The 49463-nt window shown below is 61.4% G+C and carries 45 protein-coding genes and 1 other RNA gene (1 of these 46 only partly in view); 19 read left to right on the top strand and 27 right to left on the bottom strand.

Features of this window, described 5'->3' with window-relative positions; translation table 11 throughout:
• The 5 genes in view from pilQ to ACH2CW_RS05965 are tightly spaced (at most 27 nt apart) and all read right to left on the bottom strand, a layout consistent with a single transcriptional unit that may run on beyond the window.
• On the bottom strand, positions 1-938 hold the beginning of the coding sequence (gene pilQ, locus ACH2CW_RS05945; protein ID WP_395056053.1) for a type IV pilus secretin PilQ. Its footprint begins 1210 nt before the window's first position; the window shows 938 of its 2148 coding nt (coding positions 1-938); its start codon is at positions 936-938; the stop codon falls past the left edge of the window.
• A complete protein-coding gene (locus tag ACH2CW_RS05950; protein WP_395056157.1) occupies positions 935-1480 on the bottom strand; it encodes a pilus assembly protein PilP in 546 nt (181 codons plus the stop codon). Before ACH2CW_RS05950 ends, pilQ begins: the two co-directional genes overlap by 4 nt.
• 11 nt (positions 1481-1491) lie before the next feature.
• Positions 1492-2160, bottom strand: a complete 669-nt coding sequence (locus ACH2CW_RS05955; RefSeq protein ID WP_395056055.1) for a type 4a pilus biogenesis protein PilO — start codon at positions 2158-2160, stop codon at positions 1492-1494.
• A gap of 27 nt (positions 2161-2187) precedes the next feature.
• Positions 2188-2829 carry a PilN domain-containing protein gene (locus ACH2CW_RS05960; protein WP_395056057.1) on the bottom strand — a complete coding sequence of 214 codons (642 nt, stop codon included), beginning with the start codon at positions 2827-2829 and terminating at the stop codon, positions 2188-2190.
• Positions 2826-3905 carry a pilus assembly protein PilM gene (locus tag ACH2CW_RS05965; RefSeq protein ID WP_395056059.1) on the bottom strand — a complete coding sequence of 360 codons (1080 nt, stop codon included), beginning with the start codon at positions 3903-3905 and terminating at the stop codon, positions 2826-2828. Before ACH2CW_RS05965 ends, ACH2CW_RS05960 begins: the two co-directional genes overlap by 4 nt.
• Before the next feature lie 270 nt (positions 3906-4175).
• Between ACH2CW_RS05965 and ACH2CW_RS05970 the strand changes: the two genes are divergently transcribed.
• Positions 4176-6602: a penicillin-binding protein 1A gene (locus ACH2CW_RS05970; RefSeq protein WP_395056061.1), complete on the top strand. Its 2427-nt coding sequence runs from the start codon at positions 4176-4178 to the stop codon at positions 6600-6602.
• Between the two features lie 6 nt (positions 6603-6608).
• On the opposite strand, the gene cyaY is transcribed toward ACH2CW_RS05970, so the two are convergent.
• Entirely contained in the window at positions 6609-6944 is a 336-nt protein-coding gene (cyaY, locus tag ACH2CW_RS05975) for an iron donor protein CyaY (RefSeq protein WP_395056063.1), read from the bottom strand.
• 12 nt (positions 6945-6956) lie between these two features.
• Between cyaY and ACH2CW_RS05980 the strand changes: the two genes are divergently transcribed.
• Both ACH2CW_RS05980 and lysA read left to right on the top strand, forming a co-directional pair.
• Positions 6957-7241, top strand: coding sequence for a lipoprotein (locus ACH2CW_RS05980; protein ID WP_395056065.1), 285 nt, complete (start codon positions 6957-6959; stop codon positions 7239-7241).
• Positions 7238-8545, top strand: coding sequence for a diaminopimelate decarboxylase (gene lysA, locus ACH2CW_RS05985; RefSeq protein WP_395056067.1), 1308 nt, complete (start codon positions 7238-7240; stop codon positions 8543-8545). The genes ACH2CW_RS05980 and lysA overlap by 4 nt, the downstream gene beginning before the upstream one ends.
• 37 nt (positions 8546-8582) lie before the next feature.
• Here the strand turns inward: lysA and ACH2CW_RS05990 are convergent, their stop codons facing one another.
• The 5 genes from ACH2CW_RS05990 to ACH2CW_RS06010 all read right to left on the bottom strand — a co-directional run bounded on the left by ACH2CW_RS05990 (position 8583) and on the right by ACH2CW_RS06010 (position 14662).
• Positions 8583-9233, bottom strand: a complete 651-nt coding sequence (locus ACH2CW_RS05990) for a sulfite oxidase heme-binding subunit YedZ (protein WP_395056069.1) — start codon at positions 9231-9233, stop codon at positions 8583-8585.
• The gene (msrP, locus tag ACH2CW_RS05995; protein ID WP_395056071.1) at positions 9233-10231 is read right to left on the bottom strand and encodes a protein-methionine-sulfoxide reductase catalytic subunit MsrP; all 999 of its coding nucleotides are present in this window, start codon (positions 10229-10231) and stop codon (positions 9233-9235) included. The genes ACH2CW_RS05990 and msrP overlap by 1 nt, the downstream gene beginning before the upstream one ends.
• Positions 10232-10310: 79 nt before the next feature.
• A complete protein-coding gene (gene ccsB, locus ACH2CW_RS06000; protein WP_395056073.1) occupies positions 10311-11663 on the bottom strand; it encodes a c-type cytochrome biogenesis protein CcsB in 1353 nt (450 codons plus the stop codon).
• Entirely contained in the window at positions 11660-13846 is a 2187-nt protein-coding gene (locus ACH2CW_RS06005; RefSeq protein WP_395056075.1) for a cytochrome c biogenesis protein ResB, read from the bottom strand. Before ACH2CW_RS06005 ends, ccsB begins: the two co-directional genes overlap by 4 nt.
• Before the next feature lie 171 nt (positions 13847-14017).
• Positions 14018-14662, bottom strand: a complete 645-nt coding sequence (locus ACH2CW_RS06010; protein WP_395056077.1) for a c-type cytochrome — start codon at positions 14660-14662, stop codon at positions 14018-14020.
• A 221-nt stretch (positions 14663-14883) separates the two neighbouring features.
• On the opposite strand from ACH2CW_RS06010, the gene yihA reads away from it, so the two are divergent.
• Together yihA and ACH2CW_RS06020 are read left to right on the top strand one after the other, a co-directional pair.
• Positions 14884-15600 carry a ribosome biogenesis GTP-binding protein YihA/YsxC gene (gene yihA, locus ACH2CW_RS06015; RefSeq protein WP_395056159.1) on the top strand — a complete coding sequence of 239 codons (717 nt, stop codon included), beginning with the start codon at positions 14884-14886 and terminating at the stop codon, positions 15598-15600.
• Positions 15601-15694: 94 nt separating this feature from the next.
• The gene (locus ACH2CW_RS06020; protein ID WP_395056079.1) at positions 15695-16612 is read left to right on the top strand and encodes an alpha/beta fold hydrolase; all 918 of its coding nucleotides are present in this window, start codon (positions 15695-15697) and stop codon (positions 16610-16612) included.
• Positions 16613-16682: 70 nt separating this feature from the next.
• Here the strand turns inward: ACH2CW_RS06020 and ACH2CW_RS06025 are convergent, their stop codons facing one another.
• Positions 16683-17579 (bottom strand): lipid A biosynthesis acyltransferase, encoded by an 897-nt coding sequence (locus ACH2CW_RS06025; RefSeq protein WP_395056081.1) that lies wholly within the window; start codon positions 17577-17579, stop codon positions 16683-16685.
• Positions 17576-18439, bottom strand: a complete 864-nt coding sequence (locus tag ACH2CW_RS06030) for a lysophospholipid acyltransferase family protein (RefSeq protein ID WP_395056083.1) — start codon at positions 18437-18439, stop codon at positions 17576-17578. Before ACH2CW_RS06030 ends, ACH2CW_RS06025 begins: the two co-directional genes overlap by 4 nt.
• 160 nt (positions 18440-18599) lie before the next feature.
• Between ACH2CW_RS06030 and metK the strand changes: the two genes are divergently transcribed.
• Positions 18600-19787 (top strand): methionine adenosyltransferase, encoded by a 1188-nt coding sequence (metK, locus tag ACH2CW_RS06035; RefSeq protein ID WP_395056085.1) that lies wholly within the window; start codon positions 18600-18602, stop codon positions 19785-19787.
• Between the two features lie 89 nt (positions 19788-19876).
• On the opposite strand, the gene ACH2CW_RS06040 is transcribed toward metK, so the two are convergent.
• From ACH2CW_RS06040 to ACH2CW_RS06075, 8 genes are all read right to left on the bottom strand, one after another.
• Positions 19877-22747 carry a response regulator gene (locus ACH2CW_RS06040; protein ID WP_395056087.1) on the bottom strand — a complete coding sequence of 957 codons (2871 nt, stop codon included), beginning with the start codon at positions 22745-22747 and terminating at the stop codon, positions 19877-19879.
• Positions 22747-23211: a response regulator gene (locus ACH2CW_RS06045; RefSeq protein WP_395056089.1), complete on the bottom strand. Its 465-nt coding sequence runs from the start codon at positions 23209-23211 to the stop codon at positions 22747-22749. The genes ACH2CW_RS06040 and ACH2CW_RS06045 overlap by 1 nt, the downstream gene beginning before the upstream one ends.
• The gene (locus ACH2CW_RS06050; RefSeq protein ID WP_395056091.1) at positions 23192-25624 is read right to left on the bottom strand and encodes an ATP-binding protein; all 2433 of its coding nucleotides are present in this window, start codon (positions 25622-25624) and stop codon (positions 23192-23194) included. Before ACH2CW_RS06050 ends, ACH2CW_RS06045 begins: the two co-directional genes overlap by 20 nt.
• On the bottom strand, positions 25617-26339 hold the full coding sequence (locus ACH2CW_RS06055; protein ID WP_395056093.1) for a biliverdin-producing heme oxygenase: 723 nt from the start codon (positions 26337-26339) through the stop codon (positions 25617-25619). The genes ACH2CW_RS06050 and ACH2CW_RS06055 overlap by 8 nt, the downstream gene beginning before the upstream one ends.
• A 296-nt stretch (positions 26340-26635) precedes the next feature.
• Positions 26636-28048, bottom strand: coding sequence for a response regulator (locus tag ACH2CW_RS06060; RefSeq protein ID WP_395056095.1), 1413 nt, complete (start codon positions 28046-28048; stop codon positions 26636-26638).
• An 87-nt stretch (positions 28049-28135) separates the two neighbouring features.
• Positions 28136-29641: an ATPase domain-containing protein gene (locus ACH2CW_RS06065; RefSeq protein ID WP_395056097.1), complete on the bottom strand. Its 1506-nt coding sequence runs from the start codon at positions 29639-29641 to the stop codon at positions 28136-28138.
• A gap of 288 nt (positions 29642-29929) precedes the next feature.
• Positions 29930-30124, bottom strand: a complete 195-nt coding sequence (locus tag ACH2CW_RS06070; protein WP_395056099.1) for a hypothetical protein — start codon at positions 30122-30124, stop codon at positions 29930-29932.
• A 31-nt stretch (positions 30125-30155) separates the two neighbouring features.
• Positions 30156-30401 carry a hypothetical protein gene (locus ACH2CW_RS06075; protein ID WP_395056101.1) on the bottom strand — a complete coding sequence of 82 codons (246 nt, stop codon included), beginning with the start codon at positions 30399-30401 and terminating at the stop codon, positions 30156-30158.
• 280 nt (positions 30402-30681) lie between these two features.
• Between ACH2CW_RS06075 and groES the strand changes: the two genes are divergently transcribed.
• The 3 genes from groES (at position 30682) to ACH2CW_RS06090 (ending at position 32809) form a co-directional block, all read left to right on the top strand.
• Positions 30682-30972 carry a co-chaperone GroES gene (groES, locus tag ACH2CW_RS06080; RefSeq protein ID WP_096667046.1) on the top strand — a complete coding sequence of 97 codons (291 nt, stop codon included), beginning with the start codon at positions 30682-30684 and terminating at the stop codon, positions 30970-30972.
• A 51-nt stretch (positions 30973-31023) separates the two neighbouring features.
• Entirely contained in the window at positions 31024-32682 is a 1659-nt protein-coding gene (gene groL, locus ACH2CW_RS06085) for a chaperonin GroEL (RefSeq protein WP_395056103.1), read from the top strand.
• 51 nt (positions 32683-32733) lie between these two features.
• Positions 32734-32809, top strand: a non-coding RNA gene (locus ACH2CW_RS06090) — sX9 sRNA.
• A gap of 62 nt (positions 32810-32871) precedes the next feature.
• Here ACH2CW_RS06090 and ACH2CW_RS06095 read toward each other — a convergent pair.
• The 3 genes from ACH2CW_RS06095 to tal all read right to left on the bottom strand — a co-directional run bounded on the left by ACH2CW_RS06095 (position 32872) and on the right by tal (position 36670).
• The gene (locus ACH2CW_RS06095) at positions 32872-33843 is read right to left on the bottom strand and encodes an MBL fold metallo-hydrolase (protein ID WP_395056105.1); all 972 of its coding nucleotides are present in this window, start codon (positions 33841-33843) and stop codon (positions 32872-32874) included.
• 111 nt (positions 33844-33954) lie between these two features.
• Positions 33955-35619, bottom strand: a complete 1665-nt coding sequence (gene pgi, locus ACH2CW_RS06100) for a glucose-6-phosphate isomerase (protein WP_395056107.1) — start codon at positions 35617-35619, stop codon at positions 33955-33957.
• A 103-nt stretch (positions 35620-35722) separates the two neighbouring features.
• Positions 35723-36670 (bottom strand): transaldolase, encoded by a 948-nt coding sequence (gene tal / locus ACH2CW_RS06105; protein WP_395056109.1) that lies wholly within the window; start codon positions 36668-36670, stop codon positions 35723-35725.
• A gap of 107 nt (positions 36671-36777) precedes the next feature.
• On the opposite strand from tal, the gene zwf reads away from it, so the two are divergent.
• Together zwf and ACH2CW_RS06115 are read left to right on the top strand one after the other, a co-directional pair.
• On the top strand, positions 36778-38244 hold the full coding sequence (zwf, locus tag ACH2CW_RS06110; RefSeq protein WP_395056111.1) for a glucose-6-phosphate dehydrogenase: 1467 nt from the start codon (positions 36778-36780) through the stop codon (positions 38242-38244).
• A gap of 129 nt (positions 38245-38373) precedes the next feature.
• On the top strand, positions 38374-39222 hold the full coding sequence (locus ACH2CW_RS06115; protein WP_395056113.1) for a MurR/RpiR family transcriptional regulator: 849 nt from the start codon (positions 38374-38376) through the stop codon (positions 39220-39222).
• Between the two features lie 28 nt (positions 39223-39250).
• On the opposite strand, the gene ACH2CW_RS06120 is transcribed toward ACH2CW_RS06115, so the two are convergent.
• A complete protein-coding gene (locus tag ACH2CW_RS06120) occupies positions 39251-40375 on the bottom strand; it encodes a class I SAM-dependent methyltransferase (protein ID WP_395056115.1) in 1125 nt (374 codons plus the stop codon).
• A 50-nt stretch (positions 40376-40425) separates the two neighbouring features.
• Between ACH2CW_RS06120 and ACH2CW_RS06125 the strand changes: the two genes are divergently transcribed.
• The 7 genes from ACH2CW_RS06125 to ACH2CW_RS06155 all read left to right on the top strand — a co-directional run bounded on the left by ACH2CW_RS06125 (position 40426) and on the right by ACH2CW_RS06155 (position 46869).
• Positions 40426-41220: an SDR family oxidoreductase gene (locus tag ACH2CW_RS06125; protein WP_395056117.1), complete on the top strand. Its 795-nt coding sequence runs from the start codon at positions 40426-40428 to the stop codon at positions 41218-41220.
• A gap of 40 nt (positions 41221-41260) precedes the next feature.
• Positions 41261-41632: a dihydroneopterin aldolase gene (locus tag ACH2CW_RS06130; protein ID WP_395056119.1), complete on the top strand. Its 372-nt coding sequence runs from the start codon at positions 41261-41263 to the stop codon at positions 41630-41632.
• 19 nt (positions 41633-41651) lie between these two features.
• Complete coding sequence (gene ttcA / locus ACH2CW_RS06135) at positions 41652-42593, top strand: tRNA 2-thiocytidine(32) synthetase TtcA (RefSeq protein WP_395056161.1); 942 nt, start codon at positions 41652-41654, stop codon at positions 42591-42593.
• Positions 42594-42621: 28 nt separating this feature from the next.
• Complete coding sequence (locus ACH2CW_RS06140; RefSeq protein ID WP_395056121.1) at positions 42622-43251, top strand: DUF4136 domain-containing protein; 630 nt, start codon at positions 42622-42624, stop codon at positions 43249-43251.
• A 75-nt stretch (positions 43252-43326) separates the two neighbouring features.
• Entirely contained in the window at positions 43327-43980 is a 654-nt protein-coding gene (locus ACH2CW_RS06145) for a histidine phosphatase family protein (RefSeq protein WP_395056123.1), read from the top strand.
• Positions 43980-45107 carry a DSD1 family PLP-dependent enzyme gene (locus tag ACH2CW_RS06150; protein ID WP_395056125.1) on the top strand — a complete coding sequence of 376 codons (1128 nt, stop codon included), beginning with the start codon at positions 43980-43982 and terminating at the stop codon, positions 45105-45107. The genes ACH2CW_RS06145 and ACH2CW_RS06150 overlap by 1 nt, the downstream gene beginning before the upstream one ends.
• Positions 45108-45126: 19 nt before the next feature.
• The gene (locus ACH2CW_RS06155) at positions 45127-46869 is read left to right on the top strand and encodes a lysoplasmalogenase family protein (protein ID WP_395056127.1); all 1743 of its coding nucleotides are present in this window, start codon (positions 45127-45129) and stop codon (positions 46867-46869) included.
• Here the strand turns inward: ACH2CW_RS06155 and ruvB are convergent.
• Entirely contained in the window at positions 46849-47928 is a 1080-nt protein-coding gene (ruvB, locus tag ACH2CW_RS06160) for a Holliday junction branch migration DNA helicase RuvB (protein ID WP_395056129.1), read from the bottom strand. The genes ACH2CW_RS06155 and ruvB overlap by 21 nt on opposite strands.
• Positions 47925-48497 (bottom strand): Holliday junction branch migration protein RuvA, encoded by a 573-nt coding sequence (gene ruvA / locus ACH2CW_RS06165; protein WP_395056131.1) that lies wholly within the window; start codon positions 48495-48497, stop codon positions 47925-47927. The genes ruvB and ruvA overlap by 4 nt, the downstream gene beginning before the upstream one ends.
• Before the next feature lie 97 nt (positions 48498-48594).
• Here ruvA and ACH2CW_RS06170 point away from each other — a divergent pair.
• On the top strand, positions 48595-49463 hold an 869-nt coding region (locus ACH2CW_RS06170), incomplete at its 3' end, for a PhoH family protein (RefSeq protein ID WP_395056133.1).

A 49463-nucleotide genomic window follows, 5' to 3' on the forward strand; every position in this document is an offset into this window, starting at 1 on the left:
TTGAAGTTGGTGAAGTCGGCGATGACCTGCAGCAGGGAGCGGGTTTCAATATTCTGGAAGTTCAGCGACAGCTTTTCTCCGGTGTAGCCCGGCCCCTGCGACAACTTGGACTCGTCCACTTTCTGCTGGCGAACTTCCAGCACAAACTGGTTGTCGCTTTGGTAGGCGCTGTGCTCCCACAAGCCTTTTGGCTCCACCACCATGCGGACCTTGTCACCGAACTGGGACGTTGTCACGCTTTGCACCGGGGTGCCGAAGTCCGACACATCCAGACGGCGGCGCAAGCCTTCTGGCAAGGCGGTTTTCAAAAACTCCACGACCAGGGTTTGACCCTGTTGCCGGATATCGACGCCGACCTGGTTGTTCGCGAGGTCAACCACGATCCGGCCCGACGCATCGGTGCCGCGGCGAAAGTCAATATCCTTGAGCGGCAAGGTATCGCGATTGCGGTTCTCTGCAAAAACCGGCGCGGCAATTGCCGATGGTGCAGCCAGCGCAACCGGGGCCAGTGTGATCAGCAGGGACTTGCCCTGAATCTGTGTGCTGTAGGCCGTGGAAGCCTTGAGATTGAGCACCACCCGGGTTCTCTCACCCGCCTGCACCACATTGGCCGAACGCAAGTTACCCAGATTCAGGTCCACCGCCGAACGACCCATGGAATTGCTGACCCCTGGGAAATCCAGGGCGATACGCGCTGGCGTCTGGATCGTGAAACCCGTCGGCACCGCCGTCAAGGGCTCCGTCAAGTCGATGCGAATCACCTCTGTCCCGCCCTGAACAGACCCGGTCACGGACTCAATCGCGTTGGGTGCTTGCGCCCACAACACGGCCGGCAAGGAAGCGGTCAGCAGGGCCAGTCCTATCACTGCCCGAGCGGACAGTTGCGCGCACGCGCGGTGCAACGTCCCCGCCCCGGTGGTGCATGCAGTTTTGTTCATTTTGATCCCTCTTGAAGCTGTATGTTCGCCATCCGCTCGGTCCACTCTCCGGCAGCGTCCTGCACAATTTCACGCAGGGCCAGTTCGGTTTCAGAAATTTTCATGATGCGACCGTAGTTCTGCCCGAGGTAGTTGCCAACCCGAACCTGGTAAAGCAAATTGTCAACACGCAGCAGGGCCACAGGCTGCCCCTGCCGAATGAGGCTGCCCACCATGGCCACAGCGTCGAGGGGCATGGCCTCCAGCGGCTCTTTGCGACGGTTCAATTCTGGCGCGATGAGCGCGGCATTGGAGCTCGCCTGGCTGGAGTCGCGTTTGAGCGCCTGCAGCAGTTTCTGGTTGCTAAAGGGCTCGATGGCGCCTTCCTGGGTGTAGGCTTGCGGCGAAAACTTGGTCGGCTCAGGCAGCGGCTGGATCCTCGGCCTGGTCTGGCTGCGCTGCTCATTCATCCATTGCTGCAACTCTTCATGTTCCGAGGAACTGCAAGCACCCAAACCCAGACAGCTCACCGCGGCGAGCAGCAAAAACGTCGTCCTCCTGATGCGAAGCGGGTTCATTTGTTCGGCCCTTTCGCTGCAGGAGCCGCTTTGCGCTGGGACGAAATCTCTTCAGGATCGAGATAACGAAAGGTTTTGGCGGTGCTTTCCATGCTCATGGTGCCGTCCTTGATCGGCGCAATCGCGATATTGTTCAGGGTCACGATGCGCGACAGATTCGCGATGTCGGCGGCAAACGCCCCGATGTCGTGATAACGGCCGGTGACCTTGATCGCAATCGGCAATTCGGCATAGTAGTCCTTGACGCTCACCTGCCCCGGCCGGAACAACTCGAACTGCAAACTGCGGCCCAGACCAGCCTGGTTGATGTCCGAGAGCAACGCATCCATTTCGGCCTTGCTCGGCAACTGTTTTTCAAGCTGGGTGACGTACTGCTGAACCTGTTCGCGCTGTTTTTTCAAACCCTCAAGATTGGCCGCCAGCGCCAGTTTTTTCTTGAAGTCTTCTCGCAGCACCAGTTCCTTGGCTTGTTCAGCCTTGAGCTCTTCGTCGGACGTACTGAGCCAGACAAACCACAGCGCGGCGACAACCGCGACGGTCACGAAAACGCAAAGAAGATAACGCGGAAACGCCGGCCAGGAAGGAGGATCGTTCGGGTTGAGTCCGACAAACTGCGCCTTCACGCCCGCCTGAATCGCAGCAAAATTGATGGTGACTTTAGCCATGTTCAATGCCTTTTCCTGACCATGCTGTCAGCCCTTGCCGGCCGCAGAAGCGGGCGATGCGGGCTTGCCCGCTGCAGGGTTGGCGGAAGTACCTGCTTTTTGCACGTCGGTCGCACGTTTGAGAGCGACCCGCATCGAAAAATTGGACACCCGGCGCTGATCCCGCGCGCTGAGTGCAAGCGCCCTGCCGGTAATTTCAATCAATTCGGGACGGGTCAGCCACGGGCTGTTGTTGCTCAGATTCCGCAGGAGCTCGGACACCCGCTCGTTGGATTGGGCAACACCCGTCAACAAAACGACCTGGTTATCCTGCTTCATAGTGGTCAGGTACACGCCATCGGGCAACTGCCGCACCAACTCATCGAGCAAATAGACCGGCAAATTCCGATTTCCCTGCAAATCCTCCACAGCATTCTGACGCGCACGCAGTGCAGCAATTTCCTGCTGCAAGCCGGCGATTTCCTTGATCTGGTTTTCCAGACGCGTGATCTCCGACTTGAGAAAAGTGTTTTGCGCCTGTTGCCCAGAAATCTGGGCCTGGTACCAGGAATACACCGCCCCGCAAATCAGACCGCCCATCAGGGCCGCAATACCCAGGGCGACGAAAAAGGCTTCGCGCCTGCGCTTGCGCGCGGCTTCACGGTGGGGAAGTAAATTGACCAGAATCACTGGAAAAACCTCCGCATGGCCAGGCCGCAGGACGTCAGGTACGACGCGGCTTCGCGCTTCATCTTGTTTTCCCGGATGTTGTCGCTGAGTTTCATGCCCTCAAAAGGATTGGCCACCATGCACGCAAATGAAGTTTGTTGCGTCACGGCATCGGTCAGGCCCGGAAGCGCCGACGATCCGCCAGCAAGCATCACATGGTCCACTTTGTTGTGAGGGGTGCTGGTAAAAAAGAACTGCAGCGCCCGGCTGATTTCCTGCGCCATGCTGTCGACAAAAGGCTTGAGTACGCTGACACCATAGTCGTCGGGCAGGTCGCCGCTGCGTTTTTTGCTCTCTGCTTCCTCAGGAGAAAAGCCGTACTGGCGCACGATCAGCTGGGTCAGCTGGGCGCCCCCAAAGGCCTGGTCTCGCTCATACAACACTTCGTCATTCTTGATGACCTGCATGCTGGTCGTGAGGGCGCCCACTTCAAACAGGGCCACCATGGTGTCCAGCCCCTTGTTCGGCAGGTTCTCTATCAGGCGCGCCGTCGCCAGGCGAGAGGCGTAGGACTCGACATCCACCACCACCGGCTTCAGACCCGCGGCTTCGGCCAGCCCCTGCCTGTCGTTGACTTTTTCCTTGCGCGACGCAGCAATCAGCACCTCCACATCGCCTGCCGAGGTGGCGCTGGGGCCCACCACACAGAAGTCCAGACTGACTTCGTCGAGGGAAAAGGGAATGTACTGGTTGGCCTCGGCTTCGACCTGGATTTCGAGCTCCTGCTCGCTCAAGCCACCCGGGAGGATGATTTTTTTGGTGATCACCGCCGATGCCGGCAAAGCCATCGCCACATTTTTGGTGCGGGTACCGCTTTTTTTAACCACCCGACGCACCGCCTCGGCCACTTCATCGAACTTTTCGACGTTGCCGTCAGTGATCCAACCTCTCTCCAGGGGCTCAATCGCACAGCGATCAAGCACCAAGTTACCGGCCTTGTCACGGCTCAGCTCAACCAGCTTGACACTTGACGAGCTGATATCCAGGCCCAGCAAGGCGGACGATTGACGGTTAAATAAGGATCCCAATGAGATCAAGACAGTCCCCAAATGGCAGCTAACGGGTAGCGCTACAAACTTAAGAAATCACTTGAATGCTATCAGTAAGGTCCTTGTACGACAAAGGATTTTTCAGTTTTGACTTACTATCACCGTTGTCAAAAGTTGACGCTTTTGGCGAGTTTTGGCGGTTTTTGGCGACCCAGCGTGTCGCCGCCAATAAATGCAAAATGGGGAATCCCGACCGTCCCCCATTCCTGGGAATCGGGCATTTTTAATAATGCTGGCGCGCACTTACATTAGACCTCCATGGCTTCAAATTCACCGTCCTCTGACCCCGGCGCTTCGACCGCCCATCGCCTGCCCTGGCTTCCCGCCCTGCTGAAAGCCGCTGCGTGGACGCTGGGTGTATTGCTGGCCGGTGCGGTGTCCGTCCTGATGGTGGTGGCCGTTGCGCTGGCCGTGGCCTATCCGAACCTGCCGGACGTGTCCGACTTGCTCGACTACCGGCCCAAGTTGCCTTTGCGGGTGTATTCGTCGGACGGCGTGTTGTTGGGGGAATTCGGCGAAGAGCGCCGCAACCTGACACCGATCGCCGACATCCCAAAGGTAATGAAGGACGCCGTGCTGGCCATTGAGGATTCGCGCTTCTTCTCGCACGGCGGTGTGGACTACATCGGCGTGGTCCGGGCTGGACTGGCCAACATGGGCCGCGCAAAAAGCCAGGGCGCCTCCACCATCACCATGCAGGTGGCGCGCAATGTCTATCTCTCTACCGAGAAGAGCTACACGCGCAAGATCTACGAGATGCTGCTTACTTTCAAGCTGGAACATTTGCTCAGCAAGAACCAGATCCTCGAGATTTACATGAACCAGATTTTTCTGGGGCAACGCGCGTATGGTTTCGCCGCCGCCTCGGAAGCCTATTTCGGCAAGCCGCTGAAGGATGTCAGCATCGCAGAGGCGGCCATGCTGGCTGGACTGCCGAAAGCCCCGTCCGCCTACAACCCGGTGAGCAATCCGAAACGCGCCAAGGCGCGCCAGCTCCACATCATTGAGCGCATGCAGGACAACGGGTTCATCACCAAGGCGCAGGCCGACGAAGCCAAGGCCGAGCAACTCAAGGTCCGCTCCGGGCCGGACTCCGGGCGCGTGCATGCCGAGTTTGTCGCCGAAACCGTTCGCCAGCTGGTGTTCAGCCAGTATGGTGACGAAACCTACACGCGCGGCCTCAATGTCTTTACCACCCTGCGCGCCGCCGACCAGACGGTGGCTTACAAAGCATTGCGCAAGGGCATCATGGACTATGAGAGGCGGCAAATTTACCGGGGGCCCGAAAAGTTCATCGAACTCTCCAAAGATCCCCAGGAAACCGAGGACGCCATTGACGATGCGTTGGCTGACAACCCCGACAACGACGACGTCATGTCGGCCGTGGTGCTCGAAGCTGGCCCCAAAAAAATCGTCGCGGTGCGCCAGAACAGCGAGACCATCGAAATCACCGGCGATGGTCTCAAGCCCGCGCAATCCGGCCTGTCTGACAAAGCGGCTCCCAACATCAAGATCCGGCGTGGCGCCCTGATCCGCGTCACCAAAACGCCCAAAAACACCTGGGAAATCACGCAACTGCCCGAAGTCGAAGGTGCGTTTGTGGCCATCGACCCGCGCAACGGCGCGGTGCGGGCGCTGGTCGGTGGATTCGATTACGAAAAAAACAAGTTCAACCACGTCACACAGGCCTGGCGCCAGCCCGGCTCCAGCTTCAAACCGTTTATCTACTCGGCGGCGCTGGAAAAAGGCTTCACGCCAGCCACCGTGGTCAACGACGCGCCGCTGTTTTTTGACGCAGGCGTCACTGGCGGGCAGCCTTGGGAACCCAAAAATTACGACGGCACCTTTGACGGTCCGATGAGCCTGCGGCGCGGCCTGGCCAAATCAAAAAACATGATTTCCATCCGTGTGCTGCAGGCTGTCGGCGCCAAAAATGCCCAGGAATGGATCACGCGTTTCGGCTTTGACGGCGAAAAGCACCCGGCCTACCTGACCATGGCGCTGGGCGCCGGTTCGGTCACTCCCCTGCAAATGGCCATCGGGTATTCGGTGTTCGCCAATGGCGGCTACCGCGTCAACCCCTACCTGATCACCAAAATCACCGACCAGAAAGGGCGCACTGTCATCGAAACCCCGGCCCCCGGCCTGGATGAGTCGGTGCGCGGCATCGAAGCGCGCAATGCGTTCATCATGTCCAGCCTGTTGCAGGAAGTGGCGCGCACCGGCACCGCTGCCAAAGCCCAGGCCACCTTGAAGCGGCCCGATCTGTATGGCAAGACCGGTACCACCAACGACTCCATCGACACCTGGTTTGTCGGTTATCAGCCAACACTGACAGCCGCAGTGTGGATGGGCTACGACACGCCCAAGAAGCTCGGCGACCGGGAAACCGGCGGCGGCCTGAGCCTGCCGGTCTGGATCAACTTCATGGAATACGCGCTCAAGGGCGTGCCGGTCACCGAATTCACACCGCCTGAAGGCGTGGTCAACATCGGTGGCGAATGGTTTTATGACGAATACGCCAAAGGCTCGGGCATCAGCAGCGTCGGTCTGGGTGACAGGCCGGCCCCAGGGGCCGGTGCTGACAACCCGATCCAGGGTCAGCCGGTGCCACCCGGCGCAGCGATCCAGTCACCGCCGCCGGGTGACGAGAGAAAGCGGATCCTAGATCTGTTCAAGAACTAGCCAGAATCAGCCTGGCGCCCTGAACACCAGCACCTGTCCAGCCTGCTCGCTGGCATAACGCGACAGCCCGGCAAACAGCTCGCTGCCATCCTTGGTGTCGCGCCACTGGCTGTCGATCAGCTTGTAATGGAATCCGCCAGCACGGGCGGCCAGCCAGATTTCCTGCAATGGTTTTTGCAGGTTGATGATGATCTGGCTGCGGTTGGCAAAACTCAGCGTGATCATGCCGCCTGAGCGCTGGTTGTCCACATCGGCATCGGTTTCGTCGTTGATGCGGTCGCAGGCCGTTTCGATGGCCTTGAGCGCAGCCTCCGCATGGTCCAGATAATCCAGGTCCGTCATTACAATCCCATCATGTTTGCAAGATTCCACCATCAAACTCAAATTCTAGGCGGTGCACGCGTCCTGTTACGCGGTCATGGCTTTTGCGCGCTGACGCTGGCCGTCGCGGCCAGCCTGACGGCTTGCGGCCAGAAAGGCCCTTTGTTTTTCCCGCCACCGCCCAAGGCTGTCCCCACAGCCGGTGCGGCGCCGGCCACACCGGCCAATACCCCCGTCTCGCCGGTGGCAACGCCTGACATCCCGCAGCCTCCACCCGCCGCGCCGCCCACCTCGGCACCCATCCTGGCTCCGCGATGAGCCGGATGCCCGCCCCTATCGCGCCCGATACCGAGTTGCCGGGCGCTCCCCACTTGGCCTACCGGCAGGGCAGTTTGCACCTGGAAGAAGTCAGCCTCGACGCCCTGGCCCGTGAACATGGCACGCCGCTGTTTGTCTACTCCAAAGCCGCCATGCTGGCTGCGCTGGCGGCTTACCAGCAGGGCTTTGCGGGACGCGATGCGCAAATCTGTTACGCCATGAAAGCCAACTCCTCGCTGGGCGTGCTGCAGGTGTTTGCAGAGGCCGGTTGCGGTTTTGACATCGTCTCCGGTGGCGAACTCGAACGCGTGCTGGCCGCGGGCGGCGATGTACGCAAGGTGATTTTTTCGGGTGTGGGCAAAACCCGCGCGGAAATGCAGCAGGCGCTGGCGGCCGGCATCGGCTGCTTCAACGTCGAGAGTGAAGCCGAGCTGGATGTGCTGTCGGAGGTGGCGCTGGCCATGGGCCAGGTCGCGCCGGTCAGCATTCGTGTCAACCCCAATGTGGACCCGAAAACCCATCCCTATATTTCCACCGGCCTGAAGGGCAACAAGTTCGGCGTGGCGCATGAAGATACCTTGCGCATTTACCGGCATGCGGCCTCGCTGCCTGGCCTCAGAGTAGCCGGCATCGACTGCCACATCGGCTCACAGATCACTGAAACCACGCCTTATCTTGATGCCATGGACCGTGTGCTGGACCTGGTCGCGGCCATTGAGACCGCCGGTATTCCGATCAACCACATCGACTTCGGCGGTGGACTCGGCATCAACTACAACCAGGACACCCCGCCGGCGGCGGATGCCTTGTGGCAACTGCTATTGGTCAAGCTGGACGCGCGCGGCTACGGCAGCAAAAAACTGATGATAGAACCCGGCCGCTCGCTGATCGGCAATGCCGGCGTCTGCCTGACCGAAGTGCTTTACCTCAAGCCCGGCGAACAGAAAAACTTCTGCATCATCGACGCTGCCATGAACGATCTGCCGCGCCCAGCCATGTACCAGGCCTTTCATGCCATTGTGCCGGTCGTGCCCTCGTCAGGCACGCCGCAGACCACCTACGACGTGGTAGGGCCGGTCTGCGAAAGCGGTGACTGGATAGGCCGCGACCGCGCGCTGGCGGTCAAGGCCGGCGACTGCCTGGCGGTGTTGTCGGCGGGCGCGTACTGCATGAGCATGGCCAGCAACTACAACACGCGCGGACGCGCTGCCGAACTGCTGGTTGATGGCAGCCGGGCCCATGTGATTCGACGCCGGGAAACCGCCGCCGACCAGATGCGACAGGAACAGCTGGTCTCTGACTGAACGGCGCCTGGTCCTGCAGGCCAGGCCTGTGTCACTATTATTTTGATAGCTGCTCACGACCGACCGGCGTGGGCTGAAGGCGTTTTTTGATCATATATTGCCGAACACGCCAGCCCAGCAGCAGCACCAGAATCACGGCGTAAACCGCCACTTCGGCAAAGTCGTTTTTGCCCGAACGCATCCAGAAAAAGTGCAGCAGGCCCAAGCCGGCAATCAGGTAGACCAGCTTGTGCAGGGTTTGCCAGCGTTTGGCGCCCAACTTTTTGATCGCGGCGTTGAAGGAGGTGGCCGCCAGCGGCGTCAGCAGCAGGAAAGCCGAAAACCCGACAAGGATGAACGGACGCTTGATGATATCCTTGATGATCTCGGGCAGGTCAAAGCCCATGTCAAACCAGCTGTAGCTCAGCAGGTGAATCACCACATAAAAGTAAGTGAACAGGCCCAGCATGCGCCGAAAGCGCGCCAGCGCCGGTGTGCCGCTGATCACTCGCAGTGGCGTGACTGCCAGCACGATGCACAGAAAGCGCAGCGTCCAGTCGCCGGTCGCGCGTATCAGGTATTCGGCCGGATTGGCGCCCAGGTTGTTGGTGAAGGCACCGTAAAACAACCAGGCAAAAGGCAGCAGCGCCAGCATAAACACCAGCGGCTTGGCCGCTGGATGCATCAGCGCCGCATTGGCAGCCTTCATCAGAAGTTTTTCTTGAGATCCATGCCGGCATAGAGCTGGCCGACCTGTGCTTCGTAGCCGTTGAACATCAGCGTCTTGCGCTTCTTCGCAAACAGGCCGTCCTCGCCGATGCGGCGCTCGGTCGCCTGGCTCCAGCGCGGATGGTCCACCTCCGGGTTGACGTTGGAATAAAAGCCATATTCATTGGCAGCGGCCTTGTTCCACGCAGTGCGCGGCTCCTTGTCAGTGAAACGGATCTTGACAATGCTCTTGCCGCTTTTAAAGCCGTATTTCCAGGGCACCACCAGACGCACGGGAGCGCCGCTCTGGTTGGGCAGCACCTCGCCATACATGCCGAAGGTCAGCAGCGTCAGGGGGTTCATCGCTTCGTCCATGCGCAGCGCCTCGACATAGGGCCAGTCGAGCACACGCGAGCCAACAAAAGGCATGGTCTTGGGATCGGCCTGGGTGATGAACTCGACGTATTTGGCATTGCCCAGCGGTTCCACTTTTTTGATGAGTTCGGCCATCGAATAACCGACCCAGGGAATCACCATGGACCAGCCTTCGACGCAGCGCATGCGATAAATACGCTCTTCCTGCGCGCTGAGTTTGATCAGATCCTCAATCGCATACGTCTTGGGCTGCTTGACCAGGCCTTCGACCGCGACGGTCCAGGGCTTGGTGACGAGGGTATGGGCGTTTTTGGCCGGGTCGGCCTTGTCGGTGCCGAACTCATAGAAGTTGTTGTAGGTCGTCGCGTCTTTGTAGTCGGTGACTTTTTCCATGGTCACCGCGCCAGCCACGCCAGACTTTGCGCCGGGCAGCGCCGCCAGCTTGCCGGGTTTGGCCGCGCCCTGCGCCAAGGCCTCGCGCCCGGCCCATCCGGCCAGTGCTGCACCGGCTGCGCCACCCGCCATCAGTTTGATGATGTCGCGGCGCTGGTGATAAATGCCCTGCGGAGTGATCTCGCTGGCCACCGGGTGAATGAAGCCGCTGTTATGGGTCTTGATGAGCATCTTGTTTCCTTGTAATCAATTTGTTCGGGATTTGACAGTTAGTCTGAATACGCAGCCACTTCTTACAAGGATTCAAGGCTTACAAGGTTCCGTAACTGTGCAGGCCCGACAGGAACATGTTGACGCCGAGGAAGGCAAAGGTGGTCACGGCCAGCCCCACCAGCGCCCACCAGGAGGCCACCGTGCCGCGCAGGCCCTTGACCAGACGCATGTGCAGCCAGGCCGCGTAGTTCAGCCAGACGATCAACGCCCAGGTTTCCTTGGGGTCCCAGCTCCAGTAACCGCCCCAGGCTTCGGCCGCCCAGAGCGCGCCCAGCACGGTGGCGATGGTGAAGAAAGCAAAACCCACGGCAATCGATTTGTACATCACGTCGTCGAGCACCTCGGCCGACGGCAGGCGCGCGGCGATGCGCTTGCGCCCAAGCAAAATGCCGGCCGCGATCAGGCCGGAGACCAGCAGGTAACCGGCCCAGTAGTTGCCGCCGCCCACATCGGCGGGTGACTTGCGGAAAACAATCGGCACAAAACACAGCACCACGCCCAGCATCCACAGCGGCGTGAGCTTGTACCAGCGCGTCTCCGCCGCCTGTTGCTTGATCAGGTAGGCCAGGGCCACCATGGCGGCCAAAGCGAACATGCCGTAACCGATGAAATTGGCTGGCACATGCAGCTTCATCCACCAGCTTTTCAGCGCCGGTACCAGCGGCTGGATTTCATGGGCCTCGCGCACCACGGTGTACCAGAGCAGAAAACCCACGGCGGCACTGACCACCAACATGACAAATGCACCCATGGCGCGGGTGTTGTACTGCGCCTCGAAGTAAAGGTAAAACGCAGCCGTCATCCAGCAGAACAGCACAAACACTTCGTAGAGGTTGCTGACCGGGATGTGGCCCACGTCGGCGCCTATCAGGTAACTTTCATACCAGCGCACCATGGTTCCGATCAGCGCCATGCCCACGGCCACCCAGGCGATCTTGCTGCCCAGCGACTCCAGCGCGTCGCCCTGCTGACGGATGAACATGCCGAGCCAGTAAAACACCGTGCTCATGAAAAACAGCATGCTCATCCAGAGGATGGCCGACTGGCTGGACAAAAAGTACTTGAGCCAGAACACCTGCTCAGCGCGCGCCAGATCACCCTGGTAGAGGACGATGCCGAGCAGGGAAAACACGGCTACCGCCCCCATCAGCAGCCGCAGGGGCCGCCAGAACCAGCCCATCGCAATAGCCGCCGGAATGGTGCCGAGAAGAATGCCTTTTTCGTAGACGTCCATGAAGCCCTGGTAGCGCACAAAGGCGAACAGGCCGCCGGCCAGCACCAGCGCCGCAAAAATCCAGTCGGCCAGGCTGCGTTTGGCAAAGTAGCCTTCCTGCAGGCTGATGGTGGTCGCGTTGGTTCCGCGCGAGCTCAAAGTAGTCGTGGTGTTCATCGTGGCACCTGTAAAAGTTTGGTCTTCAGCATCTCGAACTCCCTGTCGACTTCCATGGTCTGCCGGTTGCTCGACAAGGCCATGGTCGCCTGGCTGCCTGAGCCTGATTCTGGTCCTTTTTCGGCATCTGCGCCGCCGGCAGGCGCCAGCCAGACCCACAGCCTTCGCTCACGCACATACAGCATGGCAAAAATGCCGAGAATCAGCAGCGCGCAACCCAGATAAACAATGTTCTTGCCGGGAGTTCGTGTCACCTGGAACACGCTGGCCTGCACCTGCGTGAAGTCCTTGAGCTCAAAGGTCATGGGCGCCGGGTAATGATGGGCGTCGCTGAGCGACAACACCGCCTGCGCCATCCAGGCCTGGGTCCTGTCGTCGAGCGGCAGGGGTTTGAGTCCGCTTTGCTCACGCGTCATTTGCGCCAGCTCGAACAACACCCCATTGAGAATGCGCACCAGCACTTCGCCAGCGCGGTTGCGCTCGGCTTCCGGCACATTGGTTTCCATGAAGTCCGAGATCGCCTGCAGCCCCGCCGGCTGTTTCGCCTGGCCTGGAACAAGGGCCTGGTCCGGTCCGGCAAACAGCGCCAAGGCGCGCGAGGCGGAGGCCGCCAGTTGCTGTGCGAGATCAGGGCGGTCCGCAGCAATCGCCTGCCGCACATAACGCTGCACCGCCCGCTCGCGCTGAACCGGGTCAGCCAGCGCGCGACGCAGCCGCAAAAAGCCTTCCATGCTGGCCAGCTCGTCGGCCGGAATTCGCAGGTACTGAAAAGGCTCTGCCGGTGTTTCACGCACACCGAGCAAAAACAGCGCCGGGGTGGACTCCGCGCTGTCCATCTTCACCGGCAGCATGTAATTATGGAATTCGCGCGCCTGCCCGGCCGCATCACGCAGCTTGTAAGTCAGGCTGGGGCCGACGTTGCGCAACTCTTTTTGCTCTTTGGTCTTGTTGGCTGCGCCCATGCGTGCGTCAATGGACTGGCGCAGGTCCACCTTGCGCACGTCAGCGCCGGAGCCGCCCAGGTTGCCTGCGCCGCTGAAATTTTCGACGTTGATGACACGCAGCGCCGTGTATTCCAGCGTCATTTTTTCAGGGCCATTGGTCAGGCTGCTGGAGCCGCCAATCGTGCCCTGGATCTCAAATGGCTTGCTCGAAGGCTGCGCTCCCACGGCCATGGGCACCGCCTTGAGCGTCACGCTGGATCCGCCGTCATCAAAGCTGGACTGGTAAATCTCGATGCCCTTGTGGTGGGCCGGGTGGTTGACCTCCACCCGATGCGGCGTCTTCTCGCCGGTCTCCCGGTCATGGATCACGATCTCACTGGCAAACAGCTTGGGCATGCCCGTGGAGTAGTACTCGACGATGAATTTTTTGAGCTCCACCGAAAAGGGCAGGTCCTGCAGCATCACGCCGCCCGGTTGGTTCAGGATGGCGGTGCCGGACTGCGTGCCTTCGGCCACCAGCAGGTTGGCGCGAAAGGTCGGGTTGCGTTCGCTCAGTCGGTGCTGTGCGGGTACGTCGGCAATCAGGCCGCCGCCGGTATAGATGGACTTGTTATTGAGCCACATCTGCGCACGCACCACCAGGTCGCCGTCGAGCAGACCACCCACGCAGACCAGGACGATGGCGCCGTGCGCGGCGATGTAGCCGAGCTTGTTGGCGGCACCGGCCTTGGCGGCGACCATCCAGCCGGTGCCGCCCGGCGTATCGCGCTGCTGCAGCTTGACCTTCCAGCCTCCCTGCACCAGGGTCTGGCCGATGCGGCGCGCTGCAGCCTCGGGCGCTTCGCCCAGGGCCTGCTCGGCGCGGTGGCCGAAGGCCTTGAGGCTCTGCTCACGGACATTCTCTTTGAGCTGGTTCCAGTCGGCCAATATCTTGGGCGTGTTGCGGGCAATACACAGCGATGTGGACAGCACCAGGAACGCCAGGATCAGCATGAACCACCAGGCGCTGTAAACGGTGTTGAGGCTGACCGCGCGAAACACCTCGGCCCAGAACGGGCCGAACTGGTTGACGTAGTTGGTCAGAGGCTCCTGCTGCTTGAGCACGGTGCCGATCACCGAGGCAATGCAGATCACGGTCAGCAGCGAGATCGAAAACCGCATTGACGACAGCAGCTCCACGCTGGAGCGCAGCGCGTGGGAGCCGGACTTGAGCCGCAGGCCGTGGGTGGAAACTGTCATGCGTGTGGGGCCATGGAGAAAGTGGGCTGCAATAAAAAAAGGCGGGCCTTCATCGGGACCCGCCTTGGTATGGAGTGTTGAAGTCGGCCGGGGTTCAATACAAACCGCTGAAAAGCGCCATTTTTCCGCAAAAAAGCGGCGGGCTGGCGGCTGCGCTGACGCAGCCGCGACCTAGCGCAAACCGGCGATGTAATCGGCCACCGCGCGGATCTCGCGGTCGTTCAGCTTGGCGGCGACCTGGTTCATCTGCAGGCTGTTGGTACGGCCACCGTCACGGAAAGCGGTCAGCTGTGTCGCGGTGTATTCGGCATGCTGGCCACCCAGGCGCGGGTACTGGGAAGGAATGCCGGCACCGGTCGGGCTGTGGCAACCTGCGCAGGCGGGCACCTGGCGGTCGGAAATGCCGCCGCGGTAGATACGCTCGCCCAGGGCGACCAGCGCCTTGTCCTTGGCGAAGCCGGCCTTGAGGGGTTTGGAGGCCACCCAGTAAGAGATATTGCGCATGTCCTCATCAGACAGCGCCGCAGCAAAGCCCTGCATGATGGCGTTTTTGCGCTTGCCGGACTTGAATTCCTGCAACTGCTTGACCAGGTATTCAGGATGCTGCTGCGCCAGCTTGGCGTTGGCGGCGATGGCCGAGTTGCCGTCAGCGGCATGGCAAGCCACGCAGACTGCGGCATAAGTCGCTGCACCTTTGACAAGATCGGGTTTGGCGACCTTGGCCGGGGCAGCTTCACCAGCAGCCAGGGACAGGCCCGGCACAGCCAGCAGGGCAGCAAACAAACAAGTGATCAACGAAGTGGAAACTGGCTTCATATCGGGGGTTTAATAGTTGACTCTAAAGTGGACTTGGCAATCGGCGCGCGCCTCAAGCTGCATAAAAAGCCCCGTCGGGACAGCAACTTCACGCAAAACTCCCTGATTTTACAATGGCTTGGGGGACAATCCCAAATATGAGCATATCTCCCCGTTCCACCCCCATCAAAACGCAGAAGCCCAGCCACAAGCGCCCCATCCCCAAGGTGGCGGCGGCCAAAATGGCTGCAGCGCTGGCAGCGCAAGTGCCCCAATCCGCCGAGGCGAAAATTGCGATGGGTTGGCTGCACACGGCCAAATTCCTGACCACCGCGCCCGAGCTCAAACACCTGCCACCGCTTGACGTGCCGGAAATCGCCTTTGTCGGCCGCTCCAACGCGGGCAAGTCCACCTGCATCAACACACTGACCCAGATCAACCGGCTGGCGTTTGCATCGAAAACGCCGGGACGCACGCAAAGCATCAACCTGTTCTCGCTCGGCAAGCAAGGCGTGATGGACGCTGTGCTGGCCGACCTGCCCGGTTACGGTTATGCGGCGGTACCCAAGGCCGCCAAAGCCCGCTGGCAGCAGGTCATGGGCAATTATTTGCAGACGCGCGACACACTCCGGGGCGTGGTGCTATTGTGTGATCCGCGCCACGGCCTGACCGAGCTCGACGAAATTTTGCTCGACGTGATCCGTCCGCGCGTGGAGGAGGGCCTGAAATTTCTGGTGCTGCTGACCAAGTCCGACAAGCTCAACAAGACCGAAGCAGCCAGGGCACTGTCCATTGTGCGACTGCAAGCCGGCGGCGGCGATGTCAAACTGTTTTCGTCGCTGAAGCGGCAAGGCGTGGAAGAGGTGGCCCAACACCTGTGGCAGTGGGCGCATCCGCCGGCCAAGGACGGCGAGGCGGCAGCGGCCGCCCCTCCTGCCAACGAACCCGACGCGGGCTAAAACCTCGCGGGTCACCCCGCTTCTGCATTTTTGAACAAAATCTGCCTCCAGCCCATACTCAGCGGACGTAGGCAGCTATTAAATGCATAGCACCATGATCCAGACCCGCCTGTTGACCTTGCCCCACGGGATCACCCTGTCCTGCCGCATGGCCGGCGACCCGACCCGCCCGGCACTGATGTTTTTGCATGGTTTTCCGGAAGCCGCCTTTGTCTGGGATGGGCTGCTGGAACACTTTGCCCAGCCTGAGAACGGCGGCTATTTCTGCATCGCGCCCAACCTGCGGGGCTTTGAGCAATCCAGCGCGCCAGCCGAGTCCGCCGCCTACCGCCCCAAATACGTGGTGCAGGACATCGCGGCACTGATCGCGCAGGTCACGTCTGGCGGCCAGCTTGAAGCACTGATCGCTCACGACTGGGGCGGTGCGGTCGCCTGGAGCGTCGCGGCAACCCTGCCGCAGCGCATGAAAAAACTGGTGATCATCAATTCACCGCATCCCGGCACGTTTTTGCGTGAACTGCAACATTCGCCGTCCCAGCAGGCCTCCAGCGCCTACATGAACTTTTTGATCCGCCCGGATGCCGAAAACCTGCTCGCCGAGGACGACTTCCGCCGGCTCTGGCAGTTTCTGACCAATGGCAAGGACCCGCAGGCCAGTGGCGCACCGGCCTGGCTGACGGAAGACGTCAAGAACCAGTACCGCGCGGTATGGCGCGCCGGGCTGACCGGTGGCTGCAACCTCTACCGCGCCTCGCCCTTGCGCCCGCCACGTCCGCACGACCCGGCCGCCGCCGCAGTGACTTTGCCGCCGGAACTGTTGACCGTCATGCTGCCGACGCTGGTGCTCTGGGCCATGGACGACATCGCCCTGCCCCCGGCGCTGATAGACGGGCTGGAGGCGTATGTGCCGAACATGCAATTGCAGAAAATTCCGGGTGCTTCGCACTGGATCGTGCACGAGCGGCCGGCTTTGGTTGCCCGCTTGCTGCAAGACTTTTTAAGCGGGCACTGACGCTCTGTTTTTGATAGCTACTTGCGCCCATCCGGCAGGGGCTAGAGGCAAATAAGGCTTATAAATTCGCTCAGTAGATCGACGGCTCACCGTCGGGTCGGCTCTTGAAGCGTTTGTGTACCCAGTAATACTGCGCCGGCATGGTGTTGATGTAGTCCTGCAGCCGCGCATTCATCAGCGCCGTGTCGGCCACAAAGTCGGCGGAAGGCACGTCAGACCAGGCCGGCAGCACCTCCACCTCGTAACCCGTGGCGGTCATGCGCGTGACGACCGGTACCACCCTGGCGCGGCCGAGTTTGGCAAAACGCGACAGCGAAGGCACTGTGGCAGCATCGACCCCATAAAAAGGCACAAAAACCGACTCTTCCGGCCCGAAATTCATGTCGGGCAGCAAATACAAAGGCTGGCCCGCGCGCAGGGCGCTGATGATGGGTTGCACGCCTTCGGCGCGGCCGAACAGCCGCGCATTGGCAAACCGCCTGCGTCCGCGCAGGATCCAGCGGTCCAGCAGCTTGTTGGCCTGGTCGGTGTAGATGGTGGTGAAAGCGCGCGGCACCTGCTGGGTCAACGCGGCCCAGCCGGCATCAAGTCCGACAAAGTGCGGTGCAAACAGCACCAGCGGCTGCTCGCCGTCCAGTTCGGACAACGCGCCCTTGAGCTGCAGGCGTTGCCTGAGCTTGTCGGGATGGCCATGCCAGAGCCAGCTTCGGTCCAGCCAGGCCTGCGCGAAAAACACAAAGGTTTGCCGCGCGAGCAAACGCCGCTCGGCCTCCGGGCGCTCCGGAAAACACAGGCGCAAGTTGGTCTGGACAACCCGGCGGCGCGGAGCCGCCAACCCATAAAGCAGCCAGCCCAGCGCCACACCCATGGCCCGCACCGGCGGCAGCGGCAGCGCCGCCAGCAGTTGCATGAACACAATGCCGCTGCGGGTGAACAGGGTGCTGGCGATCTGTCGCGGGGTTTTCAAGGCGCGCCTTCATCGGCATGCGGCTGACGCGGCTGCTTGTAACGCGCATAGCCCCACAGATACTGTCCCGGCTGACTCATCACAATCGCTTCAATCGCCTGGTTGATGATCGTCACCGCCGGCAACAGCTCGCTTTTGGGCAGGCTGTCCAGTGCGGCCAGGGGCGGCCAGATCTTGAGAAAGTAGCCCTGCCCCTGCGCCAGACGTTCACAACTCACTGGCAGCACCACGGCCCCGCTTTGCAGCGCCAGCCGCGCTGCCAGGGTCATGGTGTAAGCCGGTTTGCCGAAAAATGGCGCCCACAGGCCCTGCCCGTCGGGCGGCACCTGATCGGTCAGCAGCGCCACCGCCTGGTTGCTCTTGAGGGTGCGAAACATCTGGCGGATGCCGCTGAGGCTGGCCGGCACCACCGCGAGTCCGGGACGGCTGCGGGCCAGCAGCTCCAGCCGCGCCAGCCAGGGCTTGCGCGCCGGCCGGTAAATCGCCGTGATCGGGCCGTACAGTTCGGCCAGCGCCTGCGGCCCGAGTTCAAAGCTGCCGCAATGCGGGCCGAAAAAAATCACCCCCTTGCCACGCGCAAAAGCGGCGTTGGCATGGCCCTTCCCTTCGATGCGCACATTCCCCAGGCAGGACTCGCCAGGGGGCCGCATCCACAGTTTGGGCAGCTCGGCCACAAACCGACCGGCTTCGCCAATGGCCGGCCGCGCGCTCTCGAAAGCCAGTCCGGCCTGCGCCACATTGGCACGGAATTGCCGCCTGTATCCAGGGCTGAGCCACCAGACCAGCCAGCCCAGCCCCGCGCCCAAGGCATGTAACGCCCGAAGTGGCCAGTGGGATAAAAACCGGAACAAATGGATCATGAAAGCGGAGAGGCTGACAGTAAAAAAAGCAGCAGATATAATCAGGGCTGTCGCCGAGTTACTGAACAACTTGCAGGGCGACATTAAACCAAACTGCTAAAGCGTTCGCCGAGGCACCCCAAGCCGGCAACGCGCCGACTAACTTCATGGAGTGTACGCAATGGCGAACGATTTTCTCTTTACTTCCGAATCCGTCTCAGAAGGCCATCCCGACAAGGTGGCCGACCAGATTTCCGATGCCATCCTCGATGCCATCTTCAAGCAGGACCCGCTGTCGCGCGTCGCCGCCGAAACCCTGACCAACACCGGCCTGGTGGTGCTGGCCGGCGAGATCACCACCAACGCGCATGTGGACTACATCCAGGTCGCACGCGACACCATCAAGCGCATTGGCTACGACAACACCGAATACGGCATCGACTACAAGGGTTGCGCGGTCATGGTCTGCTACGACAAGCAGTCCAACGACATCGCCCAGGGTGTAGACCACGCGTCCGACGACCACCTGAACACCGGCGCCGGCGACCAGGGCCTGATGTTCGGTTACGCCTGCGACGAAACGCCCGAACTGATGCCCGCGCCGATTTATTACGCACACCGCCTGGTCGAACGCCAGGCGCAGTTGCGCAAGGACGGTCGCCTGCCTTTCCTGCGCCCCGACGCGAAAAGCCAGGTCACCATGCGTTATGTCGACGGCAAGCCGCACAGCATTGATACCGTGGTGCTGTCGACCCAGCACAGCCCCGACCAAAGCGAAACCCAGCACAAGATGAAGGCCTCGTTTATTGAGGCCATCATTGAAGAGATCATCAAGCCGGTGCTGCCTAAAGGCATGCTGACCAAAGACACCAAGTATTTGATCAACCCAACCGGCCGTTTTGTCATCGGTGGCCCGCAAGGCGATTGCGGCCTGACCGGCCGCAAGATCATTGTCGACACCTACGGCGGCGCCTGCCCGCACGGCGGCGGCGCCTTCAGCGGCAAGGACCCGTCCAAAGTGGACCGTTCTGCCGCTTATGCCGCCCGTTACGTGGCAAAAAACATCGTTGCCGCCGGCCTGGCCAAACAGTGTCAGATTCAGGTGGCCTACGCCATCGGTGTGGCCCACCCGATGAACGTGACCATCTACACCGAAGGCACCGGCGTGATGTCCGACGAGAAACTCTCGGCCCTGGTCAACGAACATTTTGACCTGCGCCCGAAAGGCATCATCCAGATGCTGGACCTGCTGCGCCCGATCTACGAAAAGACTGCCGCCTACGGTCACTTCGGCCGCGACGAACCCGAGTTCACTTGGGAGAAAACGGATAAAGCTGCAGCGCTGCGCGCAGCCGCAGGATTGAAGTAACCCCCACTTCCCAATAAAAAACCACCTTCTGGTGGTTTTTTTATGTGCGCCTCATCAACGGCGAAAAGCGTTTACCTGCCGCCGGTAGATCAAGCGCTTTGTCTCACCGGAAAAAACGAAGCCAGCAGAGCTTCGACTGCATCAGGGTCTACAGGCTTGGTGAGATGGGCATGCAAGCCAGCATTTTTCGACTTGCGAATGTCATCTGCTGTGCCCCAGCCGGTCAGAGCCACCAGCTTGGCAGAGGCCGTGGCCGGACACGCCAGCAATCGCCGCGCCACCTCATAACCGTCCATGCCTGGCAAACCGATGTCGAGAAACACCAGGTCGGGGCGGAATGTCATTGCCACCTCAATCGCCTCCTGGCCACCGAAGGCCGCACGAGCATCGTGACCCGACAGGTCCAGCAACATGACCATGGTCTCTGCGGCATCGACGTTGTCATCGACCACCAGAATCCGCTGCCTGGTCGACCCAGCGGTAGCCGGAGCGGGCGGCGGGGTTGGCCGTGTCTGCAAATCACACGCCGAAGCGGTAGGCAAGGTCACGGTGAATGTACTGCCCTGATCGACACCGTTGCTGGCGGCCTGCACCGTGCCACCATGCATTTCGACCAGCGTTTTCACCAGCGACAGGCCAATGCCCAGACCACCCTGCGCGCGGTCCAGGGTGCGGTTGATCTGCGTGAACATGTCAAACACCAGGCCCAGCATATCCGCGGGTATACCCATGCCGGTGTCTTGAACTGAAACAACAATGCTGTCGCCTTGTTGGCTGGCCAAAAACTTTATCTGCCCACCGGCACGCATGTATTTGGCCGAATTGGTCAGCAAATTGCTGAAAATCTGCGTCAGACGGGTTGCGTCTGCGTCCATCCAGACAACTTCGGTAGGCCAGTCGATGGTCAGCAAGTGACTGGCTGCATCAATCTGTGGCCGCGATGCTTCCAGCGCAGCAGCGGCAATGTCCTGAAATGACACACGCTCGCGCTTGAGCACAATTTTGCCGCTGCTGATGCGCGACACATCCAGCAAGTCATCAACCAGGCGCACCAGCTGGACCAGCTGCCGCTCCATGACTGGCAAAGTGCGTGAGGCAATATCTTCTGCGCGGGGGGCGAGTTTGAGCAGCTGTAAACCCGTGCGTATGGGCGCCAGCGGGTTGCGCAGCTCATGCGCCAGCGTTGCCAGAAACGCATCCTTGCGCAAATCCTGCTCAAGCAACCTTTGCTCATAGGCACGACGATCCGTGATGTCGTGCGTCACGCCAAGCGCAGACTCCACCCGCCCACCTTCATCAACCTCGGGGACCAGCCGGCAAGAAAAATGGCGCATGCCAGCACGGGGCGTCTCCAGCAAAAACTCCAATGACGCCTCCGACTCATGATCGAAGACATGGCTGATGGCGCTCTCCCACTGTCTGCAAAGCTTTTCTGGCACGCCCAATTGGCGATGGGTTTTGCCTAGAATTTCAGAAACCGGACAGTCTGAAATTCTCTCGATCACAGAATTGGCGAAAACGTGGCGAAACTGGCGGTCAAACCGTGTCAATCCATCAGGGGTATTTTCAGTCACGCTGCGCAGCTCACGCACCCCTTGGGCCAGCGCCTGCGTTGCCCTGACTTCAACGGTGCGGTCCACGCCGTGAACAAAGATGCTCGATACCTGGCCATCGGCTTCACGCAGGGGAAGATACGCAAAATCGATAAAAATATCTGCCAGACGGCCGCCTGGCACGGTCGGCAGCTTAAGGACCATGGCTTTGGCTTCATAAGGTTTACCGGTTCGGTAAACCTCTTCAAGCAAGGCAGGAAAGGGCTGATCTGCAATGTCCGGAAAGGCCTCAAGCACCGTCATCCCGATAATCTCCGAACCGCGTTTGACCAGATCAAAGTAAGACTGATTCGCCAGTTGAAAGACAAAGGTGGGACCCGCCAACACAGCCGAAAACGACGGCATGATGTAAAGCATCTGGGAGAGTTGCAAGTCCTTGGCCAGCAGTTTTTTTTCTGCCCGCGCATGTTCAACCGCGGACCAGGTGCGCTCTGCGATTTCAAGCGCCATCGCGATGTCTTCGGGTGTCCAGTCACGCGGCGCATTCTGATGAATGCCCAGGACCGCCACCAGCTGTCCACTCTTCAAAATGGGGATGGCCAGACTAGCCACCACTTCCATCCGGGTGTAGCCGGATTTTTCGCTCTCCGAATAAGCTGCATCCATCTGTATGTCGGACACCCGGACGTTTTCACCCGACCTCAGTGCGGGCAGCAAATTGGCGCCGTAGTCCTGCAGGCCGCAACTACCCTCAATCTGCGGCACACCGTTGACGTAGCTCTGTCCCACGACCACCCTGCCATCGGCGGTTACCTCACCATAGAGCACCCGGTTGGCTTTCAGATGCATGCCCAGCAAATGGGAAGCGACGCTTTTCAGAGCGTATTCATCTGTCAAACCACGGATTGCGTCACCGAAGGCACTGCGAAAAGTTTCCCGCTCAGTCACCAGTTGCAGGTCATCTTTTCGCTGCCGAAGTTCGCGCGCCATGGCCCAGCTCTCACAGGCATTTTCAATAGCCCGCGTCAGCGATGGTGCGCTGGTCCAGTCCTTGCCTATGTAATCCTGGGCCCCAGCGCGCAGCACCCGCCGGCCCTCCTGTCGGCTGGCACCGCCAGTCACCACCACCACCGGGCAAACCGGCATGCCATCAGGCCCTGTGAGTGCAGCCAGTACTTCTGGCGCATCCATGTCGGGCAGGTTGTAGTCCAGCACGATGCAGTCCGGGGGAGGCACTGCGGCTAGCACCGCACTGATGCCTGATGCAGCCGTTTCGGCCTCGAAAAAAGTCAGGCGTCGCTCGGAACCGCCGAGCAGCATCCGGCGGATCTCAACCCGGTCGTCGGGGCTGTCATCAATGATGAAAACCCGCCACGGCGTCAACACTTCCCTTTTCACGTTGAGCATCAGTGCGCCTTTGCTCGGGTGTTCTGCAGAGTCACGCTCTCAAGCCAATAGCGCAACAACGCGCCCAGCAGCACCAGGTACTGGTCGTGGCGCACCGGTTTGACATGGTAGGCATTGGCGCCTGCCTGAAAGCAGAACGCAACATCCTTCGGATTGGCCGAGGTGGTGAGCACCACCATCGGGATTTCTTTCAAGGCCTCATCTGTCTTGATGGCGACCAACGCCTCACGGCCATCCACCCCGTGCGAGTTGAGGTCCATCAGAATAAGCACCGGCAACAGCGGCGGCGCCATATCACCCTCGCCGCGCAACATGGCAAGGCACTCGCCCCCGGACACGGCACGGCGAATCAGGCGTGTCACGCCTGCAGCCGTTGCGGCCTCGCGCAAGGTGTCGAAGTCCTCGTCCGAGTCTTCCACGACCAGGATGGGCGCGACCAGTGCCTCAGACAGGGGACTTGTCATCGGCGGTACTGAGGGTAAAGAAAAAAGTGGTGCCCTCACCCGCGACGGAATCAGGCCAGACCAGGCCGCCATGCCGCTCCACCAGCTTGCGCACAATCGTCAGGCCAGCGCCCGAGCCGCCGCCGTATTCCTCGCGGCCATGCAGACGCTTGAACATCTTGAAGACCTGGTCGAAATGGCGGGGCGCAATGCCGATGCCGTTGTCGCGGACGTAATACACGGTCTGATCGTTTGCCGACCCGGGGAAGCCGTTGCGAAGCAACACCTCGTGCGGCTCGATAAACCCTGCTTCAACATGTTTGACCGCTTTGTCGTTGTACTTCAGCGCGTTCGACAACAAATTGACCAGTACTTCTCGTACACGGACCCGGTCACACATGATGAGCGGTAACGGCCGGGGCGTCACGATGCGCGTGGAGCTGTCGCCGGTTCGGGAGCTGACCATTTCGACCGCATCGGCGAGCACCTCATTCATGTCAACCTGTTCCAGCGTCAACTCTTCGCGGCCGACGCGGGAGAAGTGCAGCAGCGAGTCCAGCAGACTGTCCATGCGCAAGGTCAAACGCATCAGACCTTCGAGCTTGCGTCTCTCGTCTTCACTGGCCGGGGCCGCCTCCATCAGCTGGTGGGCGTATTTGTGTATGCCGCGCAATGGCTCCTTCAAGTCATGGCTGGCCACATAGGCAAAGGCATCGAGCTCTTCGTTGCTGCGTGCCAGGTCGGCGTTCAGGTCAGCCAGCCGCTCGGCGCGAACGATGACCAGTTCCATGATCAAGGCGCGCAGCCGGGCCGCGGCGTCAATCTCGACCTGCAGCCACGGCTGCGCTTGTTGATGGACCGACTCACTGAACAGCTCGAAACTGCGTCTGGGCGTCAGGCGCATGCCGTGCGGACCAGCCACCGTGGGTTTGTCTTGCGGATTGCCGCCCCAATTGACCGTTGTTTTGACTTCAGGCCGGAACCACATCATGAGGTTCTGGCCGCTGCGCGACAGGGGCGCAGCCAGCAGGCCGCTGGCAATACCGGCAAAAGCTGCGCCGGCTGGGTAGTCAGCAGCGAGCGCGTGCGTGACGTAAAGTGGACTGACCAGCGAGCCGGCGTCCAGCCGTTCCACCAACCACTTGCCCAGTGCCTCCAGTTGTGCCTCGTCTGGCGTCTGGCCAACGCGCCACCATCGGTCACGGTGGTACAGCGCGGCGCCGCCTGCGCGCATGGCCCCAAGCAAAGACGGCGCACTGTCCGTCATGCAGGCCAGCCCGCCCTCCTGCGCAGCCATGGTCAGCAGCTGCTGATTGACATCTTCGAGCTGCAGGCGGTAAGCCGCGTTTTCACGGTCTTCAACGGCCTGATGCTGCAGCGAGCCGACTTGCGCCAGAAACTCGCAAGCTCCGCGTAACTCGTAAGGCACATGGTGCGGCCCGCTGTAGTGGTGGCAGGCAATCAGGCCCCAGAGTACGTTGTCACGCCGCAGCGGCATCGTCAGCCCGGCCGACACGCCCATGTTCTGCAGGTACTCGGTGTACATGACCGACACACCTCGCAGCGCGCAAAAGGTCATATCAACCGGCTTGCCGGTGTCTGGATTGAGCAGCGGCGTCATTTCGGCCAGCGCGCCTTTGATGTCAGGCACCGGGCGAATCCAGGTTTTGGCAAAAATGTCGCGTGCCGGCTTGGGTATGTCTTCGGCCGGGTAGTGCATGCCCAGCCAGGGCGCGAGATCGCTGCGGCGGCTTTCGGCAAACACTTCACCATGGTGATCGGCATGAAACTTGTAAATCATGACGCGGTCCATGCCCGACAACAACCGGGTCTCGTCGGCCAGCGCCTGGCAGAACGTCTGCACCGTTGCCATGGTCTGGAGGCGGGCGACCGTTTTCTTGATCAGCGCGTAATAGTCGGGCTGATGAAGTGGATCGGGCGTCAGGGCGCCGGTGTTGGCATCTGACTGGCTGCGGCCGGTGGCTTCGAACTCAAGCATGACGACACCATCGAGGGTGTGTACGGTTACATCCATCGCAGCCGCTTTTCCACTGCTCGGCAAGGTGAATGCATAAATCGGATTGCGATCTGTCAACTCCTTGTCGAGGATGCTGCGCAGACGGAGCTCTCCCTCAGCCTTGACCACCACACCCACCTTCTGGCCGAGCAGTGCGGGCGCGGCCTGACCGAGGATGGTCTGGGTATTTTCGCTTGCCTGCAGGATGGACAGGTCAGCCAGGCGCAACACCAGCAGCGCGCCGTGGGCCTGAATGCAGCCCGGTGTCCGCACAGGCTCGTCATCACAATTGATGATGTTGATGCCATCGCGCAGGATGCTGTAGGGCTGGGTATCCCACGGGGCAGTATGGACAGTCTCGGCCCTGGTTGCAATCGTTTGCGCACCCCGCAAGATTTTGCTGAGGTCTTCATGCATGTTGATTTGCCTGTGCGAGATGTGACATGCAGCCAGGGGCGGCCGTGGCGGACCGGTCACACCAGACACGCAGGCTGGCAAAGGTGGCGATGGCGCTTTTCACCATGGCGTCTTCCGTGGAGCCATTGACTGCGCGCCTCACCAGAAGCTGCCGCATGGCCTGCCACATCTTTCCAGTGTCGTCGGCATACCCTTCAAAAAAGGCGCCCCCGGTTGCGGCCGTCACCCCCAACGTGGCCCGCACATGCCGGGTGATCAGCTGCCCGCCCAGCGTGGCGCCCTCCATCACATACATGCAGCCCAACATTTCGGCCTGGGTTTGAACCGGCGGCAATTTGCGGCACAGTGGCAAGTCTTCGGTCGCCATGCCAAGGTGTTGAAGGTCCCGCAATAGCAGTCTGGTCTTTTGCAGGCGCAGCGGAAGTACTGACCATTGGGATGTGTCGCCAGCCAGCTGGTTAGTCAGTTGGCCGAAGCGGCTCAGCAAGGCAGCTTCGAGGGGACCATAGAAGCCATAAAACCGCGCAAGCTGCTGGCGGTAGGCCTTGAGTGTGATCCCACGGCCCATCAAATCAAGAACACGTTCAACCGCGTCATGCTCGGCCCGCGTCTCGAGCCGAAGACGGGTGAGAACAGATGGCGCTCCGGATGTGATCGAGGTCAGGGGAGCAGACCGATGCGGCCGCTGGCTTGCAGAATTGACAATGACGGACATGAAGCCTCGCAAAGGTGTGAGATCCCGGAGGAATGTCCGCAATGGAAGATACCACGCCGCGCCTGTAGGAGGGAGGCTCGTCACGCCGTAGGATAGACGCACAGCGACGGCAAGCCGCTATGATTTTCATAGCTGTACACGCATATTTGATAAGGGTTACAGGCCGATGTAATCTGCAAGAAAACCAAGTTGTCATTGTTGGACAGGATTTGTAGCGAAGAGTGTGAAGTTGCGGCGGATAGTGCAAGGGCGTCTGCGCAACGCATAAAAGATGCCCCTTTTTTTACCACCCGCCGTCAAGCCTGCAGGCACTGCATCAACATGTCGTAGTCCACCGGTTTGACCAGATGGTGGTCAAAACCCGCCTCGCTGGCGCGTTTTTTGTCATTGGACTGACCCCAGCCTGTCAGCGCGATCAACACCATCCTGCCTCCGCCCGGTTGCTGACGGATCACGCGGGCGGCCTCATAACCGTCCATGCCCGGCATGCCGATGTCCATGACGACGACATCGGGTACCACGGCCCTGGCTTGCGTCACGGCAGCCACACCGTCGTAGGCGGTGGTCACCGCAAACCCGTCCAGTCCCAGCAAAGCTTCCAGCGTATTGGCCGCGTCGACGTTGTCATCAACCACCAGCACCTTCTTGAGACTGCCGGAAACCGCCCGAACAGAAACCGGAACCTCTTCGCGCGGGGAGTTTTGTCTCTTCTCGATCACCACCGGCAGGGTCAATACAAATTCACTGCCGTGACCAAGACCGTCGCTGACGGCGTGCAGTTTGCCGCCGTGCATCTCGGCGAATTGCCTGGCCAGGCTCAGTCCAATGCCCAGACCCGTCGGCGCTTCCCCAGGCACAGGCGTCTGCGCGAACAGGTCAAAAATCCGCGTCAGCGACGTCGGCTCCAATCCGATGCCGTTGTCCCGCACGCGGAAAGTCACCGTGTCACCTTTGGCCTCAGTCCCCAGCACAATATGACCACAGGGCGGTGTGAACTTGGCAGCATTGACCAGCAGGTTCGCCACGCTCTGGACCAGCCGTGCGTGATCGGCGTTGAGCAGGTAATCACTGTCCGTCTCCTTCACATCCAGCCGGTGTTTCTTGGCTTCCATGGACGAGTTGGATATCTCCACGGCGTGGTTGACGACTGACCGCAGGGTGATGCGGTCCTTCCTGAGCACCACCTTGCCGTTGGTAATGCGCGCCACGTCGAGCAGGTCGTCCACCAGCCGGGTCAGATGGGTCACCTGCCGGTCCACCACATGACGCAAACGCGTGACCGGTTCCGAATCGGGGTGCAGATGTTTGAGAATGCCCATGGAGGTGCGGATGGGCGCCAGCGGATTGCGCAACTCATGCGCCAGCGTGGCCAGAAACTCGTCCTTGCGCTGATCGGCGTCGCGCACCTGGTACTGCCGTTCACGCGCACGGATTGCCGAACGGGCTGCAGATATCAGCGCGATGGTGCGCACCGGCCGCTCCATCAGGGTGACATTGCCCAGTCGGTCCACGGCGCGCCGGACGTCCAGGGAATCGGCGCCACTGCGTGTCAGCAAAAGAATTGGAATGTCCGACCAGTTAGGCTGGTTCGCCACATACTCGGCAAGTGACCGCATGGCGGAGCCACTGAGCACTTCCTCGGCCAGCAGCAAGGCGCCGGCACCACGTGGCAACTGCTCAAACAACTCACCCGTGTCACGGCACACCATGCTCCCGATGTTGACCGATCGGAACACCCGCGTCGTCAAGGCCGCATCCTGTCCTGTCGGCGTACAGATGACAATTCGCCGCTCCACTTAGCTGACCCCGGATTCGCTGCCAGCTGTTGCCCCCACATTCCCGAGATAAACCGGCACGCCGGTCAGGATGCCGCGGAAACCGCGCAGGACCTCACCGACGTGGATGCCGCCAGCCGACATGGAAAACTGGCGGATCGTTCTTTCATGCAGGCTGCCGCGCTTCTTGAACACGGATACCGCCTGTTTGACCTCTCCGTCATGCTCGAAATAACGCAGCATCAACACGTTGTCGGCCAGGTAACTGGCATCCACGCTGGTGGACATCTGGCCGCCCAGCATGCCCTGCTGGACACCGACCAAAATGGTCACCACACCGCGCTGGCCCAGGTAGGTCAGCAGTTCGTGCAAGTGGGTGGTCAAAAAGCGCTCATCGGGCATGGCGTTGAGATAACCGTTGATGCTGTCAATCACCACGACCTTGGCACCCCGGTCGGCCGCCGCACAGACGGCTGTTGAAAACTCACCGGGGGACAGCTCTGCCGGATCGATCTGCTGGATGGTCAGCAAACCCTTCTGGCAGGGCTCGCGCAATTGCATCCCCAGACCGTCAGCGCGGTTCAGCAGGTTGTTGATCGCTTCTTCGAACAGAAACATGGCGCTGGCCTGCCCCCGCGCAGCCGCCGCGGCCACAAACTGGGCCGCCAGCGACGACTTGCCGGTGCCCGGCGGGCCGGCAATCAGCGTGCTGGTGCCCTCCTCCAGCCCACCGCCCAGCAATGCATCCAGTGGCGCCAGGCCGCTTTTGAGTTGATGCCTTTTCTCCATGACCCGTGATTCGGCAGCCACCAGACGCGGATAGACACACAAGCCGCCGTACTGAATGTCGTAGTCGTGCATGCCGCCGCGAAAGGCAATGCCCCGGTACTTCACCACGCGCACCCGCCGCCTTTCGGCGCCGTACTCCTTGACCGATTGCTCCAGCGTGATGACGCCATGCGCAATACTGCGTACCTGCAGGTCAATGCCTGCAGCCGTGCGGTCGTCCAGCATCATCACCGTGCACGAACGGCTGGCAAAAAACTGCTTGAGCGCCAACACCTGCCGGCGATAACGCAAGGGCGTGTCGGCAAGCAGTTGCAGCTCCGACAGCGAGTCGATCACCACACGGGTGGGCTTGCGCTCGTCAATCACCGCGAGAATCATCTGCATGGTTGTCCCCATCTCCACCTCTGAGGGGTGAAACATGGTGTACTGGGCCTCGGGCTGTAACAGGTTTTCCGACGGCAGCACCTCGCGGATATGGATGCCCGCCATGTCCCAGCCGTGCGACTCGCCCACGCCCTGCAGCTCGGCCCGTGTTTCTGCAAGCGTGATGTAAACCACCGACTCACCCTGCCGAACGCCCTCCACCAGGAACTGCAGACCTGTGGTGGTTTTGCCCGTGCCGGGTTCACCCTCAATCAAATAGATACGGTCCTTGGTCAAGCCGCCGCCCAGAATGTTGTCAAGGCCGGCGATTCCGGTGGATAAGAGGGATGCCTTTGGATTGTCCTGAATCTTCATGGGTATGAATAAGCAAAGTTATCTGTCAGATGGCGTCAAGCAGAAGGAGCAGCAACTTTTCAAGACCAGAGCTGTTCATCGCACTTTGAAAAATAATAATCAGACACCCCGCGAAATGCCAGTTTGGCGCTCTTACGCTGCTGTAGGACTGAATCCCAATCCTGTATCAACCGTTTGACAGTCGTGATGTTGCGCCCGCACGCTCCTTGAGGCGAGGCGCAGTTCTGCCAGAAGCTGGCAGGCAGCAAAAAGCCACCGCAAGCGGTGGCTTTTTTGGGCTGAATGGTCTCAGCGCGTAAAAGGTGTCGATTCGATGAATTTACCCCCCTCGCCGACGTCGGAGGGTTTGGCTTTCGGGTCGGGCGTGGGCCGGGTTTTGTTGGTCCCCTCTTCACCAAACGTTTTGCGGGGCGTGGATTTTTTATCCACCTGATTTTCATTGTTGTCACCCGGCCGGCCCTGGCCGATGCTTGCGTCGCCCATGATGACCTTGGTTACCTTGCCGTCAAACCGGTCAACTCGCAAAACCGGAAGGGTTGCCCGCGTCCTGCTTGAGCGACTGTTTATCGGCCTCGCGGTTGGCATTGACCAAAAAAGGCCAGGCCGACCTGATTGAACCAGCCCTGACCAGTGCAGACGCGCGTTTGTCGCCAGACGCTGGAAACCCGGAACGAAGACCCGACGAACTGGAAGGCAAGTCAATTACAAACTGGTTCATAAATTCCCCTGGAGTGGCTTCATTAGCCAAAAAAATTGTCATGAAATGACTTTAGAGCGGGATTCTTGTCCCTCCTGTCAGACGCCAGCGGGTCTTTTGTAGGACGATGGGAAATCTGCAAAGCGGCTTCCCGATCTGGTCATCAGCCTACAGGTCCTGATTTTTGCCGCATGGCCTTGAAATGCCCTCCAAACAGCCTTATGATTAGCACTCGATGGTAATGAGTGCTAACAGCCACTCCTTCCAGTCCCTTCACTGCATCCGGACCCTTGGCACGGTTGCTTTTTGATCCAAAACCATTGTTTCACCTCAGGAGCCTTCCATGAAACTTCGTCCCCTGCACGACCGTGTGATCGTCAAACGCGTCGAAAACGAGACCAAAACCGCCTCTGGCATCGTCATTCCTGACAGCGCCGCAGAAAAGCCTGATCAAGGCGAAGTGCTGGCCGTTGGCCCCGGCAAGAAGAACGACAAGGGCGAAATCAGCGCCATGGCCGTCAAGGTCGGCGACCGCGTTTTGTTCGGCAAGTACAGCGGCCAGACCGTCAAGGTCGATGGCGACGAATTGCTGGTCATGAAAGAAGACGATTTGTTTGCAGTTGTCGAGAAGTAAGTTCTCGCACACCTGTCGCAACCCTAATTAACTGAATCTGGAGAATTAAACATGGCAGCAAAAGACGTCATTTTCGGCGGCGAAGCCCGCGCACGCATGGTCGAGGGTGTGAACATCCTGGCCAACGCGGTCAAGGTCACCCTGGGCCCCAAAGGCCGCAATGTGGTGCTGGAGCGCTCTTTCGGCGCCCCCACCGTGACCAAGGACGGTGTGTCAGTCGCGAAAGAAATCGAGCTCAAGGACAAGCTGCAGAACATGGGCGCGCAGATGGTCAAGGAAGTTGCTTCCAAGACCTCCGACATCGCCGGTGACGGCACCACGACCGCTACCGTTCTGGCACAAGCCATCGTCCGCGAAGGCATGAAATATGTCGCTGCCGGCATGAACCCGATGGACCTGAAGCGCGGCATCGACAAGGCTGTCACGGCCCTGGTCGAAGAGCTGAAAAAAGCTTCCAAGCCCACCACCACCAGCAAGGAAATTGCCCAGGTCGGTACTATTTCTGCCAACAGCGACGAAGAAGTCGGCAAGATCATTGCTGAAGCGATGGACAAAGTCGGTAAAGAAGGCGTTATCACCGTTGAAGACGGCAAGTCGCTGAACAGCGAACTCGACGTGGTTGAAGGCATGCAGTTTGACCGCGGCTACCTGTCGCCTTACTTCATCAACAACCCTGAAAAGCAGTCCGCGATTCTGGACAACCCGTTTGTGCTGCTCTATGACAAGAAGATCAGCAACATCCGTGACCTGCTGCCGACCCTGGAGCAAGTGGCCAAGTCCAGCCGTCCGCTGCTGATCATCTCGGAAGACGTCGAAGGCGAAGCCCTGGCGACGCTGGTGGTCAACACCATCCGCGGCATCCTGAAGGTTGTGGCTGTCAAGGCCCCTGGTTTCGGCGACCGCCGCAAAGCCATGCTCGAAGACATCGCCACCCTGACCGGCGGCAAGGTCATCGCTGAAGAAGTGGGCCTGACCCTCGAAAAAGTGACCCTGGCTGACCTCGGCCAGGCCAAGCGCATCGAAGTGGGCAAGGAAAACACCATCATCATTGACGGCGCCGGCGCGGCTGCTGACATCGAAGCCCGCGTCAAGCAGGTTCGTGTCCAGATCGAAGAAGCGACCAGCGACTACGACCGTGAAAAACTGCAAGAGCGCGTGGCCAAGCTGGCCGGCGGTGTTGCCGTGATCAAGGTCGGCGCTGCCACCGAAGTCGAAATGAAAGAGAAAAAAGCCCGCGTGGAAGACGCCCTGCACGCTACACGCGCTGCTGTGGAAGAAGGCATTGTGGCTGGCGGCGGCGTGGCCCTGCTGCGCGCCAAGCAGTCTGCTGGCACCATCAAGGGTGACAACGCGGACCAGGACGCCGGTATCAAGCTGATCCTGCGTGCCATCGAGGAACCCCTGCGCATCATCGTCTCCAACGCCGGCGAAGAGCCAAGCGTTGTGGTCAATGCAGTGCTGGCCGGCAAAGGCAACTACGGCTACAACGCCGCCAACGCGACCTATGGCGACATGATCGACATGGGTATCCTGGACCCCACCAAAGTGACCCGCACTGCACTGCAAAACGCAGCGTCTGTGTCCTCGCTGATGCTGACCACCGAATGCATGGTGGCCGAGGCTCCGAAAGACGAGTCCGGCGCCGGCGGCCCTGGCGGCATGGGTGGCGGTATGGGTGACATGGGCGGCATGGGCGGCATGGGCATGTAATCCGGCTACTGCGCAGGCGCCATGCGTCGTTGGGCGGTGCTCGGAATCCTCACGTACCCCAAGGTACGCTCCGGTTCCTGTGCTCCGTCCGCCTAGCCTGGCACCTGCTCGCTACGCCGTCCGGACCTCCAGACAACAAAAAAACCCGCAGGGCTCGCGCCCTGCGGGTTTTTTCTTGCGCGCTCCGGATCAGGCGACCGGCTTGAAGTCGTAACCGTTGCCCATCTTCTCGATGCGGCCAAAGGCCGGGAAGGGGAAGTGGAAACCACCGGCCATGACCTTCTCGTTGACCACCATCTCAAATACCGAGCGACGGGTCTGGCGCGCCTGCTCGGGGTTCATGTCAAACACCACGGACCAGTCCGGATTGCGGGCGAAAAGCTGGGGAACATTGGTCAGGTCAGCCAGATAAGCAAACTTTTCGCCACGGCTTTGCGCGCTGACCGTCACCATGCCCGGTGTGTGACCGTAGGCTGCGGTGGTGGTCACGCCCGGCATGATGTCCTGCCCGGCCTGGAACTGGACCAGCTGGTCAGCGCCGAGCCCACCAAAGACACGGCGTACGTTCTGGAAGGCGCCCTTCATGGCGTCCGGCGCCGCCGCCATCCTGGCGTCGTCCATCCAGAAGCCATGCTCGATGCTGGGCACCATGATTTTGGCCTTGGGGAACACCAGCTGGCCAGCCTTGTTGCGCAGGCCGTTGATGTGGTCGCCATGGTGATGGCTGATGACCACGGTATCGATGTCATTGACCGTGAAGCCGGCGGCGTTCAGGTTGGCCTGCAGGCGACCGGTGGTGGCGGGGCCGTTGTCGGCAAAGCCGGTGTCGATCAACACGCGACGGTTGCCGGCGACGATCAGGAACGCCGTGAAAGGCACGTCCACATACTCCGTGGGAAGGTTCTGTGAACGCAGCAGCGCCTGCACTTCCGTCAGCGGCGCGTTGGGCACAAACTCGGCCGCCAGCGGGCGGCGCACCACGCCATCGTTGAGTGCGATGACTTCCATGTCGCCCAGCTTCTGCTTGCGATACCCCACCTGCACGACGCTGGGCGCGCCAAAATTCGGGGCGTTCTGCGCCACCAGGGGAACGAAGGATCCGGCCAGATAGGCGGCGGCAGCGGCGCCCCCTCCAACAAGCAGGTCACGGCGATTGATCATTTTTATAGCTCCTGAGTCATGGGTTGAAGAAAACCCGTGAATACTCTCCGACTCAGGCACAAGCCGCCCGCGATACGCCGATTACCCGGTGGCGGCCTGGGGGAATCCAGCTTATTGGGAAGCGTGCAGGCGCTGTAGCAGGCCCGCCGTCGAACCGTCCAGTCCCGCCGCGTTGCCCGAATGCAGCCTGCTCTCCAGGTCTTTGGCCAACACCTTGCCCAGCTCGACGCCCCACTGGTCAAAACTGTTGATGCCCCAGATCGCGCCACTGACAAACACGCGGTGCTCCTGCAGCGCGATCAATGCCCCCAGGCTGGTGGGCGTGAGCTCGTCAAGCAAGAGAAACGTGCTGGGTCGGTTGCCGGGGAAATGTTTGTGGCCACCCGAAACCATGGTGCCCCCACGCTCGCCCACGGCGTGTGGCTCGCTGCTCCCCGAGGGGGGGGCGTCGCCTTGGGGCGGCCCGACGGCGTCGCTCTTTCCCTGCATCAGCGCCTGGGCCTGGGCCAACACATTGGCCAACAGCTTGTCGTGGTGCCCCGGAAGGCTGCGCGCGACCCGCTTGACGGCAACAAACTCGACCGGCACCACCTCAGTGCCCTGGTGCAGCATCTGGAAGTAGGCATGCTGGCCATTGGTGCCGGGTTCGCCCCACAGCACCGGTGCCGTCGCAAACGGCAAGGCCTGGCCATCCGCATCCACGCGTTTGCCGTTGCTTTCCATCTCCAGTTGCTGCAAATACGCGGGCAGACGGCGCAAGGCGCTGCTGTAGGGCGCGATGCTGCGGCTGGTGAAGCCATGAAAATTCCGGTACCAGACATCGAGCAGGCCCAGCCGCACCGGCAGGTTCTGCGCCAGCGGCGCGCTGCGGAAATGGCCGTCCATGGCATGGGCGCCGGCGAGAAAATCCCGAAAACCTTGCGCGCCAATCGCAATTGCCAGCGGCAGACCAATCGCCGACCACAGGGAATAACGCCCTCCCACCCAGTCCCAGAAACCGAAGGTGGTGGTGATCCCAAAGTCCTTTGCAGCCGCCACGTTGGTCGTCAGTGCCGCGAAATGCCGCGCAATATCGGTGCCGCCCTGCGCCTCGAACCAGTGTTTCGCCGAAGCGGCGTTGGTCATGGTCTCGGTGGTGGTGAAGGTCTTGGAGGCAATCAGGAACAGCGTGTTCTGCGGCCTGAGGTGCGCCAGCACACCGGCCAGTTCCTGGCCGTCGACGTTGGAGACAAAATGCAGCCGCTTGCCCGTCAGGCGGAATTCATCCAGCGCGAGCACCGCCATTTGCGGACCGAGGTCGGAGCCACCAATGCCGATGTTGACGATATCGGTGATGGCGTCGTCCTGCCGCACCTGCGCCGCGTAAACCAGCATCGCATCCAGCGTCTGGTGCACCTGCAACAACTCGCTTGCTATCTTTTCAGGAGCAGTCTGTGCCCGGTCGCCATGGGCTGAGGTCGGATTTCGCAATAAAAAGTGCAGAACTGCGCGATTTTCGGTGTGATTGATATTTTCACCGGCAAACATCGCGTCCCGGTGGCTCTCCAGGCCGCACTGGCGCGCCAGGTCCAGCAGCAGCGTCTGCGTCTCGGTATCAATCAGGTTTTTCGACAGGTCGGCAAACACATGGGGCGCGTCCTGACTGAATTCCGCAAAGCGTTGCGGATGGGCGGCAAAGGCCTGGCGCAGGTCAAAGTTTTTGGCGACCTTGGCGTAGTGCGCCTGCAACGCGGCCCAAGCCGATGTGTGATCGCAACGGGGGGCAGCTTTACTCATGCGTCCTCCTTGCGCCCAACAGCGATCAACCCCTGCGGTGTCGGTGGCATGACCGCATTCGTTTTGGCAGCTATCCCCGCGCCGGGACCCCCCGCTGCGTAACTCATGCGGCCAGCATCAGTTTTTCAAGCTTGACGGCATCCGCTGCAAACGCGCGTATGCCCTCCGCCAGCTTCTCGGTGGCCATGGCGTCCTCGTTGAGGGCATAACGGAAGGTCACCTCATCAAAGTTGACGGCCGGCAGGTCCAGTGTCTGGGCGGCTTTGGCGTTCAGTGCGGGCTGCAGCGGCGCGTTGCTGGCGGCCAGTTGCGCCAGCAGCTCCGGGCTGATGGTCAGCAGGTCGCAGCCGGCCAGCGCGGTGATCTGGCCGATGTTGCGAAAACTCGCGCCCATGACCTCGGTGGTGATGCCGAAATGTTTGTAGTGGTTGTAGATCTCACGCACCGACAACACACCGGGATCATTGGCGCCGGCTTTGGCGGCTTCGTCCCAGGCAGCGCCGGCCGATTTTTTATACCAGTCGTAAATGCGTCCGACAAAAGGCGAGATCAGTTGCACCTTCGCCTGGCCGCAGGCTACCGCCTGACAGAAGGAAAACAGCAGGGTCAGGTTGGTGCGGATGCCGCGGTCTTCGAGCCGGCGCGCAGCCTCTATGCCTTCCCAGGTGGCCGCCACCTTGATCAGCACGCGGTCAATGTGAATGCCTTCGGCCTCGTACAACTCGATGATGCGTTCGCCGCGGGTGAAGGTGGCATTGCTGTCAAAACTCAGACGCGCGTCAACCTCGGTAGAGACGCGGCCGGGGATGATGGACAGGATTTCACAACCGAAACGCACCAGCAGGCGGTCCATGGTTTCGTCGAGCGCCCGACCGCGAAACTTCGACACGGTGTCGGCCATCAGCGGCTGGTACTCAGGCTTTTGCACCGCCTTGTGAATCAGCGACGGGTTGGTGGTCGCGTCCTGCGGCTTGAAAGCATCGAGCTGCTTGAAATCGCCGGTATCGGCCACCACGGTGGTGAACTGTTTGAGTGCGTCGAGTTGGTTCATGGGCCAAGTGTAGATGTCTGGCTGCGGCGGACCCTGTCAGCGAAGGGCCCGATTGAGTTACGATTATGAGCGCAGAATATGAAACTTTATTACATGATGACCCCATTATGAGCTTTGACCTGGTCCTGTTTGGCGGCACCGGCGACCTCACCTGGCGCAAGCTGATGCCGGCGCTGTTCCAGGCCTTCCGCCACGGATCCTTGCCGCCTGAGGGGCGCATCATTGGCGTGGGACGTGACGCGATGAGCGACGCCCAGTACCGCGCGCTGATCCAGTCGCGCTTTGACAGCGTGGAGCTCGCCAAACGCCCCAGCGGCGACGAGTTCGAGCGTTTTGCCGCCCTGCTGCACTACCTGCGCATGGACCTGTCACAGCCGGCCGACTATGCGCAACTCGCCGACACGCTGAAAGCCCGCCACGCCGACACCGTGGTGATGTACCTGGCGACCGCGCCGGCGTTGTTCACCGGCATTTGCGAAAACATGGCGGCGGTGGGGCTCAATGGCCCGCAAACCCGTGTGGTGCTGGAAAAACCGCTGGGCCACGATCTGGCCTCGAACCGCGCCATCAACGAAGCCGTGCTGCGTGTGTTGCCGGAAAAGCAGATCTTCCGCATCGACCACTATCTGGGCAAACCTTCGGTGCAAAACCTGTTTGCCATGCGATTTGGCAACTCGCTGTTCGAGCCGCTGTGGCGCCGCGAAAACATTGCCAACATCCAGATCACGATTGCCGAGGAGCTCGGTGTCGAAAAACGCGGCGCCTTCTACGACAGCACCGGCGCGCTGCGCGACATGGTGCAAAACCATGCGCTGCAATTGCTCTGCGCCATCGGCATGGAGCCACCCATCAATGCGCATGCCGACGCCATCCGCGACGAGAAGCTCAAGGTGCTGCGTTCGCTCAAGCCCTGGACGCCGGAAACGCTCAAGCAGCACGTGGTGCGCGGCCAGTATGCCGCCGGCAGCATAGGTGGTGAGGCCGTGCCCGGCTACCTGCAGGAAAGCGGCGTGAACCCTGACAGCCGCACAGAAACCTTTGTCGCGCTGCGCACCGAGATTGCCAACTGGCGCTGGGCCGGTGTGCCCTTTTATATTCGTACCGGCAAACGCCTGGCCGACCGCGATGCGCACATCGAGGTCAACTTCCGCCCGACACCACATGCGATTTTCAAGTTGCCGCAGGGCGCAGGCAACCGCCTGGTGATCAACCTGCAGCCCAAGGACGGGCTGGAACTGCACCTGTTTGCGCAAGGCCAGGACAACCGGGGAGGCAGCCGCGCAGCCAGCCAGACGCTGGCGCCGGTGCAGCTTGACCTGGATTTTGACAAGCGTTTTGGCACCGAACGTGTCGGCGCCTACGAGCGCCTGCTGCTCGACGTGATCAACGGCCGGCTCAACCTCTTTGTGCGCAGCGACGAACAGGAAGAGGCCTGGCGCTGGGTCGAACCGATTCTGGATGCGTGGCAGCAGGACAGTTCCGGCCCACGTCCCTATGCGGCGGGCACCTGGGGACCGAGTGCCTCCAGCGCCATGATTGCGCGCGATGATTACTGCTGGAGCGAGGAATGTTGACCCCCAAGCTTGTCGCTTCGCGTACTGCGCTGCCCCCCGAGGGGGCCGCCCGCCTGCGGCCCGGCAAAGCCGGTTCCGCGGCTCGAACTGGTCTTGACCGGCTCGCTTCGCATCGCGGGGGGAGCTTCAGTGCTTGACCGTATCAAAGCGTCGATTCCGTCGCTGGCGCCGGCTGAGCAGCGGGTCGCGCACCTGGTGCTCGGCGATCCGCGCGCTTTTGCCAACTTGCCGGTGACCGAGCTGGCGTCGCGCGCGCATGTGAGCAAACCGACGGTGATCCGCTTTTGCCGCAGCGTCGGTTACGACGGCCTGTCGGACTTCAAACTCAAGCTGGCCGGCAGCGTCAGCGAGGGCGTGCCTTTTATTCACCGCAGCGTGGACGTGGACGACAAGACCAGCGACGTGCTGGTCAAGGTCATCGACAACACGGTGGCGGCTTTCCTGAAGTACCGCAACGACGCCAGTTCGGTCGCGATCGAGAAGGCCGCGCATGTGCTGGCTGCGACTTATCAGACCGGAAAACGCATTGAGTTTTTCGGCGCCGGCAACTCCGGCATCGTGGCGCAGGACGCGCAGCACAAATTTTTCCGTCTCGGCATGCATTCGATTGCCTACAGTGACGGGCACATGCAGGTGATGAGCGCCTCATTGCTCCGGCCCGGCGACTGCGTGGTGATCATCTCGAACTCGGGCCGCACCCGCGACCTGATGGACGCCGAAAGCATTGCGCGCAAAAACGGCGCCACCACCATCGTGATCACCGCCAGCGGCTCGCCACTGGCCTCGGCCGGCCACATCCACCTGGCGGCCGATCACCCCGAAGGTTATGACCGCTACAGCCCCATGGTGTCGCGCCTGCTGCACCTGATGATCATCGACATCCTGGCCACCTGTGTGGCGCTGCGCATAGGCGGCGAGAAGCTGCAGCCGCTGCTCAAGGAGATGAAGAACAATTTGCGCAGCAAGCGCTACGCCTGAGGCGCCGGCGTTGCGAACCGTCGCCAGCCTACAAGGTGTGGGTTCGGTCACCCTGCGCAAAACCCATCGCCTGCCACTGGCTCCAGGGCTGCTCTGGTGAATCGACCACAAAGGCGATGACCTTGAACAGCTCGCCCATCTCATGCTCGTTAACGAGTTTTTGCACCATCACGCGTTCGGCCAGCGGCGCATCCTCCATGCCGTCCAGCACGCCGCAGTTCAGCAGGAAGCGCGCCTGGCTGGTGTAGCCCAGCACCTGCAAACCGGATTCCTGCCCGGCCAGCGCAATGCCGCTGAAATTGACGTGCGCGGTGATGTCTTTTTCTCCCACGTCCTGCAATGCGTCGGCATCGACCCGATGCCCACGGTGACACATCAGCGTGCCCATGGCGCGCTGCGGGTGGTAATACTCATGTTCGGGAAAGCCGTAGTCCATCAGAAACACCGCGCCAGCCTGCAGGCGATCGGCCAGCGTCGCGACAAAAGCTTCGGCCTGCGGATGAATCTCCGTGAGGTACGCGTGGCTGTCGGGCACGTCATAAGGCGGGTGCAGCGCAGTCGGCTGGTCAGCATGGACAAACCGGTCCTCATGAACCGCCACGCCGCGTTCGAACCAGGCGCCATCGCGGCGCACCAACAACTGGACCGGCATCGCGTCCAGCACCTCGTTGCCGACCACCGCACCCTGCATGTGCGCAGGCAATTCACTGACCCAACGCACCCTGTCGCCCCAGGTTGCCAGCCGTTCGCGCTGCCTCGCCTGCAGCGTGCCTGACAAGTCGACGATGGTGTAGCGTGTGACCTGGGGACCCAGTGCGCCGAGCAACTGCTGCGCGAGGGCGCCCGAGCCGGCGCCAAACTCCCAGACCTCGTCGGTGGCCGTGGCCTGCAGCGCCTGGCCGACCTGCCGGGCCAGCGCCTGGCCAAAACGCGGCGACAACTCGGGCGCGGTCACAAAATCGCTGCCCGAGCCGGGCATCAGGCCAAATTTGCGCGAACTGTTGGCGTAATAACCGAGACCCGGCGTGTACAAAGCCAGGGCCATGAAGCGGTCAAAGCTGATCCAGCCGCCGGCGGCAGCGATGGCCTCACGGATGCGCCCCGCGAGGGCGCTCGTTAAACTAGGGGGTGTCGTCAGGGTCGGGGGAGTCACCCCCGGATTGTCGGCGATTGCCCAGCCACCCTGCCTTCAGGCCTGCCCCCATGCCCTCTGTGTCTCCCGCTCCTGTTGTTCTTGTCACCGGCGCCGCCAAGCGCTTGGGCCGGGAGATTGCGCTCGCACTGGCCGCGGGCGGTTGGCGGGTGGCCGTGCACTACCGCAGTTCGGAGCAAGATGCTCTTAAAACTGTAGCTGATTGCGCCCGACTGGCAGGGGTTGCAGCCCATTTTTGTTGTGATCTGGAGGATGAGGCGGCGGTTCACAGCCTGTTGCCGCAAGTCATCAGCCATTTCGGCCAGATCGATGCAGTGGTCAACAACGCCTCGGTGTTTGAACACGACAGCGCGGCAAGTTTCAGCTTTGCCGCCCTTGAAAAACACATGCGCAGCAACACCGGCGCAGCCATTTTGCTGGCGCAGGCCCTGCACGCCCATGTGCTGGCGCGGCAGGCCACTGGCGCGGACACCGGGCAAACCGGCCGGTTTGCGGTCGTGAATCTGCTGGACCAGAAACTCTGGAACCAGAACCCGGATTTTTTCAGTTACACCCTTTCCAAGGCGGCGCTGGAAGCGGCCAACACCATGCTGGCGATGGCGCTGGCACCGCAGTTGCGGGTGGTTGGCGTGGCCCCTGGCCTGACGCTGACCAGCCATCTGCTGAGCGAAGAAAAATTCAAGGCGCTGCACACACTGTCGCCACTGGGCCGCTCGTCCAATGCAGCCGATGTCGCCGCCACCGTCAAATTCGCGCTGGAAAATACCTCCATCACTGGCACCACGCTGCTGGTGGACGGTGGCCAGCACCTGATGAAATTCGAGCGTGATTTCTCACTCATGTGAGCGCGCCTTCCTACACACGCACCGCAGGCCGATTCCCAAGATGTTGAATACAAGTGGCAACCAGATACTGACGCTGACCGGTTTGCGTTTTGACGCCAACCTGGGCATTCTTGATCAGGAGAAGACCGCACCGCAACCGATACAAGTCGATGCCGACCTGAACCTGGGCACGCAGCCGCTGCTGCCCAGCGACGATGACATCCACCATGTGCTGGACTACCGCAAGGTTCGGCAGATCATCATCAACGAGTGTCGGGCCGAACATGTGAACCTGCTTGAAACGCTGATCGGCAAGCTGGCGCACCGCCTGATGCAATTGCCGGGTGTGTTGGGAGTGCGTGTGAAAATTGCAAAACTGGAAATTTTTGACGACTGCGAAGTGGCCATTCGCGTCGAAACTGGGCAATGGTGAAATGATGAATGACAACTACATGAGTGCGGTATTGAACGATGGAGTCACCGAGACCGGTGAGGCCGTGGCTGCGGCCGCGAAATCCGGGCTGAAGATTGAGCGCGAAGAGCACAAGCTCGAAAAACGCCTGTGCCGCGAGGTCGGCCGCGCGATTGTCGACTTCAACATGATTGAGGAAGGCGACAAGGTCATGGTCTGTGTGTCAGGCGGCAAGGACAGCTACGCCATGCTGGACATTTTGCTCAAGCTGCAAAAACGCGCGCCCATCAACTTCGAGCTGATCGCCGTCAACCTGGACCAGAAGCAGCCCGGCTTTCCCGACCACATCCTGCCGCAGTACCTGGAAAAACTCGGCGTGCCTTTCCACATTGAGACGCAGGACACCTACAGCATCGTCAAGCGCGTGATCCCCGAGGGCAAGACCATGTGTTCGCTGTGTTCGCGCCTGCGCCGCGGTATTCTGTACCGCGTCGCGGAGGAACTGGGCGCCACCAAGATTGCACTGGGCCACCACCGCGACGACATGTTGCAGACCTTTTTCCTGAACATGTTTTTTGCCTCGCGCCTCAAGGGCATGCCGCCCAAGCTGGTCAGTGACACCGGCAAACATGTGGTGATACGGCCCATGGCTTATGTGCCCGAAAAGGATTTGATCAAGTGGGCGCAGGTGCGCGACTTTCCGATCATTCCGTGCACGCTGTGCGGCAGCCAGCAAAACCTGCAGCGCGTGCAGGTCGGCAACATGTTGCGAGAGTGGGACAAGAAGTTTCCGGGACGCCTGGAGAACATGTTCACCTCGCTGCAGAACGTGGTGCCCTCACATTTGATGGACGGCAAGCAACACGACTTCAAGGGCATCCGCAGCACCGGCATGCCGGACCCGGAGGGTGACAAGGCCTTTGACGAGGAAGCGTTTTCGGAGCCGGTGCGGCCCGGTCTGAGCGTCGTCGCACTTCAGTAATTTCAAGGCAATTGTGCCTGGAGGCCATATGAAACGTGCGCTGACAGCTATTATTTTGGGAGCAACCCTGGTCGGCCTGCTGGGCGGATGTGCCAGTTCGCGCCTGGTCAAAAGCGACGTCACGAGTTTTGCGCGCTGGGCACCGTCGCCGCCTGCGCCCGGCAGCAGCTACCGCTTTGAGCGCCTGCCCTCGCAGCAATCGGCCGACCCCCGCCAGCCGGCGCTCGAAGCCCTGGCCCAGGCCGCGCTGGGCCGGGTCGGCCTGCAGCACAACCCGCAGGCCGCCGCCTTCAGCGTGCAGGTCAGCGCCACCACCCTGCCCGTCATGCGCCCGCGCTGGGACGGTTACGGCTACCCCTATGGCGGCGGCTCCAGCATTTTTATCGGTAGCGGCATTGGTGGAGGCGGCGGCAGCATTGGTTTTGGTTTTGGCATTCCGATCGGTGGGGGCATGGAGCCGCCGCTGTACCGGCGTGACGTGAATCTGGTGATCCGCGAGCTGCGCGGCAACACCGCCGTCTATGAAACCCGCGCCTTCAGCGAAGACCCCTGGGCCGACGACGGGCCGGTGATTGCCACCATGCTGGATGCCGCCCTGCGCAACTTCCCGGTCCCACCGGCCGGAACGCGCCGGATCAGCATAGAGATACCGAGATGAGGCCCCCATATTCCCTCGCTGATTTCCCGTTCGTCCTGAGCTTGTCGAAGGATGTCCGGAACGGAGCGCTGTTCAGTGAGTGAAGCCGCACGCGTGCTGGCCATACGCCATGGCGAAACCACCTGGAATGTGGATACGCGCATTCAGGGCCAGCTCGACATCGGCCTGAACGACACCGGGCGCTGGCAGGCTGGCCGGCTGGCGCAGGCGCTGGCCGGAGAACCCATCGCTGCGATTTACGCGAGCGACCTGGGGCGCGCGTTCGAAACCGCGCAGCATGTCGGCCGCGCCGCCGGCGTTCCGGTGATTCCGGAGCCTGGCCTGCGCGAGCGGCATTTTGGCGAGTTCCAGGGCAGGACCTTTGCCGACATCGAAAGCGCGCTGCCCGAACAGGCCATGCGCTGGCGCACGCGCGACCCGCACTTTGCGCCCAGCGGCGGCGAGTCGCTCACACAGTTGCGGGAACGCGTTGTCACGACCGCACACACCCTGGCGGCACGACATCCGGGCGAACTGATCGTGATGGTCGGCCATGGCGGCGTGCTGGACGTGTTGTACCGCGCCGCAACAAGGCTGGAACTGCAGGCGCCGCGCACCTGGGCGCTGGGCAATGCGGCCATCAACCGCCTGCTGTGGACGCCCGAGGGCTTCTCGCTGGTCGGTTGGGCTGATACCCAGCACCTGGAGCCAGAAGCCGATAACCGACCCCTGGATGAAACGAGCACCTGATGTATCTGCTGTCTGACCTTCTGGGCCGCCCCGCGGCCGACATCGACACCCCGGCGCTGGTGATCGACCTGGACGCGATGGAGCGCAACCTGGTTACCATGGCGGCCTTTGCGGCCAACCACGGCGTCAAGCTGCGGCCGCACGCCAAGATGCACAAAAGCGCCACCCTGGCCAAACTGCAAATGGCGCACGGCGCGGTCGGTGTCTGCGTGCAAAAAACGTCAGAGGCCGAAGCACTGGCGGCCTTGGGCGTCAACAACATCTACATCAGCAACGAGATCGTCTCGCCCTTCAAGCTCAAACGCGTCGTGGCGCTGGCGCGGGAACTCGAAGCCCTGGGCGGGCAACTGGCCATCGCGGTGGACAGCCTGGAAGGCCTGCAGCGGCTCGCAAAAGCCGTGCACGGGCAACACAGCCTTGTCCGCGTCTTCATCGAGATTGATGTCGGCCACGGCCGCTGCGGCCTGGCGCCGGGCGCCGCCGCTGTGCCGCTGGCGGCGGAGATGGCCAAGCATGCCGCGCTGCAGTTCGGCGGGCTGCAGGCCTACCATGGCCGCGCCCAGCATTTTCGCAGCGTGGCCGAACGGCATGCGGGTATCGCTCAGGTGATCACCCATGTACAGGCCACCAAAGCGGCGCTGCAGGTAGCGGGCTTTGAGGTTCCGCTGGTCACCGGTGCAGGCACCGGCACCTTCTCGCTGGAAGCCGCCAGCGGCGTTTATGGCGAGTTACAGGCCGGGTCTTATTTGTTCATGGACCGCGACTACGCGAGCAACGAACATGATCCAGCTCAGCCCGTTTTTGAACATGCGCTGTTTGTCAAAAGCCAGGTGATGAGTGTCTGCGCTGACCACGCGGTGGTGGACGCCGGTCACAAAAGCCATGCCATCGACTCCGGCCTGCCCTCTGTGCACGGGCTGGCGCTGGACTACGTCAACGGCGGCGACGAACACGGCATCCTGCGCGGTGCGGTGCTGCCGGCGATCGGCGACACGGTCTGGCTGATCCCCGGCCACTGCGACCCCACCGTCAACCTGCACGAGCACCTGCTCGGTGTGCGTGGCGGCCTGCAGCACGGCAAGGTCGAACAGATCATCAGGGTTGATGCCAGAGGCGCGCTGACCTGATCCCCGCCAGAATGGCGGCATGACTCTCTCGCCGAGCCAGATCATTGTCCTGGCGACACCCGTTTTCTTTCTGCTGATTGCGCTTGAATTCGCTTGGGGATATGCCAAGGGCCGCAACACCTACCGGCTGAACGACGCCGTCAGCAGCATCGGTCTGGGCATGCTGAGCCAGGTCAGCGCAGTGTTCACCCGCTTGTTTCGCATCGGCATCTACACCGCGATTTATTCCAGCGTTGCGCTGTACCCGAATCCCGAGTTCTGGAACACCTGGTACGGCTGGCTGATCGCGCTGGTGTTCTACGACTTCTGCTACTACTGGCTGCACCGCGCCGGCCATGAAAGTGCGGTGTTCTGGGCCGCCCATGTGGTGCACCACCAGAGCCAGGACTACAACCTCTCGACCGCGCTGCGGCAAACCAGCAGCGGCGCGCTGCTGGGCTGGATTTTTTATGTGCCGATGGCGGTGGCCGGTGTACCGCCGCTGATTTTCGGCATCGTCGCGCTGATCGACCTGCTGTACCAGTTCTGGGTGCACACCGAACACGTGCCCCGCCTCGGTTGGTTCGACCGCTGGTTCTGCTCGCCGTCGAATCACCGCGTGCACCACGCGGTCAACGACCGCTACCTCGACAAAAACTACGGCGGCATCCTGATTGTCTGGGACCGTCTCTTCGGCAGTTTCAAGGAAGAAGACGAGAAGTGTGTCTACGGCACGCGCAGCCCGCTCAACAGCTGGGACCCGCTGTGGGCCAATGCCGAGGTCTACTGGGCACTGGGCAAGGCGTCCTGGCACGCCGGAAGCTGGGGCGACAAGCTGCGTGTCTGGTTCAAGCAGCCGGGCTGGCTGCCGGCCGATGTTGCCGCGCGTTTTCCGAAAGAGGGCTTCGACATCACACGTGTCCAGTATTTCCATCCGCCGCTGCAGCCCGCGGTGGCGATCTTCGGTGGTGTGCAGTTTCTGCTGCTGCTGGCAGGCGTCGCGTATTTCCTCTGGCATGCCGACGCGATGGCGCCGGGGCCCGCGCTGGTCGGGCTGGCCGCGCTGGGCACCGGCCTGTGGGCGGTGGGCGGCCTGCTGCAGGGCCGGCTGTCGGTGCTGCAGGTGGTGCTGATCGAGGCGGCCGTGCTGGCGACTGCCACCGCCGCGCTGGGTTGGGTCGAAGCGCACCGTCTGTTCAAGCCGCTGGCCCTGCTTCTTGCTATTTTTTTGGTAGCTGCTCGCGCCCGTGGGGAAAGGGCATATGGCCGATTTGACATCAGGCTTCTGGCTGCGTTGGTGTTTTCACTGGCGGGCGACTGCCTGTTGATGTTCCCCGGCTTTTTCATTCCCGGCCTCGTGGCTTTCCTGGTCGCCCACCTGTTTTACATCGCGCTGTTCAAGCAAGGTATGCCCTGGTTCGCCAGCCGGCGAGCGCTCGGCCTGACATTGGCGACAGGCGCCGTGATGTACGCGTTTTTGTTCAACGGCCTGAATCCCGTGCTGCGAATTGCAGTGGCCGCTTACGTGGTGGTGATCGCGCTGATGGCCGCGCAGGCGATCGGTCGGGCTACCGTGCTGCGCGACAAGGCTGCTATCGGCGTGGCGGTCGGCGCCGGTTTTTTCATGCTCAGCGACGCACTGCTGGCCACCAACCGTTTTGCCGTTCCGCTGCCGATGGCGCAACTGTGGGTGCTGAGCACCTACTACCTCGCGCAAATCCTGATCGTGTTCAACGCCACGCCAGTGACCACGGCTGCAAGCTCAGGGCACAAACAAGTCTGAGGCGCCGTCCTGCCGGTTGGCCGGTGCCGTCACGCCCAGGTGCCGGTAAGCGGCCAGCGTCGCGATACGCCCGCGCGGTGTGCGCTGCAGATACCCCTGCTGGATCAGATAGGGCTCGATCACGTCTTCAATCGTGTCGCGCTCCTCGCCAATGCTGGCGGCGATATTGTCGAGACCGACCGGGCCGCCGTCGAAGCGGTGGATCACGGCTTCCAGCAGCTTCCTGTCCATCACGTCGAAGCCCTGCGGATCCACGTCCAGCATGGCCAGCGCCTTGTTGGCAATGTCCAGCGAGATGTGGCCACTGCCCTTGACGTCGGCATAGTCGCGCACGCGCCGCAGCAGCCGATTGGCAATACGCGGCGTGCCGCGCGAGCGGCGCGCGATTTCGAAACCGCCGTCCTCGTCCATGGGCGCGTTGAGCAGTTTGGCGCTGCGCGTGACGATGCGCTGCAGCTCCTGCGCGGTATAGAACTCCAGCCTGGCCACGATGCCGAAGCGGTCGCGCAGCGGATTGGTCAACATGCCGGCGCGCGTGGTGGCACCGACCAGTGTGAAGGGCTGCAAGTCGAGCTTGATGCTGCGCGCCGCCGGACCTTCACCAATCATGATGTCGATCTGGTAGTCCTCCAGCGCGGGGTACAAAATTTCCTCGACCACCGGACTCAGGCGGTGGATTTCGTCGATGAACAACACATCGTTTTTTTCGAGGTTGGTCAGCAGCGCCGCCAGGTCCTTCGGCTTTTCCAGCACCGGTCCCGAGGTCTGGCGCAGGTTCACGCCGAGTTCGTGCGCAATGATGTGGCTCAGCGTGGTTTTGCCGAGACCGGGCGGGCCGAACAGCAGCACATGGTCCATGGCCTCGCTGCGTTTTTTGGCCGCACCGATAAAAATCTCGAGTTGCTCGCGCACCTTGGACTGGCCGACGTACTCGTCAAACAGCTTGGGCCGCAGCGCGCGTTCAATCGCCTCTTCATTGGGCGAGGCCGGCGCGGCCGACATCACCCGTTTGACGGGCGGCACGCCCGACATGTCGAAGTCGTCGGTCTGGATGCTCATTTCGCGAGGGCTTTCAACGCCAGCTTGATGCCATCACTGACACCGATGTCCTTGGGCAGCGCCTTCAGCGCCAGCGCCGCATCACGGTCGCTGTAACCGAGCGCCACCAGCGCCTGCAGGATGTCGGACTGCGCATCGTCGGCCACGCTGACGGTGATGCCCATGTCGGCGCCGAGCTTGCCCTTGAGTTCGAGCAGCAGGCGTTCAGCGGTTTTTTTGCCGATGCCGGGGACCTTGATGATGCGGCCGGCTTCCTGGCTGGTCACCGCCTGGGCCAGTTCCTCCACACTCATGCCGCTGAGCACGCTGAGCGCAGTGCGGGGGCCGACACCGGAGATCTTGATCAGCTGGCGAAAGGCCGCGCGTTCGCTGGCACTGCCGAAGCCGTAGAGGATTTGCGCATCCTCGCGCACCACAAAATGCGTGAGCAAAGAGACTTTGTCGCCAAGCGCCGGCAGGTTGTAAAAGGTGCTCATGGGCACCAGCACCTCGTACCCCACGCCGTTGCAGTCCACCAGCAGTTCCGGGGGGTTCTTTTCAGCCAGCAGGCCTTGTATTCTTCCTATCATGTGCGTCCAATCATGGGCAAATCTTATCAGCCGGGCAGCGGGTGAAAATTGGGGGGACAATCCCGGCAAAACCCTCGATTTCAGGAAAACCCACGCCTTGATCCTCAGACACACCTTCACGCCGCCCAACAACACGCGCATGGGCCATCTGTGCGGACCGATGGACGCCCACATCCGCACCATCGAGGCCGCGCTGCAGGTGACGATTGCGCACCGCTTCGAGCAGTTCAAGATCGACGGCCCCAAGGCCAAGGCCCAGCAGGCGCTGGAGGTGCTGCAAGCGCTCTATGAAATGGCGAACCGGCCGATTCCCGAGGAGACCGTGCAACTGATGCTGGCCGGCGACGGCGCGATGTCCACCGCGCCCGATGGCGGTGCGGCGCTGTCGACGCGGCGCGCCGACCTGCGCGCCCGCACGGTGAACCAGGGCATGTACCTGGACAACATCGCCGCGCACGACATCACCTTCGGCATCGGTCCGGCCGGCACCGGCAAGACCTACCTGGCGGTGGCCTGCGCGGTGGATGCGCTGGAGCGCAGCGCGGTGCAGCGCATTGTGCTGACGCGGCCCGCGGTAGAAGCCGGCGAGCGCCTGGGTTTTTTGCCGGGTGACCTGAACCAGAAGGTCGACCCGTATTTGCGGCCGTTGTATGACGCGCTGTATGAACTGATGGGTTTCGAGCGCGTGCAAAAAGCGTTCGAGCGCCAGCAGATCGAAATCGCGCCGCTGGCCTTCATGCGTGGCCGCACGCTGAACCACGCCTTTGTGATCCTCGACGAGGCGCAGAACACCACGCCGGAGCAGATGAAGATGTTTTTGACGCGTATCGGTTTTGGCGCCAAGGCGGTGATCACCGGCGACGTCAGCCAGGTCGACTTGCCGCGCACGCAACTGAGCGGCCTGATCGATGCCGAACGGGTGCTCAAACGGGTCAAGGGCATCGCGATCACCCGCCTGACCAGCGC

This window comes from Polaromonas sp. (assembly GCF_043778355.1).
GTDB lineage: Bacteria > Pseudomonadota > Gammaproteobacteria > Burkholderiales > Burkholderiaceae_C > Polaromonas.

Bases quoted from the DNA above. Each gene is read 5' to 3' on its own strand.
- yihA (WP_395056159.1), top strand. From the start codon at position 14,884: ATGGCTGCAGCGCTGGCAGCGCAAGTGCCCCAATCCGCCGAGGCGAAA.
- lysA (WP_395056067.1), top strand. From the start codon at position 7,238: ATGAGCCGGATGCCCGCCCCTATCGCGCCCGATACCGAGTTGCCGGGC.
- cyaY (WP_395056063.1), bottom strand. From the start codon at position 6,944: ATGACGGACCTGGATTATCTGGACCATGCGGAGGCTGCGCTCAAGGCC.
- ruvA (WP_395056131.1), bottom strand. From the start codon at position 48,497: ATGATAGGAAGAATACAAGGCCTGCTGGCTGAAAAGAACCCCCCGGAA.
- ACH2CW_RS05980 (WP_395056065.1), top strand. From the start codon at position 6,957: ATGTTTGCAAGATTCCACCATCAAACTCAAATTCTAGGCGGTGCACGC.
- ruvB (WP_395056129.1), bottom strand. From the start codon at position 47,928: ATGAGCATCCAGACCGACGACTTCGACATGTCGGGCGTGCCGCCCGTC.
- ACH2CW_RS06060 (WP_395056095.1), bottom strand. From the start codon at position 28,048: ATGGTGTGCCGTGACACGGGTGAGTTGTTTGAGCAGTTGCCACGTGGT.
- ACH2CW_RS06140 (WP_395056121.1), top strand. From the start codon at position 42,622: ATGAAACGTGCGCTGACAGCTATTATTTTGGGAGCAACCCTGGTCGGC.
- ACH2CW_RS06010 (WP_395056077.1), bottom strand. From the start codon at position 14,662: ATGAAGCCAGTTTCCACTTCGTTGATCACTTGTTTGTTTGCTGCCCTG.
- ACH2CW_RS06070 (WP_395056099.1), bottom strand. From the start codon at position 30,124: ATGGGCGACGCAAGCATCGGCCAGGGCCGGCCGGGTGACAACAATGAA.
- ACH2CW_RS06065 (WP_395056097.1), bottom strand. From the start codon at position 29,641: ATGAAGATTCAGGACAATCCAAAGGCATCCCTCTTATCCACCGGAATC.
- ACH2CW_RS06075 (WP_395056101.1), bottom strand. From the start codon at position 30,401: ATGACAATTTTTTTGGCTAATGAAGCCACTCCAGGGGAATTTATGAAC.
- msrP (WP_395056071.1), bottom strand. From the start codon at position 10,231: ATGCTCATCAAGACCCATAACAGCGGCTTCATTCACCCGGTGGCCAGC.
- ACH2CW_RS06045 (WP_395056089.1), bottom strand. From the start codon at position 23,211: ATGACAAGTCCCCTGTCTGAGGCACTGGTCGCGCCCATCCTGGTCGTG.
- ACH2CW_RS06155 (WP_395056127.1), top strand. From the start codon at position 45,127: ATGACTCTCTCGCCGAGCCAGATCATTGTCCTGGCGACACCCGTTTTC.
- ACH2CW_RS06125 (WP_395056117.1), top strand. From the start codon at position 40,426: ATGCCCTCTGTGTCTCCCGCTCCTGTTGTTCTTGTCACCGGCGCCGCC.
- ACH2CW_RS06095 (WP_395056105.1), bottom strand. From the start codon at position 33,843: ATGATCAATCGCCGTGACCTGCTTGTTGGAGGGGGCGCCGCTGCCGCC.
- ACH2CW_RS06020 (WP_395056079.1), top strand. From the start codon at position 15,695: ATGATCCAGACCCGCCTGTTGACCTTGCCCCACGGGATCACCCTGTCC.
- ACH2CW_RS06055 (WP_395056093.1), bottom strand. From the start codon at position 26,339: ATGTCCGTCATTGTCAATTCTGCAAGCCAGCGGCCGCATCGGTCTGCT.
- ACH2CW_RS06040 (WP_395056087.1), bottom strand. From the start codon at position 22,747: ATGCTCAACGTGAAAAGGGAAGTGTTGACGCCGTGGCGGGTTTTCATC.
- ACH2CW_RS06150 (WP_395056125.1), top strand. From the start codon at position 43,980: ATGTATCTGCTGTCTGACCTTCTGGGCCGCCCCGCGGCCGACATCGAC.
- ttcA (WP_395056161.1), top strand. From the start codon at position 41,652: ATGAGTGCGGTATTGAACGATGGAGTCACCGAGACCGGTGAGGCCGTG.
- groES (WP_096667046.1), top strand. From the start codon at position 30,682: ATGAAACTTCGTCCCCTGCACGACCGTGTGATCGTCAAACGCGTCGAA.
- ACH2CW_RS05970 (WP_395056061.1), top strand. From the start codon at position 4,176: ATGGCTTCAAATTCACCGTCCTCTGACCCCGGCGCTTCGACCGCCCAT.
- tal (WP_395056109.1), bottom strand. From the start codon at position 36,670: ATGAACCAACTCGACGCACTCAAACAGTTCACCACCGTGGTGGCCGAT.
- ACH2CW_RS06030 (WP_395056083.1), bottom strand. From the start codon at position 18,439: ATGATCCATTTGTTCCGGTTTTTATCCCACTGGCCACTTCGGGCGTTA.
- zwf (WP_395056111.1), top strand. From the start codon at position 36,778: ATGAGCTTTGACCTGGTCCTGTTTGGCGGCACCGGCGACCTCACCTGG.
- groL (WP_395056103.1), top strand. From the start codon at position 31,024: ATGGCAGCAAAAGACGTCATTTTCGGCGGCGAAGCCCGCGCACGCATG.
- metK (WP_395056085.1), top strand. From the start codon at position 18,600: ATGGCGAACGATTTTCTCTTTACTTCCGAATCCGTCTCAGAAGGCCAT.
- ACH2CW_RS05955 (WP_395056055.1), bottom strand. From the start codon at position 2,160: ATGGCTAAAGTCACCATCAATTTTGCTGCGATTCAGGCGGGCGTGAAG.
- ACH2CW_RS05990 (WP_395056069.1), bottom strand. From the start codon at position 9,233: ATGAAGGCTGCCAATGCGGCGCTGATGCATCCAGCGGCCAAGCCGCTG.
- ACH2CW_RS06130 (WP_395056119.1), top strand. From the start codon at position 41,261: ATGTTGAATACAAGTGGCAACCAGATACTGACGCTGACCGGTTTGCGT.
- pgi (WP_395056107.1), bottom strand. From the start codon at position 35,619: ATGAGTAAAGCTGCCCCCCGTTGCGATCACACATCGGCTTGGGCCGCG.
- ccsB (WP_395056073.1), bottom strand. From the start codon at position 11,663: ATGAACACCACGACTACTTTGAGCTCGCGCGGAACCAACGCGACCACC.
- ACH2CW_RS06005 (WP_395056075.1), bottom strand. From the start codon at position 13,846: ATGACAGTTTCCACCCACGGCCTGCGGCTCAAGTCCGGCTCCCACGCG.
- ACH2CW_RS06050 (WP_395056091.1), bottom strand. From the start codon at position 25,624: ATGCATGAAGACCTCAGCAAAATCTTGCGGGGTGCGCAAACGATTGCA.